Genomic DNA, 57,671 nt, shown 5'->3' with positions numbered 1-57,671 from the left:
TTTTTGCAACAAAGTGCAGTTGAAACCCTCGCTATGTCTGGAAAATCTGACATAAAAGGGCAAGCAAAGTTTACACTTTAATACGCCGCGATTTTGTTGATTTTAGATTTACGTTGGCGTAAACGTAAATATTAGGTATGCTCAAAACATCTAAAGCATAAGTGATTCGCAGCAATGTGTTTTTCGCCACGAACTTGCAATATCGAACTGCTAGTCTCTATTCAACTACTTAGCAGTTTGTAAGTAAAGGAAAAGCGAGTGAAAAACATAAATTGTTGAACAGGAGATAACAATGAGTAACGAAACTGTAGTGATTGTAGCCGCAAAACGTACCCCTATGGGTGGTTTCATGGGGGCATTAACTGACGCGGCAGCAACCGATTTAGGTGCTACGGCGATTAAGAGTGTTCTTACAGAAACAGGTCTTGCTAACGACGCAATCGATGAAGTCATCATGGGCTGTGTTTTACCTGCGGGACTTGGCCAAGCACCAGCGCGTCAAGCCATGTTACATGCAGGACTTGCTCGCTCTACGGGCGCGACCACTATCAATAAAGTATGTGGTTCAGGACTTAAAGCCGCTATGTTGGCCCACGATTTGATTAAAGCAGGTTCGATTAACAGTGCGATTGCTGGCGGCATGGAAAGCATGTCAAATGCGCCTTACTTCCTACCAAAAGCACGTGGTGGTTTCCGTATGGGCCACGGTGAAATTAAAGACCATATGATGGCTGATGGTTTAGAAGACGCATATGACAATAAAGCGATGGGTTGTTTTGCGCAAGACACTGCAGACCAATATGGTATTACTCGCGAAAATATGGATGAATTTGCGCTTAGTTCGTTAACCAAAGCGAATTCTGCAATTGAAACCGGTGCGTTCAAAAACGAAGTAACGCCAGTTTCTTTGCAAACACGCAAAGGCGAAGTGGTTGTCGATACGGATGAACAACCTGGAAATGCACGTCCAGATAAAATTCCGTCATTACGTCCAGCATTTAAAAAAGACGGTACGATTACGGCTGCAAACTCTTCATCAATCTCTGACGGCGCGGCAGCACTAATCCTTATGAGTGAATCTGAAGCTAAAAAGCACGGATTAACACCGCTTTGTAAAATCGTTTCACACGCAACGCATTCTCAAGCACCAGCTGAATTTACGATTGCACCCGTTGGTGCGATGGAAAAAGTTCTGGCAAAAGCCGGTTGGACGACAGGCGATGTAGACCTTTGGGAAATCAATGAAGCGTTTGCTATGGTCACTATGCTTGCAATCAACGAAATGCATTTAGATGCAAGCAAAGTAAACGTTAACGGCGGCGCTTGTGCGTTAGGCCATCCTATTGGTGCAAGCGGTGCTCGTATTTTAGTCACGCTTATCCATGCACTCCGTAATCGCGGACTGTCAAAAGGAGTTGCGTCGCTTTGTATCGGCGGTGGAGAAGCCGTTGCATTGGCGGTTGAAATCTAAATAAACCAATCTTCAAGCGCCGCTCTATAAAAATACTACGCGGCGCTTTGTCATCAAGTTATCCGGGGAGGAGTGCTCATGCACCACGTACCATTATACATCGGCGGTGAGTTTACACAGTCACAATCTGAACAGTGGATTGATGTTGTAAACCCAGCAAATCAGGAAGTTCTGGCTAAAGTACCTTGTGCAACAGATGCAGAAGTGAAAGCGGCAATTCATTCCGCTCAAGAAGCGTTTAAAACGTGGCGTCATGTTCCTGTGCCTGAACGCGCGCGTATTATGATGAAGTACGCAGCTTTACTAAAGGAACATCAAGAGGAAATTGCAACAATTATCTGTCACGAACTAGGCAAAACATTCGAAGACGCGAAAGGTGATGTTTGGCGTGGTATTGAAGTTGTAGAACAAGCGGCGAACGCGCCAGCGATGATGATGGGCGAAACGGTTGAGAATGTAGCACGCAATATTGATACGTACTCGTATACCCAACCGCTTGGTGTTTGTGCTGGTATTACGCCATTCAACTTCCCTGCAATGATCCCACTTTGGATGTTCCCGATGGCGATTGTTTGTGGTAACACGTTCGTTCTTAAGCCGTCAGAGCAAGATCCACTTACGCCAATGCGTTTGGTTGAATTATTTGAAGAAGCAGGCGCACCAAAAGGCGTGTTGCAAGTTGTTCATGGTACGAAAGCCCAAGTAGACCAATTACTTGAAGCGCCAGAAATTAAAGCGGTGTCGTTCGTTGGTTCTTGTAATGTCGGTCACTACATTTACAGCAAAGGCACACAACATAAAAAACGTGTACAAGCGTGTGTCGGGGCGAAAAACCATATGGTGATTATGCCTGATGCGTCAAAAGCTCAAACGGTCAACAACCTTGTTGGAGCTTCAGTTGGTGCTGGTGGTCAACGCTGTATGGGTATTTCAGTTGCTGTGTTCGTTGGTAGCGCAAAAGAATGGGTCGAAGACATTAAGAAAGGGTTTGAGAACGTTCGCCCAGGCATTTGGAATGATCCTGAAGCGGCCTACGGTCCACAAACAACACCTCAAGCAAAAGCGCGCATCCTTTCTCTAATCCAAAGTGGAAAAGAGGAAGGTGCAACCTGCCTTGTTGATGGTTCTAACTTTACAGTTGAAGGTTATGAGTCTGGTAATTGGGTTGGTCCAACACTTTTCACCGACGTAACGGAAGACATGGCAATCTACAAAGAAGAGATCTTTGGCCCAGTTTTAAGCTGTGTATTTGTGGACACGTTAGATGAAGCTATCGCGCTGATTAACCGTAACCCTTACGGTAACGGTACTTCGCTATTTACTGCAAGCGGTGCAGCAGCGCGTAAATTCCAGCAGCAAATCGAAGTGGGTCAAGTTGGTATCAACATCCCAATTCCAGTGCCACTTCCTTTCTTCTCATTCACTGGCTGGAAAAACTCATTCTACGGTGATCAACACACATATGGTAAGCAAGGTGTTCGCTTCTACACAGAGACGAAAACCATCACATCACGTTGGTTCGATGATGAAGTGGTAACAGGTCCTAATATGAGCATCAATTTACGTTAAAACGTTTTTAAAGGGCAACACACGTTGCCCTTAACCTAATCAAACAAGCGAAAATAACTATTAGGCAGCGTAAACGTTGCTAAATGACAACAGAAGAAGAGGTCCGTATGAACTTTAATATGACCGAAGATCAAAAAGCATTTGCTGAAACGGCTTATCAATTTGCCATGACTGAACTTGCGCCGAACGCAGCAAAATGGGATCAAGAACACATTTTTCCAAAAGACGTAATCAAAAAAGCGGGTGAACTTGGTTTTTGTGGCCTTTACACCCCAGAAGAAGCGGGTGGTCTTGGCTTATCACGTCTAGATTCAAGCATTATTTTTGAACATCTGGCGATGGGTTGTACCGCAACGACGGCCATGCTGACTATTCACAACATGGCGACATGGATGATAGCGAGCTTCGCAACCGAAGAAACAAAAGCAGAGTACATCGACCAATTAGTCATGGGCGAACTGCTTGCGTCGTACTGTTTAACGGAACCGGGTTCTGGTTCTGACGCCGCTTCGCTAAAAACCAAAGCGGTATTGGAAAATGGCGAGTATGTGTTGAACGGCTCGAAAATGTTTATCTCTGGCGCGGGTGAAACAGATGTATTAGTTGTTATGGCACGCACTGGCGAAGACGGCCCAAGTGGTATTTCAGCGTTTGTGGTGCCTGCCAATGCAGAAGGCGTGATTTACGGCAAAGCCGAAGAAAAAATGGGCTGGAACGCTCAGCCTACACGCTTAATTACATTCGAAAACGTACGTATTCCTGCACATAACTTACTTGGCAAAGAAGGCGAAGGCTTTAAGTTTGCAATGATGGGCCTTGATGGTGGTCGCATCAATATTGCTACGTGCTCAATTGGTACCGCGCAACAAGCGCTCAATACGGCAATTAATTATATGCAAGAACGTCAGCAGTTCGGTAAGCCACTCGCGGCATTCCAAGCGCTACAGTTTAAAGTCGCGGATATGAATACCGAACTTGTTGCTGCAAGGCAAATGGTTCGACTAGCCGCGTTTAAACTTGACGAAAAAGATGCAGAAAGAACGACTTACTGTGCAATGGCAAAGCGATTTGCTACTGACATTGGTTTTAAAGTTTGTGACGAGGCGCTGCAAATTCACGGTGGCTATGGTTACATCAAAGAATACCCGTTAGAGCGTCATTTCCGTGATGTACGTGTGCACCAAATTTTGGAAGGCACCAATGAAATCATGCGCGTGATCATCGCTCGTCGTATTTTGGCCGAAGGCGCACAAAGCGTTTTATAAGGAGTTTAAACCATGACTGCACAACTTAAATTAGAAAAACAAGGTCACATTGCTGTTGTCACGATGTCAAACCCACCAGCAAATACCTGGACGCGAGATACCCTTGCAGGTTTACGTGACATGGTTCGCGAGCTAAATGCCGACAAAGCAATCTATGCGCTCGTTATCACAGGCGAAGGCGAAAAGTTCTTTTCTGCAGGTGCAGACTTAAACGTTTTTGCCAGTGGCGACAAAGGTGTAGCGGCAGATATGTCGCGTATTTTCGGAGAAGCATTTGAAACGCTAAGCCAGTTCCGTGGCGTATCTATTGCGGCTATCAATGGCTATGCAATGGGGGGAGGCCTTGAAGTTGCGCTTGCTTGCGATATTCGTATTGCTGAAGCACAAGCGCAAATGGCGCTACCAGAAGCTAAAGTAGGCCTACTGCCATGTGCGGGTGGCACACAAAATCTATCTTGGTTAGTTGGCGAGGGCTGGGCAAAGCGCATGATTCTGTGTGGTGAACGTTTAACTGCAGAGAAAGCGCTTCAAATCGGTCTGGTTGAAGAAATTGTTGAAAAAGGTCAATCGCTTGAAGCCGCAATTTCACTCGCTAAGAAAGTTGAAGAGCAAAGCCCAGTAGCAGTGAGTGCGTGTAAAACGCTAATCCAAAAAGGTCGTACAGGTACAATTGACAGTGCACTGCCACTCGAGCGCGAATTATTCGTCACATTATTTGACACGCAAGATCAGAAAGAAGGCGTAAACGCATTCCTTGAAAAGCGCAAACCAAATTGGGTGAACGGCTAATGAGCGAATTAAACCCATTGAACGACCTAGAGGCGCCAGTGGTGTTTGAAGAGGCGATTGCTGCCAATGGCATGAAAATCGCCTTTGCGACGCTTAATGTGCCAAAAGCACTCAATGCATTGAACTTGGAAATGATCCGTCTTCTTGCTCCCCAGCTTAAAGCATGGGAACAACAAGAAGATATCGCGTTAGTCGTACTTAAAGGTTCTGGTGAAAAAGCCTTTTGCGCGGGTGGCGATGTAGTGAGTCTCTACAAAGCGATGGTATCTGGCGACGAAGCGGGCTACATCGAGACGTTCTTTAGCGAAGAATATGCGCTGGATTACCACATTCACTGTTATGAAAAACCGATTTTGTTGTGGGGTAATGGCATCATTATGGGTGGTGGCCTTGGCTTGATGGCAGGAGCAAGTCACCGCGTTGTTACTGAAACGTCGCGTATTGCAATGCCTGAGATCACTATTGGTTTATACCCCGATGTAGGTGGAAGTTACTTTCTAAATAAGATGCCTGCTGGCGCGGGGTTATTTTTAGGTCTAACGGGAGCGTCTATTAATGCCGGCGATGCAAAGTTTGTTGGTTTAGCAGACTATTTCGTTGATGCTCAGCGGTTTAACGAGCTTGTTTCAACACTATTGGAAACGAACTTTGGGAAAACGGTAGCTCTAAATCATGAAAAGCTAAGTTCTGTTTTACAAAAGCTGGATAATGCCTCTGCTGCCGCACCAAAAAGTGCGGTTAAATCATTAGCCGTTGAACTTGAAAAACTCCAATCTTTAAACTCAATTGACGCGCAAGTTGAGTTTATCTCGTCGCTAGACAGTACAGAAAACAAATGGTTGTCTAAAGCTCAAGCTTCGTTAAAACATGGTTCACCGTTAAGCGCGGTTGTGATTTCTGAGCAAATTAAACGGACAAAAGGGTTGTCGCTTAAGGCCTGTTTTCTGCAAGAGTTATCGATGTCAGTAACATGTGGAAAATTTGGGGAATTCCAAGAAGGTGTGCGAGCGCTTTTAATTGATAAAGATAATTCTCCAAACTGGCGTTTCAAAAATATCAATGATGTTGATTTAAGCGTTGTAGAACAATTTTTTCAAGACCGTTGGGCTGATGGCAATCACCCACTCGCGAGTCTTTAGGAGTCATGTTATGGCAAAAGTAGGATTTATTGGTCTCGGTAACATGGGCGGACCAATGGCTATCAATTTGGTTAAAGCCGGACACGAAGTCACTGTTTTTGACCTATCAGACACTGCTATGGCGCAGTTAAAAGAAGCTGGTGCAGCGCTTGCGGACAAAATCAGTGATGTATGTGCTGACGCAGATTTTGTCGTCAGTATGTTACCTGCGGGCAAACATGTTCGTGCTATTTTCACGGGTGAAGATGGCTTGGTTAATTACCTCGACAAAAAGACACTCGTGATCGATTCTTCAACTATCGATGCGGAAAGTGCTCAGTTTGTTGGAAAGGCATTGGCTCTGGTTGGTATTTCATTCGTAGACGCACCAGTATCAGGTGGTGTCGCGGGCGCTGCTGCCGGTACGCTGACGTTTATTGTGGGTGGTTCTGAAACCAACTTTGATAAAGCTAAGACGGTCCTTTCTCACATGGGGAAGAATATTTTCCATGCAGGTGAAATTGGCGCAGGGCAAGTCGCTAAGATTTGTAATAATATGCTGCTATCAATACTCATGGCAGGGACGAGTGAAGCTCTTCAGCTAGGTGTTGATCATGGCTTGGACGCTAAAGTGCTTAGTGACATTATGCTCGCAAGCTCAGGACGTAATTGGACGCTTGAATTGTATAATCCATGCCCAGACGTTTTGCCCAATGTACCATCAAGTAATGGTTACAAACCAGGTTTTATGGTTGATTTAATGGCAAAAGATTTAGGGTTAGCACAACAAGCTGCTCAACAAACTAACTCAGCAACGCCGATGGGGGCGCTGGCTAAAAATCTATATAACCTAATGCAAAACCAAGGCAAAGGTTCTGAAGATTTCAGCGCTATTTTCAAGTTGTATTCTGAGAAAAAAGGTTAGGGTAATGGATATTCAAAATAAAACAGTCGTGATCACAGGCGGTGCACAAGGTCTCGGTTTCGCTATGGCAACAGAAATGGCGAAACTTGGTGCGAACCTGGCGCTAATCGATATGCAGGAATCTGTGCTTGCTGATGCCAAAGCCGCGTTGTTAAGCCACGGAATTAAAGTCAACACTTACGTGGCAAACGTGAGCGTTGAATCAGACGTTGAAGGTGTCTTTAATCAAATTCGTGATGATTTTGGCAATATTGCGGTGCTGGTAAACAATGCTGGCATTTTACGTGACGGAATGTTGCTTAAATACAAAGAAGGCCAAATCATCGATAAAATGTCGCTGCAACAGTTTCAATCGGTCATCGATGTTAACCTAACCGGCGTATTTCTTTGTGGTCGTGAAGCCGCAATCAAAATGGTTGAGGGTGGTGAGGGCGGCGTGATAATCAATATGTCGAGTGTTGCTAGAGCTGGAAATATGGGTCAAACCAACTATTCAGCTGCTAAAGCAGGCGTCGTTGCGATGACCACAAGTTGGGCAAAAGAACTTGGCCGATACGGTATTCGTGTCGGCGCGATTGCACCTGGTGTCATTCGTACATCGATGACGGATGCTATGAAACCAGAAGCTAAAGAGCGTTTAGTTGCGATGAAACCCGTAGGTCGCTTAGGCGAAGCCGAGGAAATCGCACATACGGCTAAATACATTATCGAAAATGACTTTTTTACAGGTCGTGTAATCGAAATCGACGGTGGTATTCGTCTGTAAGCGTGTTGTCACAAATTAAATGCGCCTTTATGGCGCATTTTTTTTACCAATTACGCGAGTTAACTTTTCAAAGAATAGAATCGGCACTTTTACGTCAATTGACACTGCACAAGTTGTTTAATCCGAAGAGAGATGTTGTTAAACCGAATAGTAAGTCGACGGTCAATGAGGATGGTTTGGTTCTCACTTCTAAAGAAAATATTAAGGATTAGAATGAGTTACAAGAAACACTTATGTGCTTTCGCTGTGGTGGTAAGCGCAATGAATAATGGCTATGCCAACCCTAACGGGGAAATCTTCAACCAGGTATATTTAGGTGAGCAGCAGCCCGCCATGATACCAAAAGTGTTTGCGCCAAACATTATTTCCCTGAGTGGACGTTACGAAGGGGTTATATCATTCACTCCCGATTTGAAAGAAATCTATTTTGGAGCGAATGATAGTGAAAATAAAACGCATATCTATCATACGAAATATACAGGCCAGACTTGGACGCCGGTTACGCTAATTGATTTCACCAAAGGACGAAAAGAAGAAGAAATTCATCCTTTTGTAAGTTTTGATGGGAACAAAATATACTTTACCGCACTCAGTTCCGGCCTCACCTACAATAAAATATGGTACGTAAACAAAACACCCAGTGCCTGGAGCGACGCGCAAGCACTACCAGCACCCGTTAACGAAGACCAAGTATTCTTTCCAATTCAATCGCGTAGCGGTGATCTTTACTACTACAATCTAACAAAAGGTCGGAATTATAAGGCAACGGCTAACGGAGAACATTTTTCAAGTTCGGAAGAGTTGAATATTGATTTTGGTGTGCATGTTTCCATCTCACCAAAGGAAGATTATCTCGTAATGAATGCACGAAACAACACTGAGACCGGTAGACGCGATAACGACCTTTTTGTTTCCTTTAAAACCAAGCAGGGAACTTGGGGGATGCCGATTAATTTAGGCGGGACGGTGAATTCGCACTACAACGATAAAACGCCTACGATTTCTCCCGATGGTAAGTTTCTATTTTTTGGCAGAGACGAAGCGGATGGAAAAGCCAACATCTATTGGGTAAGCACGGAAGTGATTGAGAAAGTACGTCCAAATAATTTATAGCGTGATAGTTCGACAATTTCGTACTCATCATAGAGTTTTTTATTACATTTAAAGATGGAAACTATATGCCTTACGTCAATGTTCAAATAACGAAAGGGGCCACTAGAGAGCAAAAAGCAGAATTGGTGAAAGACATTACTGAGTCTCTCGCGAGAGTGCTAAATAAAAAGCCTGAATATACTCACATTGTGATTCAGGAGATTGAGGAAAGTGATTGGGGATATGCAGGCCTTCTTACAGATGATTGGAAAAAGCAGCAGTCGTAATACGTTTTTGTCGTATAGCCCAATCTAATGGTGCTCGTTCAGAGAATGAAACGAGCACTGGCTTGTTACAAATCAGAAACAGGTACGTCTCCAGCGGACATCTGTGTGATTGGCGCACTGTGCCTAAGCGCAACAGTATTAGCTGGTGTGTTGGCTAGAAAAACAGTTTGTGCACCCTGAGTAAAACTATCATTGTGGATGCACTGAGGCCGAATGGCTAATGCACTGCCATCTAAAGGTATTTCAAACATGGTGAAATGGAATTGTTCTGTTTTTACCGTTCTGTAATAGGGATCTTCATGGCGCTGATCCACTTTTCGGCCTAGCAGTATTCTCGACACCGTCGGAAGACCAAAAACAGGGTCAATACCTTGAGAGGGAAGCCAAATATGCGGAAAAGGATGGTGCTCAACGAAAAGACCTCCTCCTTTTGTTGGGCTAAACTGATAGTCGAGGATATAGTTCGGCAGTTTTTGGTCGTACTGGATACCCCATAAATCCTGATTAAAGCCTAACGCAAACTCTTCTTTTGGCGAAAGTAGTTTTCCCCCGTAGTAAGCGAGAGTTTCTTTAAATTTGATGTCATCGTCGGCACTAACGCCAAACTTTAGCAGCGGAAACGTTAAATTGTCCGATTCGCAAATGAGTTGTCCTGTGCTACCGAATACATTGGATGCTCCATCAAGTCCGTTAATCCCCGCGCCGTTAACGGCAGATACCCAGAATCCACTCACTAAAAGAGCGTGTTTTTGTGACGGTATTCTATTCGAGTATTCTAGCTGTAACGCATTAAGTTCTTCTATCAAACTCGGCTTATTTTGTTCTGGTGCATAGTCGCTTTGAATAACTTGTGTTTGACTAGATGCATCAAGATGAACGCGCGTCCCTGAACGGATAGGACCAAATAAGCCGGTAGTAGTAAGGAGCAATTCATTATTCGAACTGCGATTAAGTACAGCACCATTTAAAAATTCAAAGTTGTTATCGAGGTCCTCGTCTGATACACCTTGGGTGACGTTTTGCCACCTTGGTTCCCGAAATTGACAGTAGCGGTACTCTGCTAATGTTTGATGGCCTTGTGTTTCATTGACTTTACAGGTTACGTGCGACATAGCTATTCCTTAAGTGCGTTGCCATAAATAAACAAGCTGTTTGTGGTAAAAAGTTAACGTCACAACATTAAAGTTCATTTGTAGTAAATCGCACATTACTCGAGATTACATCCTTGAGGTAAGAAACAGTAAAAATTGCTAAGAAGCCGTTAGATACAAAGTGAAAAGCGATGTAGATAAGAGTTCCAATTTAGTCAAATGCTCGCTATTGTTGATTTTTAACGCCTGTAAAGAAGAACAATATGATCCGTGACATGTCAGAAACAGATTTTGAACTGTTTTGGCCAACGTTCCAAAGCATCATCCAAGCGCAGGAAACGTATGCATTCGAGCCTACTTTAAGTAAAGAAGAAGCTTACGAGCTTTGGTGTGTTCAACCGCTTAAAACCTTTGTCTACATTGAAAACGGAACAGTCCTTGGGTCGTACTATTTAAAAGCAAATGCGATGGGGCCAAGTAGTCATGTCAGTAATTGCGGATATATGGTTTGCGAACAGGCGAGAGGAAAAGGCGTTGCCAAAAAATTATGTATACATTCACAATTGGTTGCTAAACAGGAAGGGTTTAAGGCGATGCAGTTTAACAGTGTCGTTTCGACAAATGAGACTGCTGTGTCGCTGTGGCAAAAATTAGGCTTCGAAATTGTCGGGGTGCTACCGAAGGCCTATAAACATTTAAGATTCGGTTATGTAGACAGCTATGTTATGTATAAGTGGTTGTGACGGAATTCAGCTTCGCAGTTAAAGCCGGTTCAAACTGCTAAGTTGAACTAATACGTCGCTTTTAGCGAGATTTTCAAACTCGCCATTAAGCAGATGGTTCTTTTTTAGGAATGTGTCAAGGAGACTGAAATGAAAATTGAAGTGCAAGTGAATGTGGTCGGTTCGTTAACGGCGGCTTGGAATGCGTGGACAACACCAAGTTCAATTCAAGCTTGGAACTTCGCGAGTGATGATTGGTGCTGCCCGCGTGCAGAACTTACATTTGAAGTAGGAGGACGATTTAACTATCGAATGGAGTCCAAAGACGGTCAATTTGGTTTTGATTTCGAGGGTACATTTACGAACATCGTGCCACATAAGGAAATCGCATACAAAATGGATGACGACCGCCATGTGACGATTTATTTTACTGAGCATGATGACAAAATCGTCCTATTAGAACAATTTGATGCTGAAAGTATTCATTCGATTGAGCAACAGAAGGAAGGGTGGCAGTGCATTTTGAATAACTTTAAGAAACATGTTGAGAATGGAGACGTTCGTTCTAAATCATAAATACGTTATTAGCTCAAGCGACTAAATAGGCTGAAATGCACGGTTGTCTTTTTCGTGAAGTTGGTTTATCAGTGAGACAACCGCTTATTCCTTTAATAAGAGTTTTGTTGAACTAGAAGATGTAAGGGTCATTTTATAGATTGAGAACGCAGAGTTACCGATGTTTTCCTGATGACTAAACAAAGCCCCAAGTTTTTTGGCTAATGCAATGGAAGGTAAATTATCTGGGTGAATAATACTTATTAATGCGTCTAGCTTCAATTGCTCAAACGCCCATTGCTTGACTGCAAGTGCACCTTCGTAAGCGTAACCTTTTCCCCAATGCTCAGGAACGATACCCCATCCAATTTCAATCGCAGGCCAGCCTTCTGGTTCAAACAAACCTATGCGGCCCACAAACTCGTTTGTTATTTTATCTTCAACCGCCCATAGCCCAAAACCCTTAAGGTGCCAGTGGCCAATCATCATAGCCATAGAGCGCCAACTCTCTTGTGGAGATAAAGGGACACCGTTTCCGATGAACTTCATGAAGTTTGGATCAGCATAGGCAATTGAAAGGGGCTGGAAATCAGCTTGTCTCCATGCCCGTAATCTTAGTCGCTTCGTTTCAATATTAGGTATTGAATAGAGGTTCTCGTTCACTGTTAATTCAGAACTTTACGAGTTCTAAAGCTTCTGCCTTTCATTTTGCCATCGCCCATAATTTGTAGGGCAATGTTTGCGACCTTTCGCTCTACTGCGACGAAAGAAGTCATGGCTGTTACTTTAATTTTGCCAATTTGAGTCCCTGTTAACTTCCCGTCCGCAGTTAACGCGCCAAGAATATCGCCAGGACGGAGCTTCGCTTTTTTACCACCATCGATTTGAAGTGTGATCATCGGTGCTTTCATGACGCTGTTGCTGAACACGTCGTCTTTAGGCAAGTCACTCGGCTCAATGGTAAAATCGAGATAGTCTTCTAGCGTATTCACTTTGTGCGATTCCTTATAACTCATGATGGAACACGCAACACCTTTATTACCAGCGCGTCCTGTTCTGCCAATTCGATGAACGTGTACTTCTGGGTCATGCGCGATATGATAGTTTATGACCATGTCAACGTGGTCAACATCTATGCCTCGTGCGGCAACGTCGGTAGCTAGTAATATGGTAATACTTTTGTTGGCAAAACGAACTAAAGTGCGGTCGCGGTCTTTTTGTTCTAAATCACCATGAAGTGCCGCTACGTCGAAGCCAAGCTTCATTAAATGGTCACTCACGGTTTGACATTCAGCTTTTGTATTACAGAATACAACCGCGCTACTAGGTTGATGTTGGAGCAGAAGTCGGTGAACTGCATCAATACGCTCCTCGTTAGATTCAACCTCGTAGAAATACTGTTCAATTGAGTTGGCATCATGCTTTGACTCAACAACCACTTTTTCAGGCGCTTTCATTATGTGCTGGCAAAGCTTTTCGATACCTTGAGGGTAGGTTGCACTGAATAACAAATTTTGACGTTGTGCAGGGCAATGCTCAACAATGCATTGTATTGAGTCTTCAAATCCCATTTCCAGCATACGATCGGCTTCGTCTAGCACGAAAGTATTGACTTCATCTAGCGAAAGACGTCCCTTTACCAGATGTTCTTCAATACGTCCCGGTGTACCAACAACGATATGTGCGCCATGTTCTAGTGAACCAATCTGAGGCCCCATCGGAGCACCACCGCATAAAGTGAGGACTTTAATATTGTGAATCGCACGCGCGAGCTTGCGAATCTCAACAGCAACTTGATCGGCCAGTTCACGAGTAGGGCAGACAACAATCGCTTGAACCCTGAAGCGGTCTACATTGAGATTGTGCAAGATCCCTAATGAAAATGCGGCTGTTTTACCAGATCCCGTTTTACCTTGCCCAATGACATCTTTTCCATCCAATATCAATGGTAAAGTCTGCGCTTGAATGTCCGTCATGGTTTCATAACCAAGCGACGAGAGGTTTTCTAAAATTGCAGTGGATAGAGGCGTTTCTGAGAACAATGACTTAGACAAGGTAGTAATCTTCTTTAGATCGAAAAATGAAATTATAACATGCTTCTAGATACAGAAGTAAATTCGTTGTACTAGGGTGTTTTCGTTTAAAATTGCGGTTTACTCAATTTGGTCGGCAACGTACAGTAGTTATTCAATCGCTTAATTTGGTGAAAAGAAGATGAAATTCGACGCAATCAAACTTAAAGAAAAATTTGCCCGTTTTAACGAACATTGGTCTCCTCGCGTTGTTGCTGAAATGAACGATTACCAGTTTAAATTAGCTAAAGTGCAAGGTGAATTTGTTTGGCATTCGCATGACGACACAGACGAGGTATTCTTGGTTATTGAAGGCGATATGATCATCGAGTTTCGTGACGGAAAGGTCGCTTTGAGCGCAGGGGAAATGTTTGTTGTTCCAAAGGGTGTAGAACACAAGCCATTTGCTGAGAGCGAATGCCATGTCATGTTTATAGAGCCAAGAGGTGTTGTAAATACAGGGGATGCTGGTGGCAAATTAACCGCAGCAAACGACGTGTGGGTGTAAATCCAACGAATAAAAAGGACCGATAGAATGAAAACAATAGGTTTGTTAGGTGGGATGAGTTGGGAATCAACCGTGAGTTATTACCAGTCCATAAATCGACAAATAAAACAAACGCTCGGCGGATTGCATTCGGCTAAAATTGTGTTGTATAGCGTCGATTTTGCAGAGATTGAGAAACTGCAAAAGGAAGGGAATTGGGATAAAGCAGCCGAAATCTTAAGTAAAGCGAGTAAATCGCTGCAGAGCGCAGGAGCGGAAGGTTTATTTATTTGTACAAACACGATGCATATTGTTGCGCCTCAAATTCAATCCGAATTATCCATTCCGCTGTTTCATATTGCAGACGCCACTGCGGAGGTGCTTGTCGATATGGGCGTAAAGAAAGTCGGCTTACTCGGTACGAAATTTACGATGCAGGAAGGTTTTTATAAAAACAGAATTTCTGAGCATTACGGAATCGATGTGATAGTACCTGATGAAGGGTCGCAAGAAGGCATACACACGATTATTTATGATGAGTCTCTGCTTGGGTGAAATAAACCCTTCATCGAAGTATTTTTATTTAGAAGTGATTGAGGATTTAAAAAACAAGGGAGCGGAGGCGATAATTCTAGGATGTACTGAAATCGCGTTATTGGTAAAAGCCCGTGATACAGCAATCCCATTGCTTGATACGACAACGATTCATGCAAGCAAAGCGGTGGCATTCGCCCTTGAAGATTAACTTTAAACCGCGTCCATAAGATTTGCACAATTGGGTTAAACAATAAAGGAAAACATTAACAGGAGTTTTTATGGCCTTAATATCAAAAATATCTCAACTCGAAGATGAACAATTACGTGCAATTGCTTATATGCCAACGGATTATTTATCAGTACTGGTTGCGAGCGACGCGTGGTTACAATTTACAGATTCTGATTTTATGCGCATCGCAGTATTGCTTGCGGAAAAAAGCTTTTTAGAGGGGGGATGTCCAATTGGTGCGGTGGTAATCGACAACGTAACGCGTCAAATATTAGGTAAAGGACACAATACCTTAGTACAAGAATCTCACCCTTATAACCATGGAGAGACATCTGCAATGCGTGATGCTGGGCGTGTGGATTTTAGCCAAACCACGCTGTTTACTACGCTAAGCCCGTGCGATGTTTGTGCAAGTTTATTGTATATGCGAGGCGTAAGCCGTGTTGTTGTCGGGGATGTTACTAATGCAAACGGAAATGAAGGCTTGTTGCAGGAAAAAGGTTTAACGGTCGATATTTTAGAAGACGAAGTTGGAATTGCATTATACGCTCGTTTTCGTAAAGAAAAGCCAGAGCAAGAGTTGGAAGACTGGCGGGGTGTCAGTGCTGTAAATGCGGCTCGTTAACGTTATTAAAAAGGATCACCACCGTATTTTGATTGGTACGGTGGTCTGCTGGATTTTGGTGCAAGTACTAAGTGCTGGCTGGTTTTACTTTCTAACCTTGAGTGAGGCCAAAAGTGGCTGGTTAGTCTCGGCACAAATCAAAAAAGTAGCGGATTTTATCATCTTTAGTACAGGCTCTTTGCTTCTTTATTCGGCGCGGTATGAAACGAAATTCTCTTATTTACTTGTCTTTTTATTTGCAGGACTCGGTATCTATACCTTAGCCTCGCTATTTTTCCCGTTAAGCTAAAGTGGCATGGTCTTTTTGACATAAATCTCTAAAATAGAACACCTAATTTGTTGTTTAAGAGCTTTTATGGAAAACTTTGTCGCCATTCTTGTGTATTTAGTCATTGGCGCTTGCCTAAGACGTATGCCTCAGTTTCCCAATGAAACCGGAATTGTATTAAACCAGTATGTGCTTTTTGTGGCCTTACCAGCCGTTGTTCTTTTAAAAATCCCTCAACTTGTCTTTTCAACGGATTTGCTCTTACCTGCTTTAATACCTTGGGTTCTTTTGCTCCTAGTCGTAGGTTTGGTGCTTTTAGCAGGTAAAGTGTTCAACTGGTCAAAAAATACGATTGCAGCGCTATTGGTCGTGTTGCCTTTAGGTAATACGTCATTTCTTGGATTTCCGATGGTCGAGGCCTTTTTTGGTAGTCACGCTCTTCCGTTGGCCATTATCTATGACCAAGCAGGATCGTTTGTCGCGTTGGCAACATACGCCACCATTTTAGCCGCGGTCTTCAATCCAGCTGCAGCCAAACCGACCTTTAAATCTATGGCAATAAAAGTTATTACCTTTCCTTCTTTTATCGCGCTTGTCATTGCCTTACTCGCCAAAGGGAATAGCTATCCGACTATCGCAACATCAATACTAGAAAGCTTATCTGCAACGTTAGTCCCTGTAATTATGGTTGCGGTTGGATTTCAATTTCAGTTGCGACTTGAATCCCATGAAGTCAAACCACTGCTTTTCGCTCTGCCTGTAAAGCTTTTGGTAATGCCTTTAATTGCGTATGGAATAGTACTGCAGTTCGATGTACCAAAAGTATTGATGCAAGTGGTGGTGTTTGAAGCAGCAATGCCTGTGATGATTTCGGCAGGAGCGATTGCAATTGGAGCAAATTTAGCGCCTAGAATGACATCGGCGCTTGTTGCTCTAGGTCTTGTCGTAAGTTTTGTTACCTTGCCTTTGTGGTATTGGGTACTGAGTAACATTTAACTGAGTGTAGCTATACGCGGTAGATTAAGCGTTGTGAATTTTTTATCAGTCGTTTTAAAGTATAAAGGCGAACAGTAGTTCGCCTTTATTAACACATTGAGCTGTTTACTTTTCTAAACCCGTCTTTGTGTAGATAGTAACTTTGTCTGAAACAAAGTTAATGGTGATATTTTGACTTTCATTACCCCACACGCAATTCGTATGAAGGGTTTTCTCTTCGCATTTGTCTGCAGAACCGAGTACTTGTTCAACTTCCGTTTTGTCCATGCCTACTTTGATTTTGTTATAGTTTTCAATATTAACCTTTGAGCAAGCTGCTAGGCCAAGCGCTAATGCGATCACTAAGTATTTTTTCATTTTCCCCTCCGAGCCGATGTGGCCGTTAATGTTTATACTTTCTTATTTGAATGATCATACCCATTTTGGGATGATCAAGATAATGTATGTCACCACTGTATACGCGCGTGTACTGTGAAAAACGCGCTGTTTGTAACTCAGCGTCGTCGTTCATAAAGCGATAGTCAAATTCAGAGGTAATAAATAAATAGTGCCTTACATGGATTTTCATCAATCCTTGTAGTTGCCAAAGGTCAGGATCTTTATGTGTGATAGAACCGAATTCATGGTTTAACAAACCAACATAACCTTCACTATTAATATAGTTTTTTATGGATTCTAAACTAGCGTTTCCAGCGAAGCGCTGACCACCATATACGATAATATTAGGGGCACGTGTTTGACTGGATTCAGGGAATCGCCAACCCGTGTGCAAAATTGGCTTTAACCCTTTGCGTTTAAGCTTTTGCATTACATCGTCAAGTTGTAATTGAGAGTCATCGAGTAAATAAATACTATCGGTATGTTCTTGAATTTCAGCTTTAGGTGATAAAGGCATTACGTCAAAATGTTGGGTGTAATCATAACTATCAGGACACACAGGAGACACTTGGCTTTGTGGTTCAAATGTGTTTCTTTGTATCTGAATCGTGCCCTGTAAACATTGCTCCTTTCCCGCTAAGTTGAAGCCATCGGTTAACAAATCAAGCTGATTTTTTCCTGTAATTTCAGGGTATTTAATTGAGAAGTCTTCACGTAGCTCGGCATTTTCTTTTTGTTCAAATGCAATAAATTCAACTTCAAACCAACGAGTTGCGTAGGCAGGTAATGCAATCGTTGAGATAACAACGGCAATAAACAATCGGCTAAGCATTATGCTGCTGCCTTTTTAGTAAAATCATCAATCATGGCATTTATCATTTTTATTCTTTCATTGCCGTTATTGGCTTCAATGGCGAACTTCAATTTGCTAGCGCCATCCATTTTATAAATAGATGGTGCACTTTGTATCAAACCGATAATGAACATTGGGTTAACTTTTGTTTGTGACGTGAATTCGAAATAACCACCTTTCGGATTCGCATCGACACGGCTAATGCCGATTTGCTGCGCTTTTTGCTTGATTGTTTGCACAGAGAATAAATGTTTTGCTGCATCAGGTAACAGCCCAAAGCGGTCGATCAGTTCCACTTGTAATTCATCGAGCTGTTCAATATTCGTTGTACTTGCAATACGTTTATAGAAGCTCAATCGTGTATTCACGTCTGGAATGTAGCTGTCTGGCAAAAGAGCAGGGACTTTTAAATCGACTTCGGTTTGCTGCTGAAGCAAGTTTTCTAGTGTAGGTTCTTTACCGTCTTTAAGTGCGTTTACAGCTTGTTCTAGCATTTCCATATAGAGGGTAAAGCCGATAGTTTGAATTTGACCACTTTGGTCATCTCCTAACAATTCACCGGCACCACGGATTTCTAAATCGTGTGTTGCTAGGGCAAAGCCAGCACCCAAATCTTCAAGAGACTCGATTGCTTGCAAACGTTTAACCGCATCAGGAGTGAGTGCATTCGCAGGTTTCGTAAGCAAATAGGCGTACGCTTGGTGGTGAGAGCGGCCTACACGTCCACGTAACTGATGCATTTGAGCTAGACCAAGTTTATCCGCTCTGTCCATGATAATGGTGTTAGCTGTTGGGACATCTATCCCCGTTTCTATTATTGTCGTACATACTAAGACATTGTATTTCTGGTGATAGAAATCGCCCATTAATGATTCGAGTTCTTTTTCACGCATTTGGCCATGGGCGATGGCGACGGTTGCCTCAGGAACAAGTTGAGTAATGTCTTCAGCGACTTTTTCAATGGTTTCCACGTTATTGTGAAGGAAATAGACTTGACCGCCGCGTTTAATTTCACGCAATACAGCTTCTCGGATTAATTCGTCCTCGCGTTCGCGAACGAAGGTTTTTACGGCCAAGCGTTTAGCGGGTGGCGTGGCGATAATCGACAAGTCACGCATACCGCTCATGGCCATGTTCAACGTTCGTGGAATAGGTGTTGCTGTAAGAGTTAAGATGTCCACATCGGCACGGAGCTGCTTAATTTTTTCTTTTTGTCTTACGCCAAATCGATGTTCTTCATCAACAATAAGTAAACCAAGGTCCGAGAATTTAATATCTTCTTGCAGGAGTTTATGAGTTCCAATGACGATATCAAGTTTGCCTTCTTCAAGTTTTGTCAGTGTTTCTTTTTGTTCTTTTGTCGAGTTAAAACGTGACAATACGCCTACTTCAACGGGAAGATCGGCAAAACGATCTTTAAAGTTTTCATAATGTTGTTGAGCAAGCAACGTTGTTGGAACAAGTACGGCAACTTGCTTACCATCGTTCACTGAAACAAACGCGGCGCGCATCGCGACTTCTGTTTTACCAAAGCCAACGTCACCGCACACTAATCGGTCCATTGCCTGCGGGCTTTGCATATCCATCAACACCGCTTCTATCGCATTCCGTTGATCGTCGGTTTCCTCAAATGGAAAGCTATCCCCAAAGTCACGATAAGCGGATTGTTCTAACTTGAAAGCGTAACCAGGCTTGCTTTGACGCTTTGCGTAAATATCCAGTAGTTCAGCTGCAACGTCACGGACTTTTTCCGCCGCTTTTCGTTTCGCTCGTTCCCAAACGTCTGATCCCAGCTTATGGAGAGGAGCGTGGGCTTCTTCGCCACCTGAATAACGACTCAACAAATGCAGTGAACCTACAGGAACATACAATTTGGCTTCATTAGCGTACGTTATTGTTACAAACTCAGTAGCGATACCGTTAGCTTCAATTGTTTGTAACCCGATATAGCGACCAACGCCGTGATCAAGGTGAACGATAGGTTGACCTTCTTTAAGTTCAGCTAAGTTTCGAATGAGCGCATCTTGACCTTGATCGAACTTATGCTTGCGACGACGGCGTTGAGATATTTTAACACCGAGTAATTCTTGTTCGGTTATAACGGTAAGAGGCAACTCACCAAAGAGAAGTACACTTTGTTCAAGCGGACTGACTATGATACCGACGTCATCTTTGGCTGACACAAACTTTTGTAGATGGGTGAACGATTTAAGTTTTAGCCCAGTTGGCTTTAATAACGTTAAAAGTGATTCTCTGCGGCCATCTGATTCAACAGAAAAGAGAACACGACCGCCTTGTTTTTTCTGTAGTGCAATAAAGTTGAGTAATGCTTTATATGGATCAGTTAATTTGTGATCAATTTTCAATTCTGGAATGAGCGCACAATCAAGATTTGTATGACCAGCACGTGTTCCTAGTGGCGCAAGTGATAGACGGATCCTAGGGTAGTGCCCAAATTGTTCGAACAAGCTATCTACAGGCAGATAAAGCTCATTTGGAGCGAGTAAAGGTCTGAGAGGATCGACTCTTCGATTTTCATAGCGTTTATTAACATCGACCCAAAACGAATTTGCAGCGTGCTCAACGTCTCCAAGATGCATGAAAGTGGCATCATCAGGAAGGTAGTCAAAAATAGTCGCTGTCGATTCAAAGAATAGTGGAAAATAGTATTCAATTCCCGCGGGTAGACTACCTTTGCTCACCTGCATGTAAATTGAATCGCTTTCGCTACTCGCACCGAATTTAGCACGATATTGAATACGAAAACGTTCAATATCTGACTGTGCGGTAGGGAACTCGTGTGCCGGTAATAAATCTATGAAATCTATTTTATCAAGCGAACGCTGTGTCTCAGGGTCGAACACTCGTATGCTATCTAGCTCATCATCAAAGAAGTCTAGTCTGAACGGCGTTTCGCTACCCATTGGGTACAAGTCGATTATAGAACCTCGAACAGCGTATTCACCGTGTTCCATGACTTGTTGTACATGCCTGTATCCAGATTCCGTCAGCGCTTGTCGCAATTGTTCTATATCGACGCTTTGGCCCGCTTTAAATTGCAACGCTGTGCCATGTATAAACGATTTTGGCGCTGTACGTAACATAAGAGTTGCAGCAGGTACAATAAGTACACTGTGTTTAGTTGACTTCAATGCATTGAGTGTCGCTAAACGTTGAGAAATGATGTCTTGATGCGGCGAAAAATGGTCATAAGGTAACGTTTCCCAGTCAGGGAAAACCCTAACTGGAATTGACAGGAGGTAGTTAAGCTCAGTTTCAAGTTTTAAAGCCGAAGGCGTGTCTTGGGTGACGATAACGACGAGTTCGTCGCGTTTTTCAATGGCATTAGCAAGTGACAAACTGAGTCCACTGCCGATTAGTTGCCCCCAATGGATTTTATCCTGCTTTGATTTTACCCAAGGTAAGGCTTGCCATTGTGCCTTTGACATCTACAACTCCTGTTTTACGTTTTTCTTTTGATATTAATCGCGATAGATTTTCAATAGATCGTGGTAGTGGTCAATTCTGCGGTCACGCAGGTAAGGCCACCAACGGCGCACAGATTCACTTCGGGCTTTATCAATGTCCACGACTAATATTTCTTCTTCTGTTTCAGAACCGTGTGCTAAAAATTCGCCCTGTGGTCCTGTTACAAATGAGTTGCCCCAGAATTGAATACCTTCACTCGTACCACTTGGATCTGCTTCATGACCAACACGGTTTACACTGATAACAGGCACACCATTTGATACGGAGTGAGCACGTTGTGCAATGATCCAAGCATCACGCTGACGAATTTGTTCGTCACGGTCGTCAGCAGGGTTCCAACCAATCGCGGTCGGGTAGATTAGTAGTTCAGCACCAGCCATAGCCATTAAGCGGGCGCCTTCTGGGAACCATTGATCCCAACAAACTAACACACCTAGTTTCCCTACAGAGGTCTGTATCGGTGTAAAGCCAAGATCTCCAGGGGTAAAATAAAACTTCTCGTAAAATCCCGGATCATCTGGGATGTGCATTTTACGGTATTTACCTGCAATTGTGCCGTCCGTTTCAAAAACCACTGCGGTGTTGTGGTAGAGTCCCGTAGCGCGCTTTTCGAAAAGCGAAGAAACGATAACGATACCAAGCTCTTTTGCGAGTGCTCCTAGAACGGTCGTACTTGGACCTGGAATTGTTTCAGCTAAATCAAATAGTTCAGTATCTTCTACTTGGCAAAAATACAAACTACGGTGCAGTTCTTGAAGACAAACTAGTTTTGCACCTTGTCTGGCTGCGTTGCGAATACCATCGAGCGTTTTTTGAAAATTCGCAGCAATGTCACCAGTGTTACTGTGCTGGACAAGGCCAACTTTTAAAATTGAGTTACTCATAAAAAGACCTACTTTAAAAAGCCTTTTGGCAACTGCATTGTAATGCAATGTAAGCTACCAAACTGATGGATAATAGGTAAACAATTGACACCAATAACGGTTCTATCTGGATACGCTTGTTGGATCTGACCTAAAGCAAAACCATCGAATTCATCACCATACACGGGAACAAGGACCGTTTTATTGATGATTAAATAGTTAGCGTAGGTTGCAGGTAATCGGTAGCCTTCCGAGTCAAAACACGCTTTAGGCCAAGGGAGCGGAATTAATTGATAAGGCTCACCAGATGGCGTTCTAAATGTTTCTAACTGTGATGCCATTTTTGACAGTGCGTCGTAGTGCTCATCTTCTTCGTCGTCGCATTCAACGTAAACTATTGTATCGTTCGGTGCGAATCGTACCAGCGTGTCGATGTGGCTATCGGTATCGTCACCAGCAAGATACCCATGGTCAACCCACAAGAATGACGTCACGCCAAGTTCATCTTGTAACGTTTGCTCGATTTCTTGTTTTGATAAAGAAGGGTTACGATTTGGGTTTAATAAACATTCTGACGTTGCTAAAAGCACGCCATTCTCATTTATTTCAACACCTCCGCCTTCAAGTACAAAGTTTAGAGATTTGTACTTCGCGTTTTTACAAGCCGCTTGATCAACAACCTGTCTATTGATTGCGTTATCTTGTGAGGCGTCGAATTTATCGCCCCAACCATTAAAAACAAAATCTTTGATATAGATTTCACCAAGTTCATTGGCTGTCGTTAACGGGCCGTGATCTCGAGTTCAAGTATCATCACAGGGCGCATCCACAAACACGATTTGTGTTAGGTCAACTCCATGTTCAGCAAGAAGGTGTGTAATGTGTGCTTTGAGTGATTCATCGTGCGCGACGATAAGTACTTTTTGCACTTGGCTTATTTGCTGACAAAGCGTGACATAAACTGGTTCAACATCATCTAGGATATGTGACCAATCGGTATCAGCGTGTGGCCATGTCAGCATGACGGCGTCTTGTTCCGTCCATTCAGGTAATAATCTAAAAGTCATGATCTTATAAAACAATCAAACAAGACCATAGTTTATCATTGTAGGGCAGAGTGTCAGCTATTTTGTGTCTCATTCTTGTCAGATTGGCGTTTTTTTAACTGACGCGTTTGTGCGTGTAAACTCGCCCGGACGATGAGTTCTTGGTCCGTATCTCGCACTTTACTGAATAACAGTGTGTATTGAGTTCCCTTATCTGTTTGTGCCTTGGCTATAACCTCGGTAAAACAAAATATGGCTGCGGCCTCACTATATAAAAATATCTTTGTTCTAAAATGTTGGCCAAGTTCAAAGTCTTGGTCGAGTGTTATTTTAATGCCGCCACCGCCATAACTATCGCAATTTACGGTATCGTCGTCCGATTGTTCGGTGGACAGGATATGACTCATGATGAGGTCGATTTTACGAGACTGGGCCTGTAAGTATACCGCTAGCTGTTCGGCTACATCACCTAAGCTTCTTAATGGTCGAAGCACGCTTATGTTAAGTTCATTAACTTCATTTGCGAGTCTAAACAGGGCGGGAATACTCGCCTCTAATTCATCTTGTGTCAGCGGTACTTCGTGCTTTGCAACCGGATAGAGATTAACTCGATTACTTTCTTCAATTTGGAAAAAAGATTCGAACTGCGTTTGTTTGTCACTCATTCAAAAGCTCGGTTGAATTTTTTCAATCATAGCTTAAGTTTAGCTGAAAAAATGGGCTTTTGAAATGAAGAAGTTTGCGCTTGTAAAGCGGGAGATTTACGACATGAAAAGAAAAAGCGCGATAGTATCTCTACCGCGCTTTGTGTATTTAGACTAAGCCTTCGTCGGTATCGACATGCTCTTTCTTATGATGTTCAGCGATTTCATTTGCTAACTCATCACGTGAACGTTTTTCAGTAACACGTCTCGTCGTTAACCAATAGAAAAAGAGGGGGACGAAGAAGACAGCAAGGAATGTCGCAGCCATCATACCTCCCATAACACCAGTACCTACTGAATGCCTTGCTCCTGCACCCGCGCCTGAACTAAACACTAACGGTACAACACCAAGAATAAAGGCCAGAGAGGTCATGATAATTGGTCTAAAACGTAAACGAGCCGCTTCGAGTGCCGCTGCACTTGCTGTCCAACCTTCTTGGTACTTCATAAGTGCATACTCGACGATTAGAATCGCGTTTTTACTTGCAAGACCTAACAGTGTAACCAAACCAATTTGAAAGTAAACGTCGTTTGTTAAACCCGAAACCCATACTGAGACCAACGCGCCAAACGTACCAAAAGGCAAAGCGAGTAACACTGAAATTGGTAGAGACCAACGCTCATAGAGTGCAGCAAGAATTAGGAAAACCATGATAACAGCAAGGCCTAGAGCTAAACCTGTCGTACCAGAGCTACGCTTTTCTTGGAATGCAGAACCAGTCCAGTCATAGGTCATGTCTGGTGGTAACACCGTTTTTGCAATGCGTTCCATTTCAGCAATTGCCTGACCAGAAGAATAGCCAGGCGCAGCTTCACCGATAAGTTTGACAGCTGATAAGTTATTGAAACGATTTAAGCTCTCTGGTCCTCGGCTGTATTCAATTTTCGTAAATGCTGAAATGGGGACCATCTCGCCTTTGTCGCTTTTAACGTAAATACGGCCGACGTCTTCCGGTTTCATACGGAATTCAGCTTCGGCGGACATAATAACCTGCCATGCACGACCAAATTTGTTGAAATCATTGACGTAATAGTTACCTAAGTTCGCAGCTAACGCATTGAATGCAGAATTAATATTCACACCCATTGCGCGAGCTTGTTCACGATCCATCTCGACTTTTAACTGAGGTGCGTCTGGTCTCCAAAGCGTTTGTAGGCTTGAAATGATAGGACTTCTTTTGTGCTTCAGCCATCATTAAATGCATACCCATTTTGAGTTTCTCTGGGCCACCATCCCCTTTGTTTTGTACGTAAATTTCAAAACCACCGGTGTTGCCAAGTCCGAATATCGCTGGCGGGTTAAACGCTAAAACGAGTGCTTCGTTTATACCTGCCGTTTTCATATAAAGCTCACCAACGAGCGATTTCACGTCAATTTGACGATCATCCCAGTGACTTTGCGTAACGAAAATGGTAGCCGCGCTGCTTTTGTAACCGTTACCAATGAAATCGAAACCTGTAAACGCAACTACGTTTTCGTTTGCTGGATTTGATTGAATTGCATCGATAACCTTTGCAACCACTTCGTTCGTACGTTCAAGAGAAGAACCATCTGGTAAAAATACTGCGCTGATGTAATAGCCTTGGTCTTCATCAGGTACGAGAGAGTTCGGAGTATTTTTCCAAAGGAATCCCGTCGCAGCAATCATCGCTAACATTAAGGTTAAACCTAAGAAACCTCGACGAACCATGAAGCTGACAGAACTTACGTAGCGACCCGTGATGCGCTTAAACCATTCGTTGAACCAAATGAAGAAACGCGCAGTTTGCTTATCTTCATGACGCAAAATGGCAACACACAATGCAGGTGTCATTGTCAGTGCAACGACACCAGACAAGCTAACAGCAATTGAAATAGTGATAGCAAACTGTCTAAACAATTCACCGGTTAAGCCGCCTAAGAACGCAATAGGGACGAATACCGAACACAGCACTAATACGATAGCGACAACTGGGCCGCTTACTTCTTGCATTGCCTTAATTGCGGCATCACGCGGAGAAAGGTGTTGTTCGTGCATGATTCGTTCAACGTTTTCAAGTACAACAATCGCATCATCAACCACAATACCGATTGACAATACCATACCGAATAACGTTAGTGTATTGATTGAATATCCCATCATATAAAGGCCAGCAAACGTACCAAGTAACGATACAGGAACCGCTAATGAAGGAATAAGAGTTGCTCGCCAATTTTGTAAGAACAAATAAACGACTAGGAATACAAGAAGCATTGCTTCGCCAAGGGTTTTGAGTACTTCACGAATTGATACTTCTACGAAACGAGTTGTGTCGTAAGGAATTGCGTGGGACAAACCTTCAGGGAAAGCGGTTTTAATGTCTGCAATAGTTGCTTCTACTTCATTGGCAACGTCAAGAGCGTTCGCACCTGGCTGTAGGAATATACCCAACAGCACTGCTTCTTTGCCGTTATATGTACCGGCGAAATTGTAGTCTTTCGAGCCTAATTCAACACGCGCAATGTCTTTCATTCGGAGCGTTGAGCCATCTTCATTCGCTCGAATGATGATGTTCGAGAACTCTTCAGGTGTCGATAAACGACCTTTTGCAGTTACGCTGTAAACAAGTTCTTGCGAGTTACTTGTTGTAGGTGTCGCACCAATAGTACCGGCAGCATATTGAGAGTTTTGCTCACGAACAGCAGACGTTACTTCTTCGACGGTGACACCAAGTTGGCTCATTACATCTGGACGCAACCAAATACGCATTGCGTAATCTTTCGCACCAAAGATCTGAACACTCGTTGTACCCGGAATACGCTTGATTCTATCAAGAATATTCATCGTAACGTAGTTTGATGTCCAAAGGCTAGAGCGAGATCCATCTGGTGAATAAAACGCATGAACCTGAAGAAAACTTGATGAACCTTTCGCTACAACAACACCTTGGCGTCTTGTTTCTTCAGGTAGGCGAGCTTCAACTTGTTTCACGCGATTGTTTACGTCAACCGCAGCCTGATCGATGTCAGTGCCAATCTCGAACGTTACCGCAATAGTCGTTGCGCCTGAACTCGTACTTGTCGAGTCCATATACATCATACCTTCTACGCCTGTAATGGCGTTTTCAATAGGCGCAGCAACTGTTTGCTCCAATACATCGGCAGATGCACCAGGGTACATTGCGGTGACCTGCACAACGGGTGGCGCGATTTCTGGATACTGCGCTATAGGAAGGCTGCGCATAGCTGCTAAACCAGCCAACACCATCACAATCGAAATAACGAATGCGAATATCGGTCTGTCTATAAAATACCTAGAGAACATACAGAATTATGCTCCTTTATTATTTACTTGAACTGGCATGCCAGGGAAGAAAATACGAGCCATGCCTTCAACAATAACCGGTTGGCCTGGGTTCAAGCCTGATTTAATCACCCACGCATTCTCACCATTAAGTTGCACCCATTCGCCTACTTCGACAGGCGCAGGTAAGGCAACTGTCATGCCTTGTTCTTTTTCAACAGCGACGTAGACAAATTTACCAGTACCATTATCCAAAACTGCACGCTGTGGTAGCACTATAGCTTCGTTACGAATGGCGCCAGTGAGTTTTACTCGAACAAATTGCCCAGGGCGAAGCTGTCCGTCAGGGTTATTAACAACGGCTTGAAGTTCACTCGTTCCCGTGTTTCGATTTACGCGAACGTCGCTGAAATTAACTTTTCCTGTTTGCCCATAAAGGCTGCCATTTTGTAAAACCAATTGAACATCGAATTGATTGCCCGCAGGTAGAGTAAGATAACCATTTTCTACTTCCTGGCGCATATCTAGCTGTTCACGTTCTGAGAAACCAAAACGCACCCGCATTTTTGTTGTTTCAGTCAGTTCTGTAAGTAAAACGCTAGGACCTTGAACGTAACTACCTTCTGAAACAAATTCTCTACCTGCTATCCCAGAAACAGGCGCTTTAACCTGTGCATACTCTAAGTCGAGTTGAGCGTTCTTTAAGGCGACTTTAGAGGTTTCTAGGTTTGCGATGGCGATATCATAAGCGGATACGGCGTTATCATATTCACGCTTTGAAATAGAACGTTCGTTTTTAAGCGCTTCTAATCGGTCTCTTTCACGCTTCGTTTGTTCAACAGAGGCTTTTGCTGCTTGCAGTTGGGCTTTTGCTTTATCAACTTCTAACTTAAACGGTTCTAAATCTAAGGTAAATAATGATTGGCCTTCAGTAATAATCTGTCCTTCCTCGAAATTGCGAGATTCAATAATGCCAGAGACTCGCGCTCGAATTTCTACTTCCTTGTTTCCCGAGAGAGTTGCAGGAAGCTCAATAGTGAAAGGAACAGATGTCTTTTCTACTGCCACTGTTTGTACTTGTGCCGGAGGCATACCACCATGACCTTGCGGTGCTTCACCTTCGCCACATGCGACGAGTGTGAACACAGACGCTGCTGCCAAAGAGAATGGTAATGCGCGACGCTTAAATTTTGTGAGGTACATGAGCACTCCAGTATTGATTGTATTTTGAGCTTTTATTTTGTTGTGCTGCCACAGCGGATTACCTTGATTTTTCAAGGTGTGTAGCGGTAATGAGGTATCTTTGTCGCAGCACAATCTTAATAAGGATGTTCTCTGCATGCAGATTCCAACAGGTGTCGAGGTTGGTAATTATTTATTTCATACCCTAATCGACAGAAAGTAAAGGAGAATGACGCAGAAATAACCAAGTAAACGATAGTGTATACCTAGACCAATTAAAGGTAAACGGTATCGTGTACTTTTTTTTCTTAATTTTTTCAATTAAAATAGTATTAACGTAAAGTTTAATAACGGGTACAAAGTGCAATTATCAACAAAGCAAAGCAGTATTCTTTCTGCTGCCATTAAGCAATTTGCGCAGTTTGGCCTAACAGCGACGACTATGGAACGAATCGCTGCTGAGGCTCAAGTATCTAAACGCACGTTATACAAACATTTTCCAACGAAAGAATCTTTGTTCGATACGGTTGTTGACCTTTTAATCGAGCGGATTAATCCCTTAGTTGCTATTCAATTTATACCAAATTATGGTTTTAAAACTCAGTTAGAACATCTTGCAAGAAGCGCAATAGAGCTTCTGTCTGATGAAGACTATTTAACACTTTCCCGCATTGTCATGATTGAATCAATGCGCAGCAAAGAACAAGCAGAGCGTCTTGCAATTCGATTTAACAACTGCGAGTGTGCTTTGCTGCAATGGTTTAAAGACGCGTTTAATGCAGGTTGCCTAGGCGACTTCGATGCAGAACTCGCCGCAGGTTTCTTTTGGGGGGACTCAAAAAACTAACCTATTGGGAGCAAGTGTTAAAATGGCAGCCGGCCATTGATGAGAAAGCACTAGATCAATTGCTTACTCAAACCGTTCGTCTTTTTTGCGAAGGCGCTAGTCCACGCCTATAAACCCACCCGTTTGGTGCGCCCATAGCTTTGCGTAAATCCCACCAAGAGCAAGAAGCTCTGTGTGCGTACCTTGTTCAACAATGTTACCTTCCTCGAGTACGATTAATCTGTCTAGTTTAGCGATAGTAGAAAGACGATGAGCAATTGCAATGACGGTTTTTCCGTCCATCAACTGTTCTAAGCTGTCTTGGATCGCTGATTCCACTTCTGAGTCGAGTGCCGATGTAGCTTCATCCAAAATTAAAATTGGTGCATTTTTTAATAGAACTCGTGCAATAGCGATACGTTGACGCTGTCCGCCAGACAGCTTGACTCCTCGCTCACCAACTTGAGCATTTAAACCGACATTTCCAGCTTTATCTTCTAACTCATTTATAAAATCCATCGCCTGTGCACTAGTTGCAGCCGCTAACAACTCGGCTTCAGTAGCTGTTGGATTTCCGTACATAATGTTTTCTTTCACACTACGATGCAAAAGAGCAGTATCCTGCGTGACCATTGCTATATTTTTTCGAAGCGACTCTTGCGTAACATCAGCGATGTTTTGTCCATCAATAAGGATTTTACCGCTGTCAACATCGTAAAAACGAAGTAGTAAATTAACGAGAGTTGATTTTCCAGCACCCGAGCGTCCGACAATGCCTATTTTTTCTCCAGCTCGAATATCAAGATTTAATTTATCGATAACAACTTTGTGACTACTGTCCGCTCTTCGATAGGAAAAACTGAGGTCACTAAATGAAATGGCGCCAGCTTGTAATTCAAGAGATGAAGCGTTTTCTTTGTCCGTGATTTGTAAGGGTTGTGAAAGTGTGCGCATTCCATCAACTACAGTACCTATATTTTCAAATAGTCCACTTACTTCCCACATAATCCACTGTGCCATACCATTGAGCCGAAGAGCCAAACTGACGGTGATAGCGATTGCGCCAGCCGTAACTTCGTTTAATGACCATAAATATATACTCATTGCCGCAACGCTAAACACCAAAACATAATTAATCACTTGAACACTTACGTTTAGAGACGTTGCAAGGCGCATTTGTGCATAGACAGGCTTAATAAATATTTCCATGCTTTCCTTAGCGTACTGTTCTTCACGTTGAGTGTGTGAAAACAGTTTAACGGTGGTGATGTTCGTATAGCTATCGACAATCCGGCCAGTCATATCTGAGCGAGCATCCGCTTGTTGTGTGGAAACGTTTTTAAGGCGAGGGACGAAATAGAGTTGAATGCCAATGTAGGCGAGTAACCAACCGACCATAGGAATCATAAGTCTCAGGTCTGCTTGACCGACTAAAACAAGTACCGCACCAAAATAAACCAAAATGTAAACTAATACATCTAGCAGTTTCATCACTGTCTCACGCACAGCTAACGCTGTTTGCATCACTTTAGTTGCAATTCGACCAGCAAATTCATCTTGGTAAAATGACATGCTTTGCTTTAAGAGATAGCGATGTGCGAGCCAACGAATTGACATTGGGTAGTTACCAAGCAAACTTTGGTGAAGAATAGAAGAGTGAAGGAAAACTAAAATTGGTAAAATGACCAAAGTAGTCATTCCCATGGTCGTTAAATCAGAGGCTTTTTCAGCAAAAAGTTGTTCAGGCGTATAGTTTGAAAACCAATCAACGAGTGTACCCATAAAGCTAAAGAGAGTGACTTCTAGAATAGCGAGTATTGCCGCGGATAAGGACATCACAATAAGGGGGATTTCCATACCTTTAGTGTAATAACGACAAAACGCGAATAAACCAGAAGGCGGCTGTGTTGCCTCTTGTGTTGGAAAAGGACGAGTTAAACGTTCAAACCATGAGTACATAATACCGCCTTGTTGAGATCTAGAGTTTCCTTTGCTGTACGGATATACAGTAGCAGGATTTACAAAATAAAACCAGCGATTCCAACGGCAATTGCTGTAATCGCGGCGAGTGCCCTAAAAAGCTTTAAAGGTGCCTTTTTGATCAGTGCCTCACCAAAAATCAGTACAGGAATATTTGCGAGTAACATACCAAGCGTAGAGCCTAGCGTAACTAACCAAATTGACTGAAACTGAGAAGCGAGAAGCGCTGTGGCGAATTGAGTTTTATCACCTAATTCTGCAATAAAAAAAAGTACACAGGTTGCTGCAAATATTCCGAATTGATCAAAGCGGTTGTCTACATCATCTTCTTTGTCCGGAAACAATAGCCAAATACCAAGCAGGACAAAACTTAAGCTAAGGAAATATTGAAAATACGAAGAGTTGAACAAGTCAGAAATAGCAACACCTAAATACGCTGTAGCTAAGTGGTTCAGAATAGTCGCTAACAGAATGCCCAGTGCTATTTGAAATGGCTTTTTGTATTTTAAGATGAGAAAAAGGGAAAGTAATTGGGTTTTATCGCCGATTTCGGCGAGCGTGACGGTAAGTGTAGAGATAAGAAACTGTTCCATAACATTGCTACCAAGGCGGGATAAAAACAACAAGGCAACAACCTTCCTCCCGCCAAAATAGGAAAGCCATTACCTTGAGTCTTGCCGATAAATCAAAGCGATTTACGTCTATACCATGCGCAAATGTGCGCGCAACTATGTTGATATAGACACAAGCTTAAATGCGTATTCGACTTCAAATGAATCAGATTGCCCCTGAATTTGTCGAACGCGTTTCGTATAGCTTGCAGGCTACTCCCCCAAAGTGGAGCGCAATATTAACCGCTGGCTGCATTTTTGACAATAAAAAAGGAGCAGAAGCTCCTTTTTTATTACTGTTTAAATCTTACTGTTCAGCTTGTTTTTCATCAACTTTATAAATTTTTCTGTTGATATAAACGTAAGCATATGCAAATGCATTTTCTTGGTACTTTTTAAGACCCGTTTCTTCAAAATCGATAGGAATAGGGTTCTTTTTAAGTTGTTCTTTTACTTCGGTGCTTGTCAAAATACGGACGTCAATGTCAGGAATTAACTGCAAAGCAGTTTCAAATTTAAAACCTGTAGCGCTACCAGCAAATTTGCCTTTTGCGGGACGTTCTTTAAATGCGATTGAATCGATTTTGTAATCTTCAACTAGTTTTTTAAAGTCAAAGTAAAATTTACGCATTACTGCGGTGTCTGAACCATTTTGTGGTAATGAAAATCGTGTCTGACGAATATCACGAATGTCGAAAACATCCGCTTCTTTCGAAAGTAAACAAAGAAAAATTTCGTTGCCTGTTATTTCAACGCCGCAAGTTCTCATAAAATATCCAGTTTTTTCAAATTGCCGCAATTATAGCACGTTGTTTTCGGATACCAACCTTAGTGAATCATTGTTCTAACAAATTTCATTGGTATCAATCAAACTTGATTGCATTTTCGTTATTACGATAGCTTGACGCGTAACCTTTAGTATTACACGGTGAATTCAATCGCTATCGATGCGTGGTCGCTGTAGCGTATGTCTTCTTCTGAACGAGCAGGGTCTAGGTGCTTATCCAAAGAAATGTATTTAAGCGACTTTACGTTTGACGTAGGCATATTTGGGTTGAATTCTTTTGATGCAAGGATGTAATCAAGAACATTTCCTTGGCCTCGGTAAAAATGACTTGCGGGTTTGTTATCAAAACTAAGTAAGTTATCAGCAAAATAGAACGAGTCGGCGAAGTTCCCACACTGTCAGGAAGATTTAAATCTGTATTAGGTGGAAAAGATTGGGTCATAAAGGAGAGTGCAGGACTTGTGATCTGGTCGTTAAAATCCCCCAAAACGAGAGTAGGAACATGTTTTTCTCTTTGCGTTTTTAGTGCGTCATAATAAACAATTGATGCTTCGAGCGAGCGAGATATTTGCGACTGCATTTGGCCAACGGTTTGGTGAAGCAACGTTAATAAATGGTCATCTTGCCCTGCGTTTTTAAGCATATGAGCCATTGAATGCACACGTTGGGATTTGAAATGCACAGCATAGAGCGCAAGTTCACCAAACCCTTCTAATTCAAAATAACATTTTATTGGCGTACGATTAAATTCAAAATTTAGCTGATTATTCAGATATTCGAGTAGCTCCGGGCAGGGTTCTAGCGCTTGCGCTGATTTAAACGGGATTTTCGACGCGATGGCCACAACAGGATGAAATAACACATTGGGGTAGACAGGGTCGGGCCTAGGTGAAGAAACTGTCGCAAAATAGGGAAGCCCGAGATCTTCGCACAATAATTGTAATGTTTGTATGCTAAACACCTCTTGGAACGCTATGATGGTTGGATTCAAATGTTCAATGAGTCCAGTGATGAACTGAATTTTTGTGTGCCATTGCGTATCATTGTAGTGTTCATGAAGTTGATAAAACGAAAGTGGCGGCGCCGCAAAATTAAGTAGATTGAATGTTGCGATGGTGAATTTGGTCGTTTTTGGCATTGCATCAAAGAGTTAATACTAAATCTTCTTCAATTTTAGACCGATACTTGCATTTCGCCATTAGTAACGACAAAATATCGGTTCGCTTTTGTGCTTAACGCCAAACTGGGCGCTTAACTCCCAATACTTACTCGTAAAAGTGTTGTCAGAGCGAATCTTTTTAACTTTTGATTAAATTAACACGTGATGCGGCGTAGGCATCACCACTGTAACAGGAATTATAATGCCAGTAATTACTCTCCCAGACGGCAGTCAGCGCGTCTTCGAAAATCCAGTTTCAACTATGGATGTGGCTCAGGATATCGGTCCGGGTCTTGCAAAAGCGACTATAGCAGGTCGTGTTAATGGTCAACGTGTTGATGCGTGCGACTTAATTACCGAAGATGCAAAGCTTGAAATCATCACCGCGAAAGATGAGGACGGTCTGGAAATCATTCGTCACTCATGTGCTCACTTGCTAGGTCATGCGATTAAGCAACTGTTCCCTGATGTGAAAATGGCGATTGGTCCAACAATCGACAACGGCTTTTACTATGACATTGATCTCGATCGTTCACTCACACAAGAAGACCTTGATGCGCTTGAAAAGCGTATGCTTGAACTTGCGAAAACGAATTACGATGTTGTGAAGAAAACCGTGAGCTGGCAAGAAGCTCGTGATGCATTTGCAGCGCGTGGCGAATCATACAAAATTGAAATCTTGGATGAAAACATCTCTAAAGATGATCGTCCAGGACTATATCACCACGAAGAATACATCGACATGTGTCGTGGACCACACGTACCAAACATGCGTTTCTGCCATTTCTTCAAAATCATGAAAGTGGCTGGTGCATATTGGCGTGGTAACTCTGACAACAAAATGTTGCAACGAGTATACGGCACTGCGTGGGCAGATAAGAAACAGCTAGGCGCTTATTTAAAACGCCTTGAAGAAGCTGAAAAACGCGACCACCGTAAAATCGGTAAAACACTTGATCTTTGGCACTGGCAGGAAGAAGCGCCAGGCATGGTGTTCTGGCACAACGATGGGTGGAGCATTTATCGTGAGTTAGAAGATTTTGTCCGTGAAAAACTACGTGAGTACGATTACGAAGAAGTTAAAGGTCCTTTAATGATGGACCGTGTACTTTGGGAACGTTCGGGTCACTGGGATAAGTACGCTGATGCGATGTTCACAACGGAATCAGAAAAACGTGAATATGCAATTAAACCAATGAACTGTCCAGGTCACGTACAAATTTTCAATCAAGGCTTGAAATCTTACCGTGATTTGCCACTTCGTATGGCTGAATTTGGCTGTTGTCACCGAAACGAGCCATCTGGCGCTTTACACGGCCTGATGCGTGTACGCGGCTTTACGCAAGACGATGCTCACATTTTCTGTACTGAAGAACAGATCATGGATGAAGTGTCGGCGTGTATTAAAATGGTTTATGACACATACTCAACTTTCGGTTTTCAGAAAATTGTAGTTAAGTTATCTACTCGTCCAGAAAAACGCATCGGTGAAGACCATATGTGGGACAAAGCAGAAGCTGCACTTGCTGAAGCGCTTAACGCAAATGAAATCGAATTTGAATATTTGCCAGGCGAAGGTGCGTTCTATGGACCTAAAATTGAATTCACGCTTTATGACTGCTTAGAGCGTGCATGGCAATGTGGCACGGTTCAGCTAGACTTTGCTTTACCAGGGCGTTTAGGTGCTACTTACGTTGCAGAGAACAATGAACGTAAAACACCAGTAATGATCCATCGTGCAATTCTAGGTTCTATTGAGCGTTTTATTGGTATTCTTACTGAAGAGTATGCTGGTTTATTCCCAACTTGGCTTGCTCCAAAGCAAGTTGTGATTATGAATATCACCGATAAGCAAGCTGATTTTGCACAAGAAATTGTACAAAAATTAAATAAACTGGGAATTCGCGCATTCGCCGACTTGAGAAATGAGAAGATTGGCTTTAAAATCCGCGAACATACTTTAAAACGCATTCCTTACCTACTTGTTGTTGGCGACAAAGAAGTTGAACAACGTGAAGTAGCCGTTCGTACGCGAACAGGTGAGGATCTTGGTAAATTCGCAGTAGATGATTTTATTGCTAAAATTACCGAAGAAATCAAAAACCGTGCATAAATAAAGACGGAGCGTGTGTGGTCAGGTATGCCACACACGTTTTTATTTTCAATAACTTGGAGGAACGTACCATTAGAGGCGGCAAAAAAGGGCAAAGTTCAGCTCAAAAGAATCGTATTAACGAGGAAATTACAGTAAAAGAAGTTCGCTTAGTCGGATTAGAAGGCGAGCAAATTGGCGTAGTATCAATTCGTGAAGCTCTAGAAGTAGCTGAAGAAGCTGGCGTTGATTTGGTTGAAATCAGTCCTAATGCAGAACCACCTGTATGTCGAGTGATGGATTACGGTAAGTTCATTTTTGAAAAATCAAAACAACAAAAAGAACAAAAGAAAAAGCAAAAGCAAATCCAAATCAAGGAAATTAAATTCCGTCCAGGTACTGACGAAGGCGACTACCAAGTTAAACTTCGCAGCTTAAAGAAATTCCTTGAAGCAGGTGATAAAGCTAAAATCACACTACGTTTCCGTGGTCGTGAGATGGCACACACTGATTTGGCGCTTGAATTGCTCAACCGTATCAAAGCAGACTTGCAAGATCTTTCTCAAGTAGAGTCTTTCCCGAATCGCGTGGAAGGCCGCCAGATGGTTATGATGTTGGCACCTATTGCCAAAAAGTCATAAATACTGGATAATACGCATCCTTCAGTTCAGGTCTAAAAGTACTTCGGTCACCTGAACTGACCGGTCTAAGTGAGTTTACTCCACCGGAACTTGGCGCAAGCTAGGCCATACAAGTGACTTCGGTCCGCCTACTTGCTTGTTAAACGCAATATCATTTGGAGTTATTGCAATGGCTTATAAATTAAAGTCACACAGCGGCGCGAAAAAGCGCTTCAAAAAGACTGCTTCAGGCGGTTTCAAGCGTAAGCAATCACATCTTCGTCACATCCTGACTAAGAAGTCTTCTAAGCGTAAACTTCACTTACGTGCTAAGACAATGGTTCACAAGAACGATCTCGTTCTTATCAACCGTTTGTTACCATTCGCTTAATAGAGGATATCAGTCATGGCAAGAGTTAAACGTGGTGTAATCGCGCGCGCGCGTCACAAAAAAGTATTAAAACAAGCTAAAGGTTACTACGGTGCACGTTCACGTGTTTATCGCGTAGCTTTCCAAGCAGTAACTAAAGCTGGTCAATATGCATACCGTGACCGTCGTGCTAAGAAACGTACTTTCCGTCAACTATGGATCGCACGTATCAACGCTGCTGCACGTCAAAATGGTCTTTCTTACAGCCGTTTCATCAATGGTCTTAAAAAGGCTTCGATCGAAATCGACCGTAAGATCCTTGCTGATATCGCAGTATACGATCAAGTAGCTTTCGCAGCTCTAGTTGCAAAAGCAAAAGAATCTGTAGCTGCTTAATATCATTAAGCGATGAAGAAGGCGCCCTAGGCGCCTTTTTTGATCGTACTATCAACGATTTTTCAGAAGTACTTTATCTAGTTGAGCGGTCGTTAAGATTCGCTTTAAGAAACCCATTAAGTAAGTTGGGAACGTGACATAATATCGCGCTTTCGGTTTGTCACTATTAATAATAGCCTCAAGGCGTTGATACACAGCCTCAGGACCTAAAGTAAACTTTTGAGGCGCGTCACTCGCAGACAGTCGATTAATTTGGTTATCGTACTCAGTTTTATGACGACTGCTTCTCCAATCGATATTTTCTAAAAATGCTTTTTTAGCGTTTTCTCTAAATTTCGATACAATCGGGCCGGGTTCAATTAGGCTGATGTGGATATTTGTTCCACACAATTCCATTCTTAGTGTGTCCGTAAGGCCTTCTAGCGCAAATTTACTCGCATTGTATGCGCCTCGGTAGGGTAATGCGACTAGCCCAAGTACCGATGAGTTATGGACTATTTTACCAGTACCTTGCAGATGCATTAATCTAATCGCTCGGATTGTTAAGTCATGCCAAGCAAAAAAGTTTACTTCAAATTGTTGCTTTAGAACGTCGGTTGGAAGATCTTCTACCGCGCCAGGTTGGCCATAGGCCCCGTTGTTAAACAGTAAATCGAGACGACCTTCGAGTAATTCAATTGCAGCGTTAAATCCCGCTTCTCTATTCTTTGGACAGGCCAAATTTAAGATAATCACGTTCAAACCTAACGCTTCAAGGCGTGTTTTATCTTCTTGATTGCGAACGGTTGCGACGACATGATGTCCTTCATTATGTAATTGTTGTGCACAAAAAAGACCAATACCGCTCGAACAACCGGTAATAAGTACTTTTAGTGGACTATTTATGTCTTTACGCACGCTGAGCTTCCTATAATTAGCTGTATTTTTTGTAGAATCACCGCACATTCTAAGCTTGTTAAAAAAATATTGATATAATCGTCTCCATTACGCGGAAAATTTGAGTTTTTATGTTCGCAACACTTTTTATGATGACTATGGCTGCAACCGAAAGCCACTTACCCCCATTAATTGAATGGCATGGTAAGACCGAAGCGTTAATGCAACAAGAAGGTCCGTTAACGACGGCATTCGAATTAAGCGGTGGTCTTGACTCTCCAGACTACGAAGAAACGATGTTATTCGTTGACAGATTAGTTGCTGCTAATCCAACCCAATTTCAAAAAGTAGTTATTGGAACAAGCGATGCGGGTAGGGAAGTTGTGATGCTTATTGCAAGTGAACACAGCCAATTCTCTTCAGCCATGCTTAAAAATAATAATAAACCAACTCTTTTAATTCAGGCCGGGATCCATGCGGGTGAAATCGATGGAAAAGACGCAGGTTTCATGCTCCTACGTGACATCGCAACCGGTAAGCGAAGAGATATTCTTAGCAAGGTAAATTTGCTCTTTATTCCTATTCTAAATGTTGATGGTCATGAGCGTCGAAATGAGTTCAACCGAATTAATCAACGCGGTCCTCGTATCATGGGCTTTAGGACAAACGCTAAAAATCTCAACCTTAATCGAGATTACACTAAGCTTGATACGCCAGAGATTCGTTCAGTGTTAAAAGTAATTAACGAATTTCAACCATCACTCTATATCGATGTTCACGTAACCGATGGTGCTGACTATCAATACGATGTGACTTATGGGTTTAATCCAGAATTCGCCAGTGAATCACCAGCGATTTCTCGAGTTCTAGATGAAAGCTTTAAGCCGATGATTGATAATAAGCTTGAAGAAGAAGGCCACATTCCCGGACCGCTAATTTTTGCGATGAACAAACGCGATTTTAAAGAAGGATTGGCTGGATGGGTTGCAACACCTCGTTTTTCAAATGGATGGGGCGACTTAAAGAGCTTACCAACAATATTGGTCGAGAATCATTCGTTAAAGCCTTATAAACAGCGTGTACTTGGCACGTATGCGTTTATTGACGGTGTTATTAGTGCGTTATCTCAACATCAAGATGAACTTGCGACAGCGGTAAAAAATGAACACGCATTTGTACCTGCGAAGTTAGTCGTAGAGAGAAAATACGCCAAACAACCGGACTACGTTTCGTTTAAAGGCGTTGAATACACGCGATTTGACAGTGCACTTTCTGGCACGACTGAAGCCAAATACCTCGGCAAACCGCTAAATTACGAAAAGTTACCGGTTTATTGGCAAAAAGAAGCGTCAAAAGTTGTCGAGGTGCCAAATTCATTTTTTATTCCTCCAGTTTATCGAGATTTAGTTGAGAAATTAGAACTGCAAGGTGTTGAGGTAACTCCGATTACTGAAATGCCAAATGTGGTCGTTAAGCAAGGAATTGTCGAACAATATGAATTCGATAAGGCGCCATTCGAAGGACGTTTTCGTGTAAGTGCTACGTTTAGCTATAACACGGTTTCTATAGATTCACTACAAGGTTGGTTTGAAGTAAAGACACAGCAAGGCGCAGGCGAACTTGCAGTCCACTTGCTTCATCCAGAAGCGCCTGATTCCTTTTTCCAGTGGGGTGAATTCAATACAATATTTCAACGGACAGAATACGTTGAAAATTATGCACTCGAACCTTATGCAAGAATGTTGCTGAAAGACAATCCAAATCTTGCGCTAGAGTTCGATTCTTTGGTTAGGGAAGACAAAGCATTTGCAAAAGATCCTGAAAAAAGGATGGAATGGTTGTACAAACACACACCATTTTATGATGATGCTTATCTCAAGTACCCGATATTAATGGGATTTAATAAAGAATGATGAAAGTACATACCATTCCCGTTACACCGTTCATGCAAAATTGTAGAGTGATTGTATGTAACGAGACGAATAAAGCAGCGTTGGTAGACCCAGGTGGAGACCCAGAGAAGATTGCTGCTTTTGTTGATAGCTTGGATGTTGAAGTTGAAAAAATACTTCTCACTCATGGTCATTTAGATCATGTTGGTGCAAGTGTCGTTCTAAAAAATAAGTACAATGTCGAGATTGTTGGTCCTCACAAAGATGAACAATTTTGGTTTGATGCTTTACCAATGCAGTGCCAAATGTTTGGATTTCCAATTATGGAGCCGTTTTTACCCGATACATGGTTAGAAGAAGGCGATAAAGTAGCGGTCGGAAAAATTGATTTATCCGTTTTTCTGTGTCCTGGGCACACGCCGGGCCACGTGGTGTTCTATAATAAGCCTTCGTCAAGTGTATTTGTTGGTGACGTTCTGTTTCAAGGCTCAATAGGGCGCACTGATTTTCCGAAAGGAGATGGTCCAACTTTATTAAATTCAATACGTGAAAAGTTGTTCACGTTGCCAGATGAAACGGTAGTGCTAACGGGACATGGTAATGAAACGACAATAGGAATTGAAAAACGCACGAATCCATTTGTGTCAGGTCGATTTGGTTAAAAAATAGCAGACAAGTTGACCTAAAATGGGTATAGTTTAATCATAAAAACATCGTTATAAGAAAAAAGTATGTCTTTAAATCACGTAGATCGTCAGATACTCTCGCTTCTCCAACAAAATGCGAGTCTGTCTACCGCAGAGATTGCGGATAAAGTAGGATTGTCACAATCACCTTGTTGGCGTCGTATTGCGAAATTAGAACAAGATGGCTATATCAAAGGAAAAGTTGCACTTTTAGATGAAAAGAAACTTGGTTTTGACATGCTTGTTTATGCACACGTGCGCTTATCTAATCACGGTAAAAAGAACCTAGCTGAGTTTGAAAAGCTTATCCAAAGTTACGATGAAGTAACCGAGTGCTACACGATGGCAGGCACAATGGATTTTATGCTCCGCATCATATCCAAAGGGATTGAAGGCTATGAGCACTTTGTTCGTGATAACTTATTGAGCTTAGACTATGTTCAGGAAGTGAATTCAAACGTAACGATGACGTGTGTAAAGCGTAGTACAGCGTTACCTATTTAACGTTAAACTCGATGTGAAATTGTTCTAAGCGCAGGATTTTGCTAAAATCCTGCGCTTTTCTATTTAAGTAAATGGGTTGGGGGATAGATGTTTAACTTGCTAAGCAAGGCGCCAAGTTCGGCAAAGAACGATATTTTATCGGGATTGACCGTCGCATTGGCACTCGTACCGGAGGCTGTGGCATTTGCGTTTGTGGCTCATGTCGAACCATTAGTTGGTCTCTATGCTGCGTTTATCGTTGGTTTAATCACCGCGGTATTTGGTGGGCGACCTGGCATGATTTCAGGTGCAACAGGTGCAATGGCTGTTGTTATGGTGAGCCTAGTTCTAGAGCACGGTGCTGAATATTTATTTGCAGCGGTATTGCTCACTGGCTTCTTACAGGTCTTGGCCGGCGTCTTTAAACTCGGTAAGTTTATACGAATGGTCCCGCATCCAGTTATGCTAGGGTTTGTAAACGGTCTTGCGATAGTTATCTTTTTAGCCCAATTAGGTCAGTTTAAAGTCAGTGACGGCCAAGGTGTGATGCAATGGATGAGTGGTTCAACACTTTACATTATGCTTGGCTTGGTTGCGCTGACGATGGCTATTATCCACTTCCTTCCTAAGCTAACGACAGCCGTGCCTTCTTCACTTGCGGCGATATTGGTTGTTACTGGATTGGCGATCGGATTGGATCTTGATGCGCGTACAGTCATAGATTACGTAAAAGACATGACAGGGAATGCGGATGCGACTATCGCAGGCGGTTTTCCAACATTCCATATTCCAGATGTGCCGTGGAACTTTGAAACACTAAAAATCATTTTTCCTTATGCACTTATCCTTGCTGCCATCGGTCTAATTGAATCACTACTAACGCTCACTTTAATCGATGAAATTACACAAACTCGTGGACAAAGTAATCGTGAATGTATTGGACAGGGCGCTGCAAATTTAACCTGTGGCGTTTTTGGTGCAATGGGTGGTTGTGCAATGATAGGCCAGTCGATGATTAATATTAATTCGGGCGGTCGTAGCCGACTATCAGGGATTACCGCTGCCGTACTACTTCTGGTGTTCATCGTGTTTGCCGCTGGGCTTATTGAAATGATCCCTCTCGCAGCATTGGTTGGTGTGATGTTTATGGTTGTGCTAGGAACTTTCGAATGGAGTTCGTTCCGCATTATGAAGCGCGTACCAAAATCAGATGCGTTCGTCATTGTATTGGTTTCAGGTGTGACGGTATTTACTGACTTAGCGATAGCCGTGTGTGTAGGTGTGATTGTTTCAGCGTTAGTTTTTGCTTGGGAACACGCGAAGCATATCTACACGACGAATTATATCGACACAGATGGCTCAAAAGTGTACGAGTTACATGGTCCATTGTTTTTTGGTTCCGTGAAAAACTTCTCAGAACTGTTTAACGTTGAACAAGATCCAGAACACGTAGTCGTGGAATTTAAGTACTCACGTGTTGCAGATCATAGTGCGATAGAAGCGATTGATAATCTTGCAGAACGATACAGTAAAGAAGGGAAAACGCTGCATCTACGTCATTTAAGTTCAGATTGTAAAGCGCTTTTGAATAAAGCATCTGATCTTGTGGAAGTGAATGTAATTGAAGACCCTACTTATAAGGTAGCTTCTGACAAACTCGCATAAAAAGGCAGAGTGTTTAAAGGCATCTGAAGGTCACTTTAGGTGCCTTTTTTGTTTGCGTTAATCAGCAAAATTACAAGACCAGCAGCAGTGCGATACACACTTGTATAAAGATATAATCGGGTTAAGGTAAAAATTTTGAAAACGTTTCTATTGAAGTGGCAATCATTAGTCGATAACCGACAGCGCTTTTTCTGGGTATTGCAAATAGCTGGATGGATTGGTTACGCGCTAGTAAATTACATCGGTTCGAAAGTATTCGAAATGAGGGATATTTACGTATTCGTCATTGTATTGAATGCTTATGCTGGCTGCTTGATGACAGTGCCTTTACGTTACCTTTACCGTAAGATTTGGAATGCAAAACCTTGGGTGCTTGTATTAGTTGTATTTAGCGCATCGTATATAACCGGAACGCTTTGGTCTGTTGTCCAAAAATACAACCTTTGGGAAATTTATCGTCATGGCTACCGCCCAGATGAATGGTACTACTATTTTCAACAAGGTTTAGACGCGGTCTACATTGTATTGTGTTGGAGTGGTTTGTATTTTGGGATTAAGTATTATCAGTTGCTGCAAAGTGAAAAACAAAAAGCGTTGAAAGCGAACACCATGGCTCATGAAGCGCAACTTAAAATGCTGCGTTATCAACTCAATCCCCACTTTTTGTTTAACACACTAAACGCAATTTCAACGCTAATCCTAGTTGAAGAAAATAAAGACGCGAACCTAATGGTTTCTCGCTTAAGCGACTTTCTCCGTTATACGTTAAATACTGACCCGATAAAGAAAGTTCCGCTCGACCAGGAACTGCACGCGTTGATGCTGTATTTAGAAATCGAAAAAGTACGTTTTGATGAAAGGCTTTCAATTCAGATTGATGTAAGTGATGAAGCAAAGAATGCATTAGTCCCGAGCTTAATTTTACAGCCGATCATCGAAAACTCGATTAAATACGCGATAGCCAATATGACAGTAGGTGGTGTGATAGCCATTAAGGCCCAAGTGTTTGCAAACGAACTTTTGATGGAAGTGAGTGACAATGGGCCTGGAACTGAAATTTCAAACGGCCAACTTGTTAAAGCGTCAGGCGTAGGTATAGCAAATACCAAAGACCGATTAAAAACACTCTACGAGCACAACTACTCGTTCGTATTGTCAGAGAATTCTCCTTCGAGATCAAAGTAAACATACGAGTTCCATATGAAAAGGCTAATAAACAATGAGTAAAATTAAAGCAATCATAGTTGATGATGAAGCATTGGCTCGCAAAGGGCTCGCGGTCAGGTTGAAAGGTTTTGAAGAAATCGACGTGCTTGCGCTTTGCAGTGATGGCCAGGAAGCTATTGATTACTGTAAGCAAAACGATGTTGACTTAGTCTTTTTAGATATTCAAATGCCGGGTTTAAATGGATTTGAAGTTGCCCGCTATTTAACCGAGAGTGTTAAACCGTTGCCTGCAATTGTTTTCGTAACGGCCTTTGATCAGTACGCTGTTAAAGCGTTTGAAATTCATGCATTGGACTACATTCTCAAACCCGTTGATGACAACAGACTAAAACAGGCGGTAGAAAAAGTGCAAACCTACTTGAAAACACAACAAGATAACGCCCATAAGAAAAAGTTAGCTAGTTTTGTTGCTGGCATTACAGGCAATAACTGCGAAGAAATTCTTAAAAAGTTAGCAACAGGCGACAGTATTGTTGATAAGAAATTCCCAGAATCATTAGCTGTAAAAGAACATGGTGAGATTATTCGCGTGTCAGTTGCATCGATCCAATGGGTGGATGCTGCTGGTGATTACATGTGTCTTCACTGCTCAGATGGCCAAACACATATTCTTCGTAAAACTATGAAGGAACTAGAGCAGGAGCTTGATCCACAATTGTTTGTTCGTGTTCACCGAAGTGCGATTGTAAATACAAAACAAATTAGTAAATTGGTTACTCAAACAAGTGGTGAATATTTGCTCGTATTGCAAAATGGACAAGAGCTTAAAGTAAGTCGAAGCTACAGAGATAAAGTTAAAGCAGCACTAGCAAGTTAACAAGGCGGCTTAAGCCGCCTGTTGTTTCGCCTATTTAGGAAACAGTGACGATTTTCATCGTATTTGTTGCACCAATAGTCTCCATCATGTCACCGTGGGTAAGGATCACTGTGTCACCTGCTTTTAGTGTACCTGAAGCTACAAGTGTATCGAGCGCTTCTTTAACGACTAACTCATCGGAACACTGCGTTGAATCAAAATAAACAGGGTAAACACCACGATAGAGTGCGGTTTGTCCTAATGTTGAATGATGACGTGATAAAGAATAGATAGGTAGTCCTGAACTAATACGCGACATCAGTTTAGAGGTGTTGCCTGATTCAGTCAGAGCTACAATCGCTTTTACAGTACCTAGATGGTTAGCGGCGTACATTGCTGAAAGAGCAATCGTCTCTGCACAATCAGAAAACATACTATCTAAACGGTGCTTTGAAACATTAATTGTTGGCTCTGATTCGGCACCAACACACACTCGAGCCATCGCTTTTACTGTTTCCTCAGGATACTTACCTGAAGCTGTTTCAGCAGAAAGCATTACCGCATCCGTGCCATCTAATACTGCGTTCGCAACGTCCATAACTTCTGCGCGGGTAGGCATTGGGTTATCAATCATCGACTCCATCATTTGTGTCGCCGTGATAACGGTACGATTTAATGAACGAGTCTCGGCTAATGATCAATTTTTGTTTACCAACCAGTGCCGCATCACCAATCTCTACACCTAAATCTCCGCGCGCAACCATTACCGCGTCTGATGCAAGTACGATATCGTCAATTGCTTCAACCGTCGCGACAGCTTCAGCACGCTCAATTTTTGCGAGCAATTGCGCGTTAGAACCTGCTTTTTCCGCAAGCGAACGAACGTAGCGCATATCATCGCCAGAACGAGGGAAAGATACTGCGATATAATCAACACCAATTTCGGTTGCTGTAATTAAATCTTCTTTGTCTTTGTCCGTAAACGCTGGCGCAGTTAAACCACCACCTAAGCGGTTTATACCTTTATTATTTGAAAGCACACCACCAACAGTAACCGAAGTGAAAACTTGGTGCCCTTCAACTCTATCAACAACAAGCTGAATCAAACCGTCGTTAAGGAGTAGGGTGTCGCCAGGTTTGACGTCATTAGGCAACTCTTTGTAGTCAATACCAACGGCTTCAACATGTCCTTCGCCTTTTTCCATTTTCGCGTCGAGGATGAATTGAGCGCCATTTTCTAGCACGACTTTGCCGTCTTTGAACGTTGAAACTCGAATTTTTGGACCTTGTAAATCGGCAAGAATCGCAATGTGCTTATTGAGGCGTTTTGCGATTTCACGAACTGCGGCTGCTCTATCTTTGTGATCTTGAGCAACACCGTGTGAGAAGTTAAGACGAACGACGTTTGCGCCAGCTCGAATGATTTTTTCTAAGTTATTATCTCTGTCGGTGGCTGGACCAAGGGTTGCAACAATTTTGGTGCGTCTAAGCATCAGGTTCTCCTGTTGTTCGCATGCATAGCGATGTTCTACATTGCAGATTTTGTAGTCAATTATAGATAAAAAACAACGGCTTTAATTGTTTCATATCGCATTAATCTATATGATCTGTATGACGTCATTATGACACCGGTGTCAGCGCCCGTCAACGAGCAAAGACATCCGAGAATAGAAGTATAAATCGTTCATGCCGCCTAACAAGTGAAATTCGGGCTACTATAATTGAGCGGGGACGTGAAACTCGCTACTTTTAGCGTGCTCGTTTATAATGCGCGGCAAAGTTAGAAATAACCAATACGTTGTTACCGAGGAGGAAACTAAATGCAAGTTGCATTAGTTGGTTTGGGTGTGATGGGGAAAAACCTCGCGCTAAATCTTATCGAAAAAGGGCTAACGTTAGTCGCATATGATACTAACCCCGATGCAGGCGCTGAACTTATCAGCCAAGCACAGTCATTAGGCATTGCAGAGCGTTTGCATATTGTTTCAGACCTTGGTGATATGATTAAACGTCTTGAAGCGCCTCGTTCTATTCTTTTGTTAGTTCCAGCTGGTGAATTAGTAGACAAGGTGTGCTCAGATTTAGTTGAAGCTGGTGTTGAGAAAGACGATATCATTGTTGATTGTGGGAACAGTAATTACAAAGATGGTATTGCTCGTAAACTGAAGTATCAAAATAAATTTGAATTTGCCACCATGGGTATTTCTGGTGGCGCGGAAGGTGCGCGTCATGGTCCTGCAATGATGGCAAGTGGATCAGAAGGCGGCTGGGAGCGCATAGAACCTTGGTTTGAGAAAGTTGCCGCCAGTTACAATGGTGATTCTTGCTTTGCGCGTGTCGGCCAATCTGCAAGTGGGCATTTCGTTAAGATGGTACACAATGGCATTGAGTATGCGTTGATGCAACTTATAGCCGAAGTTTACCAACTTCTACGTTTCGGTACGAAACGTTCGCCAGAAGAAGTTGCGGCAATATTCCGTAGCTGGTCTGAAGGTCGATTAAATAGTTATCTATTGGCTATTTCTGCACACATCCTAGAACTTAAAACAGAACAAGATGAAGCTTTGGTCGATTTAATTGACAATAAAGTCGGCGCCAAAGGAACAGGTCTTTGGACTGCTCAAAATGCGCTAGAGCTTGGTATTGCCGTACCTTCTCTTGTTGCCGCAGTTCAGGCCCGTCACCTTACAAACACCATAGATACTCATGCTGCCAAAGAGATGACGTATCAAACAAAAGAAACAGACGAAATTAATGTAGATTTAGATGAACTTAAAGATGCTTTCTATCTAGCGAGTTTATTGTGTTATCGTCAAGGCTTAGCGTTGATAAAGGGTGCTTCTAGAGCGCACCAATGGAAAGTTGATTTAGCTAAAACTCTTCAGACTTGGCGAGCAGGTTGTATCATTCGTGCTGACTATCTAGATGATATCGCTGAGGGTGTTGAGTTCATTGATACGTTGTCGAACGAAACGAAAGCTCTGCGCAAAGTTGCGGGCTTAGCGGTTTCTTCAGGTTTAGCATTTCCAGTATTAAGTGCGACTCAAAATTACATTGCGACGCTAAGTACAGCAAGCAATGGTCACTTGGTACAGGCTCAACGAGATTATTTTGGTGAGCATGGGATCAAAACTCACCAAGGGGAAACCTGTCATCTTACCGATTTGGTCGACATCGACCAGAAAGTTAGATAATAAAAGAGGCCTGTATTAACAGGCCTTTTTTTTATCGCGAAAGTTCACCACGAAGGTTATCTTGCATCAGGTGACGAATTGTTTCCAATTCTAAGTTTTGGCTAAATAGATAATGCAGTTTAGTTAAACAGGCTTCCACAGTCATGTCGTACCCACTTATTACGCCACAGTTTAACAACGCGTTTCCAGTAGCGTAACCGCCCATGTTTACTTGACCTTTTATACACTGTGTCAAATTAACAATCACAATTCCTCGATCGCAGGCATTTTTTAGTGCAGTTAAAAAATCAGGATCTTGAGGTGCATTGCCAACGCCAAAACTAAGTAGGATCAACGCCTTAATATCGCTGTTTAACAGCGTTTTTATCATTTCTACAGAAATGCCAGGGTAAAGATATAACACCCCAATAGGTTGAGGAGTAATTGGCGTAACTCTCAAAGCTTGATCTACATAGGGGCTTAAGCGGCCTTCAATAAGCTGAATGTTAATACCTGACTGTGCTAGAGGAGGTAGGTTAGGGGATGCAAAAGCATCGAAACCGTCAGCATGTGCTTTGGTCGCGCGATTACCTCTAAATAACTGATTATTAAAAAATAGGCTAACTTCAGCTATCGGGTAATTTGCAGCTAAATACATGGCATTGAGCAAGTTTACCTGCCCATCAGAGCGTAGCTGAGACAATGGGATTTGCGACCCGGTAACAATCACGGGTTTTGTAAGGTTTTCTAGCATAAAAGACAGTGCAGAGGCCGTGTACGCCATGGTGTCTGTACCGTGTAATACTACAAACCCATCGTAGTCATGATATTTTGATTTGATGTCATCAGCAATTAATTGCCAATGTGAAGGAGACATATCGGATGAATCGATTAAAGGGCAATATTCATGAATGTCGAATAGCGGCATCTCATCGCGCGTGAATTCGGCATTCTGTTCAACGGTTTTGGTTAGGTAGCCCGCTACAGGAACGTATCCACGACTGGATTGCTTCATACCAATCGTACCACCAGTGTAGGCAATATAGATTCTTTTACGGTTCATAAAAAAAGCCCAGAATTATTTCTGGGCTAAGTATACCAACTGCAGCATCACATTGCAGTGAGTAAATTACTGAACAGACTCACAATATATACAGCGGCTGTAAACGCCATTTGGGTCGTTGTACTGTTTGATCAATTTAGTTTGTGTGTTCAGCGTATCTTGTGCCATGCCGATTAAACCTGATAACGTAGTTGAATCAGCGATTGAACTGTAGACGCCGCCCATCAAAGACTTAACGGATGCCACACCGAAAATCTTTTGGATAAGCTTTTCTTGCTCTGTTAAATCATGTTCAACAACTTCAACATCGTAATGATCTAAATTTGCAAGTGCCGTCGCGGCTTCAATAGCGTCATCTTTTGTGCCTAGTTTATCAACTAGACCAAATTCAAGCGCTTGTGGTGCAAGCCAAACACGACCTTGCGCAATTTCATTCACTTTCTCTTTGGGAATATTTCTTGAATTTGAAACGACAGTGATAAATTTATCGTAAGCGTTTTCAACACCTTTTTGAATGACATTGGCCATCTTAGGGTCAATACCTCGCGTGAACGAGCTGCCTTGTAATTCCGTAGTGCCAACACCGTCTGAATAAATACCTAACTTTTTAAGGCTATTTTCAATTGTCATTATCGTGCCAAATACGCCGATTGAGCCTGTGACCGTATTTTCTGAAGCCCAGATCTCATTTGCCGACGCGGCAATCCAATAACCACCAGATGCAGCGACTGAACCCATTGACGCGACAACTGGTTTGCCAGCAGCCTTAATCGCAAGTACTTCATTTCGTATAATCTCTGAAGCGAACATACTACCGCCACCTGAATCGATGCGAAGAACTACCGCTTTTACCTTGTCATCCAAACGCGCCTTTTTAAGTAGCGCTGCAGTAGAGTCACCACCAATTTCGCCAGCACGTTGCTTTCCATCCATAATCGACCCTTTAGCGACGACAACCGCTACTTTGTCGCCCATAGGGACATCAAATTGGTTAAGTCGTGTTAAGTCTAGATAGTCTTGGAATGCAATTCGATTAAACGATTTAGTTTTATCGTCTTGGCCAACTAATCCAATGAGTTCTTCTGTCAATTCTTGGCGTGTCGCCAATTTGTCTACCCATTTGTTTTGCAACGCATACTGGGCGTAGTCACCTTGAGTTTGTTCGAGCTTCTCGACAAAGGTGTCTAAGGTTTCATCAAAATTACTTTGATCAAACTTACGGTTCAATGAAACATCATTTTTATAGTGAGACCAAAGCTCACCCAACCATAAACGATTGGCTTCTTTTGCCGCTTCTGACATGTCATTGCGGATAAATGGTTCTACCGCCGACTTGTATGTACCAACGCGGAAAACGTGCTGCGTAATAGATAGCTTGTCTAACGCATCTTTAAAATAGATAGGGTAGACACCAAAACCGTCAATGCTAACGCCGCCGTAAGGGTGTAAAACGACTTCGTCTGCGTAACTAGCTAGATAATATTGCGCTTGAGAGTAGTAGTCCCCATAGGCAATAACTTGTTTACCTTGAGCTTTAAAGTCGTTAAGGGCAACACCAATGCTCTTGAGTTTATCCAAGTGAGCGCGATGCAATGATTTAAGGTCTAAAACAATGACTTTGATTCTAGAATCATCCGCAGCATTCTTAATTGCTTCTACGACGTCATCAACCAAAATTTCTGCTGGCTCTTTGTCATCACTGAAGTCGCTAAATGCAGCTTCTACAGGATCAACATAGCGTTTTTCTTCAACCAAGATACCGCTTAGGTTCAAAACCAAAGCTGAATCCTGTGCAACCATTGCGTGTGTTTGCTCGTTTTCTTCAATACTAAAAATAACGGCGAAAAGGATGCCGAAGAAAATGAGATTGAGAATCAAGTTTCTTGAAAAGTTAATCGCTTTCCACAGAAATCGAAAAACTGTTTTGACGTAATCCAAAATGATGCCTTTCCTAACTTAAGAATTTCACTCACTTTATCATATCTGATTCTGGGTTAAAGACTGAGTAAAAAAAAGTAACAAGGTGTGATTATGTAATTATGCTTTAAAAACCAACCTTGGCTGATAAAACCAAATTCCCAAAAAATAGTATTTTTGTGTCACCAAAGAAGTGACGATTTATGACATAACGCTTGCGAAAATTTATAAAAACGTTAATGTTTCACAGGTAAGACCAGTGAAGAGGCTCGAAATGTTAGAAAAAGAATTAAAATTAACGCATACCACTCTACGTAACCGTCTGGTAATGGGGTCTATGCATACCGGACTGGAAGAAGGATGGCATAACCGCAAAAGGTTAGCCGCTTTTTATGAAGAGCGCTCCAAAGGCGGCGTTGGTTTGATTATTACCGGCGGGTATAGTCCAAATATTCGCGGAAAACTAACACCAATAGCGGCTTCCTTTAATACTATGTACGACGTTATCAAACATCGTCAGTATACCGATGCGGTGCATAAACACGGTGGTAAGATTTGTTTGCAATTATTGCACGCAGGTCGTTATGCATATCATCCATTCAACGTAGCGCCAAGTGCACTTAAAGCGCCGATTAACCCATACAAACCGAAATCAATGTCGATTTCATCAATAAAATCGACGGTTAAAGATTTTGCTAAATCAGCAAAACTTGCTGAAAAAGCAGGTTATGACGGCGTTGAAATCATGGGGTCAGAAGGCTATTTACTCAATGAGTTCATTGCGCCGCATACCAACAAACGTCAGGATATGTATGGTGGAACGCTAGAAAACCGCATGCGTTTTGCACTGGAAATTGTGCGCGCTGTGCGCGCAAGCGTCAGCCCATCCTTCCTGATAGTTTTCCGAATTTCTGTTATGGATTTAGTGCCTGATGGTTCAACCAAAGAAGAAGTTGCTGAGCAAGCTAAATGGCTAGTTGAAGCTGGAGTCGATATTCTAAACACCGGTATAGGTTGGCATGAAGCTCGAGTGCCTACCATCGCAAGCATGGTGCCAGCAGGCGCGTTTAGGGAAGCGTCTTCCCGTTTAAAAGCGGCTGTTGATGTTCCTGTTATTGCAGTGAACCGTATCAACACGCCTGAGCTTGCAAATGAAATTCTTGAACAAGGCCATTCTGATCTTATTTCAATGGCGAGGCCTATGCTTGCAGACCCTGCGTTTTTCAATAAGTATGCTGAAAACCGCAGCAAAGAAATTAATGTCTGTATTGGCTGTAACCAAGGCTGTTTGGATCACATATTTAAAGGTCAACGCGCAACCTGTTTAGTGAATCCACAAGCTTGCTTTGAACTAGATAAACCACTTGTCAAAACAACCAAGCCGAAAAACGTACTAGTCGTTGGGGCTGGGCCTGCCGGACTTTCGGCGGCTATCTATCTTGCGAAGAAAGGGCATAAGGTTAAAGTTATTGAGAAAAACGCAGTCGCAGGTGGCCAATTCAATCTTGCTCGCCAAATTCCTGGCAAAGAAGATTTTCAGTTTACACTCGACTATTTCAATCATGAACTTACACGATTGAATGTTGACCTTGAGTTTAATTGCGAGTACGACGAAACAATGTCATCACACTACGACGATGTTGTGTTTGCTACGGGCGTCCGCCCGCGATTAGCGCGATTCGAATGTGCAGATGAAAAGCGTGTGCTTGCCTATGATGAAGTGATTCGTGGAGAAGTTGAACTAGGTAACAAAATTGCGATTCTTGGCGCTGGTGGAATCGGATTCGATATGGTTGCGTTTTTGACGGAAGAACGAAATCAAAGCATTGAGAATTTTAAATCTCAATGGGGTATTGAATGTAAGCCCGTCGAATCTCAAGAACAGCGTGAAATTCATATGCTAAAACGAAGCGAAGGTAGTTTTGGTAAGGATTTAGGTAAAACAACTGGATGGATACACCGAGCAGTAGCAAAGCACCACCAAGTTAAACAACATTCGAATTGTGAATACATACGTTTTGACAAGGATGGATTGTTGATAAAACAAAATGGGGTGGAAACGCTATTGGATGTTGATACTGTCATTGCGTGTATTGGACAGGAGTCGAATGACCATTTGTTTAGCAAAGAAACAATGCCTGCAAATCAGCATGTAATTGGCGGAGCAAAGTTAGCAGCAGCGATTGACGCTAAGCGGGCAATCTCGGAAGCTTTAGAAGTTGCGAGAAAAATTTAAGAAATATATTTCGCTGTATTACGGTCTATACTTGAACCTAAAATTACAAGTGTAGACCGCATGAAAAAATATTTTTCGTATTTCGTTTTCCCTCCAACTGTATCAACGCTTTTTGCAAGAGATTTTACATCACTTGCCCTTCGACTTATTTTGGGACCTATTATGGTCGTTGCTGGATACAGTAAACTCAACTTGTCCAATAACGACTTAACTGGCTTTGACAAATTTCTCGCTGATCCCAGTGTTACGTCATGGTTCGGTAATACGGAGTGGGGACTCGGCTTACCGTTTCCAGACCTGCTCGCGTTTATGGCAGGTTGGACGGAATTTCTAGGTGGTTGGCTATTACTCGTAGGGCTGTTAACACGCCTTATCAGCTTGCCACTCATCGTCACCATGTTAATAGCTATTTTCACCGTACATTTAGAAAGTGGTTGGTTTGCCATTACTCCAACAAATCCGTCGACCAGCCCGGCTCTGATTTTCTCTTGGCTTAATATTCCTGGTGCTGACATGAGCCTAGAAAATAGTGTCGCAACAAAAGAGCGACTCGATTACATAAAAGAAATTATTGCGGACACCGGTTATGAAAACTATTTAACAGAAAAAGGCTCTGTCGCGATCCTAAACAATGGAATAGAGTTTGCGTTTACTTATTTCGTGATGTTGTTAGTGCTTTTTGCAAATGGAGCAGGGCGTTTTACAAGCCTGGACTATTGGCTGTTCGAGCGTAAAGCCAAAGTTCAAAAACAAAATGTTAGTGTGCTAGACTAGTCGACAATTTAGTTAGTGAAGTCTATATCATGAACGCAATCGAATTACTTTTAGAGCGTCAATCCGACGCTCGCCTTACCGCTCCGGGTCCTACAGCAGAGCAGTTGGAAATTATTAAAAAGGCGGCCTTAAAAGTGCCTGACCATGGCGCATTAGCTCCTTGGCTATTTTATGTCGTCGAAGGTGATAGCTTAAACACCCTTGGCGAATGGTTTTTCGAAGCAGCGACTGCTGAAGCATTGGATGAACGCACGAAAGAACGCGCTAAATCATTGCCATTACGAGCACCTTTGGTGATTATCGCCATTGCTAAAACACAAAAAGACCATCCGAAAGTTCCATGGTTAGAGCAAGTGGAATCAGCTGCCTGTAGTTGTTTTGCTATGCAACAGGCTGCTTACGCACAAGGGTTAGGTGCAGTTTGGAGAACTGGGCATTTCGCGATAAGTCCGACAATTAAGTCAAAACTACATTTAGCTGAGCACGATGAGATTGTGGGTTACTTATACATCGGGACTCCAGAAGTGCAAATAAAGAAACAATCTCGACATGCTTTGGACTCCTATTTTATTACTTTATAAAAATTTTGAATTTATTTTTATTGTTGCGGTCTAACAACGGTGAGGCCGCTTATTAATTTTGGTTGTTTTATAAGCGATTGTTTTGTAGGCTTAGATAGTCAAAATTTAACAATAATAAAGACAAAATCATGGGAAATCTCTTTCTTAAAGAAAAAGAAAAATGGCGAATTTGGACAAGTTTAGGCTTGTTTGGTGCCGTTTGCTCTTTTTTGTTAATTCAACAACAAGACCTATTGGGCTTAAATGAGCTTCATTGGATAGCGCTTTGTTCATTACCATCGCTGATGTTAGGTGTATCAGTATGTTGGTGGATGAGCTATTCTAGGCGATTTGAATTCTGGCGTGCATTTCGCGTTTTGTCTACGGTACTTATTTTAGCGAACCTTCCGACGATTTTAGCGGGTATGTTAAAGGTATCAGAAGCAAAACACGTTGGTTTAATTTCAGCAAGTGGATTCGTGCTACTTCTTCTCATCTTAACGATGCTAGGTGCATGGGTAGCAAAGAGACCTAAACAGTACTATTAATGTCGATTTGGTGTCTAATATTCAAATAAATAAAATAATTTTAAAAATCGACCATTTAGTCTTTACATGTCAATGCAAAACCACTAATATGCGCGCCAACAACGGAGAGATGGCTGAGTGGTTGAAAGCACCGGTCTTGAAAACCGGCATACGTTAATAGCGTATCTAGGGTTCAAATCCCTATCTCTCCGCCACCTCATTCCCAAAACCGCCTCTCAGGCGGTTTTTTTCGTTTGGAGGCGCTATGTTCGCGAGTTACGTTAAACATACATTAGTATGGATTTTGTTTGGATACGCCTACTTACAAGGTCTATCGACAGCTTTGATAATGAGCATAGATGCACAGCCGGATCCCAGTTTATTTAAGACCGTGTTGTTTACGCTTATCTACGTATTTCTTGTTGCACACCTTATTACCAAGTATGAAAAGCTAAGTCCGTTTTTTGGCGCTGTCACGATATCTTTATCGGCAATTGTGTTATTCGGCCACTATGTAACGACAACACTCGTCGAATACTCTTCAGAACTTAACCTTGCACTTTTCTTAACGCTACCCGCAGCTACTTGGCTAATCGGCGATTTAAAGAGCAAAGTCACTTCGGATAAATAAAGCTCTTTTGATCCCATAGTCGATGTGTGTTAGCATTGAAGCTTCTTTTAACAAATAAGTAGAATTTAATGTCTGATTTATTTAATAACGATGCTTCTAAAGCAAGCTACGGTATTGGTTTACAAATGGGCGAACAACTTAAAGCTAACCCATTTGAAGGTCTTAATTTAAACTCAGTATTTGAAGGCATCAAAGATGGCTTCACGGGTGCTGAGTTCCAAGTTGCTATCCCTGAAATCCAAGCAGCATTCGAAAAGATCAACGAAGAGATCCAATCACGTCGTGACCAAGAAGCACAAGCGATGGCTGCAGAAGGCAAAGCGTTCTTAGAAGATAATGCGAAACGCCCTGAAATCACTGTAACGCCTTCAGGTTTACAATATGAAGTGATAGAAACTGGTGAAGGTGCAAAACCAGCAGCAGAATCGTCAGTACGTGTTCATTACCACGGTACTTTAATTAATGGTGCTGTATTCGACAGTTCTTATGAGCGTGGTCAACCAGCAGAATTCCCAGTTAACGGCGTGATCCGTGGTTGGACTGAAGCACTTCAAATGATGGCTGCAGGTTCAAAATGGCGTTTATACATTCCACATGAACTTGCCTATGGCGAGCGTGGCGCGGGTGCTTCTATTGCACCATATTCAACGCTAGTATTTGACGTAGAACTATTAGAAGTACTTTAATACTTATAGTTTTTGCGTTGGGTTGGTTACAACCTAGCATTAAAAAACCCAGCAAATGCTGGGTTTTTTATTATCTATAGCGAAAACGCTTAGAACGTTGCACTTCCTTTGGTGCGAGGGAAGGCGATAACGTCACGGACGTTGCCCATACCTGTTACATAAGCAACTAAACGCTCAAAACCAAGGCCGAAACCAGAGTGTGGCACTGTACCGTAACGACGAAGGTCGCGATACCACCAATAATCTTCTTTGTTGAGACCCATTTCGTCTAAACGAGCATCGAGTACGTCTAAACGTTCTTCACGTTGAGAACCACCAATTATTTCACCAATACCTGGTGCTACAACGTCCATTGCTGCAACTGTTTTACCATCTTCATTTTGGCGCATGTAGAATGCTTTAATATCGCGAGGGTAGTTTTTAATAACCACTGGCGCTTCAAAATGGACTTCAGCCAAATATCTTTCATGTTCTGATTGAAGATCGACACCCCATTCAACAGGGAATTCAAATTGCTTACCACAATTTTGAAGAATCGTGATGGCATCAGTGTAGTCAACTTGTGCAAAATCTTTATCGATGAAAGACTCAAGACGAGTTACTGCAGTTGGCTCAATTCGCTCTGCAAAGAAAGCCATATCATCAGGACGTTCTGTAAGCACTGCTTTAAATACATATTTGAGCATGTCTTCTGCAAGTTTTGCGATATCATTAAGATCTGCAAACGCAACCTCTGGCTCAACCATCCAGAATTCAGCTAGGTGACGCGATGTATTTGAGTTTTCTGCGCGGAAAGTAGGGCCAAATGTATAGATTTTTGACATTGCACTGGCGTATGTTTCGCCGTTCAGCTGTCCAGAAACCGTTAGGAATGCTTCTTTACCGAAGAAATCTTCGCTGTAATCTACATCGCCTTTGTCTGTGCGTGGTAGGTTGTTCATGTCTAATGTAGAAACACGGAACATTTCACCAGCGCCTTCACAGTCGCTTGCTGTT

The 57,671-nt window shown here is 42.5% G+C and carries 50 protein-coding genes, 1 tRNA gene and 5 pseudogenes (1 of these 56 only partly in view); 35 read left to right on the top strand and 21 right to left on the bottom strand.

Translation table 11 applies throughout. From position 1 onward, the window contains the following. Positions 1-292 precede the first annotated feature (292 nt). From J5O05_RS01800 to J5O05_RS01760, 9 genes are all read left to right on the top strand, one after another. Positions 293-1,471, top strand: a complete 1,179-nt coding sequence (locus J5O05_RS01800) for a thiolase family protein (protein ID WP_208843346.1) — start codon at positions 293-295, stop codon at positions 1,469-1,471. Positions 1,472-1,549: 78 nt separating this feature from the next. Next, a complete protein-coding gene (locus J5O05_RS01795; RefSeq protein WP_208843345.1) occupies positions 1,550-3,040 on the top strand; it encodes a CoA-acylating methylmalonate-semialdehyde dehydrogenase in 1,491 nt (496 codons plus the stop codon). A gap of 107 nt (positions 3,041-3,147) precedes the next feature. Beyond that, positions 3,148-4,305 carry an acyl-CoA dehydrogenase family protein gene (locus tag J5O05_RS01790; RefSeq protein WP_208843344.1) on the top strand — a complete coding sequence of 386 codons (1,158 nt, stop codon included), beginning with the start codon at positions 3,148-3,150 and terminating at the stop codon, positions 4,303-4,305. A gap of 12 nt (positions 4,306-4,317) precedes the next feature. Next, positions 4,318-5,094 (top strand): enoyl-CoA hydratase, encoded by a 777-nt coding sequence (locus J5O05_RS01785; RefSeq protein ID WP_208843343.1) that lies wholly within the window; start codon positions 4,318-4,320, stop codon positions 5,092-5,094. After that, positions 5,094-6,233 carry an enoyl-CoA hydratase/isomerase family protein gene (locus tag J5O05_RS01780; RefSeq protein WP_208843342.1) on the top strand — a complete coding sequence of 380 codons (1,140 nt, stop codon included), beginning with the start codon at positions 5,094-5,096 and terminating at the stop codon, positions 6,231-6,233. The genes J5O05_RS01785 and J5O05_RS01780 overlap by 1 nt, the downstream gene beginning before the upstream one ends. 10 nt (positions 6,234-6,243) lie before the next feature. After that, positions 6,244-7,137, top strand: coding sequence for a 3-hydroxyisobutyrate dehydrogenase (mmsB, locus tag J5O05_RS01775; protein ID WP_208843341.1), 894 nt, complete (start codon positions 6,244-6,246; stop codon positions 7,135-7,137). A gap of 4 nt (positions 7,138-7,141) precedes the next feature. Next, complete coding sequence (locus tag J5O05_RS01770) at positions 7,142-7,903, top strand: SDR family oxidoreductase (protein WP_208843340.1); 762 nt, start codon at positions 7,142-7,144, stop codon at positions 7,901-7,903. A 213-nt stretch (positions 7,904-8,116) separates the two neighbouring features. Beyond that, positions 8,117-9,016 (top strand): sialidase family protein, encoded by a 900-nt coding sequence (locus tag J5O05_RS01765; protein ID WP_208843339.1) that lies wholly within the window; start codon positions 8,117-8,119, stop codon positions 9,014-9,016. 26 nt (positions 9,017-9,042) lie between these two features. Then, complete coding sequence (locus J5O05_RS01760) at positions 9,043-9,282, top strand: tautomerase family protein (RefSeq protein ID WP_341874726.1); 240 nt, start codon at positions 9,043-9,045, stop codon at positions 9,280-9,282. 65 nt (positions 9,283-9,347) lie between these two features. On the opposite strand, the gene J5O05_RS01755 is transcribed toward J5O05_RS01760, so the two are convergent. Further along, positions 9,348-10,394 carry a hypothetical protein gene (locus J5O05_RS01755; RefSeq protein WP_208843337.1) on the bottom strand — a complete coding sequence of 349 codons (1,047 nt, stop codon included), beginning with the start codon at positions 10,392-10,394 and terminating at the stop codon, positions 9,348-9,350. Between the two features lie 242 nt (positions 10,395-10,636). Between J5O05_RS01755 and J5O05_RS01750 the strand changes: the two genes are divergently transcribed. Together J5O05_RS01750 and J5O05_RS01745 are read left to right on the top strand one after the other, a co-directional pair. Continuing rightward, positions 10,637-11,116, top strand: coding sequence for a GNAT family N-acetyltransferase (locus J5O05_RS01750; protein ID WP_208843336.1), 480 nt, complete (start codon positions 10,637-10,639; stop codon positions 11,114-11,116). A gap of 129 nt (positions 11,117-11,245) precedes the next feature. Then, on the top strand, positions 11,246-11,671 hold the full coding sequence (locus J5O05_RS01745; protein WP_208843335.1) for an SRPBCC domain-containing protein: 426 nt from the start codon (positions 11,246-11,248) through the stop codon (positions 11,669-11,671). Positions 11,672-11,755: 84 nt separating this feature from the next. On the opposite strand, the gene J5O05_RS01740 is transcribed toward J5O05_RS01745, so the two are convergent. Further along, positions 11,756-12,313, bottom strand: a complete 558-nt coding sequence (locus tag J5O05_RS01740) for a GNAT family N-acetyltransferase (protein WP_208843334.1) — start codon at positions 12,311-12,313, stop codon at positions 11,756-11,758. 2 nt (positions 12,314-12,315) lie between these two features. Beyond that, positions 12,316-13,704 (bottom strand): ATP-dependent RNA helicase DbpA, encoded by a 1,389-nt coding sequence (gene dbpA, locus J5O05_RS01735; RefSeq protein WP_208843333.1) that lies wholly within the window; start codon positions 13,702-13,704, stop codon positions 12,316-12,318. Positions 13,705-13,864: 160 nt separating this feature from the next. On the opposite strand from dbpA, the gene J5O05_RS01730 reads away from it, so the two are divergent. The 5 genes and pseudogenes from J5O05_RS01730 (at position 13,865) to J5O05_RS01710 (ending at position 16,864) form a co-directional block, all read left to right on the top strand. After that, on the top strand, positions 13,865-14,230 hold the full coding sequence (locus J5O05_RS01730; protein WP_208843332.1) for a cupin domain-containing protein: 366 nt from the start codon (positions 13,865-13,867) through the stop codon (positions 14,228-14,230). 27 nt (positions 14,231-14,257) lie between these two features. Further along, a pseudogene (locus J5O05_RS01725) lies at positions 14,258-14,954 on the top strand (aspartate/glutamate racemase family protein). A gap of 70 nt (positions 14,955-15,024) precedes the next feature. Then, complete coding sequence (locus J5O05_RS01720) at positions 15,025-15,600, top strand: nucleoside deaminase (RefSeq protein ID WP_208843331.1); 576 nt, start codon at positions 15,025-15,027, stop codon at positions 15,598-15,600. Further along, positions 15,587-15,889, top strand: a complete 303-nt coding sequence (locus J5O05_RS01715) for a hypothetical protein (protein WP_208843330.1) — start codon at positions 15,587-15,589, stop codon at positions 15,887-15,889. Before J5O05_RS01720 ends, J5O05_RS01715 begins: the two co-directional genes overlap by 14 nt. Positions 15,890-15,955: 66 nt before the next feature. Continuing rightward, a complete protein-coding gene (locus J5O05_RS01710) occupies positions 15,956-16,864 on the top strand; it encodes an AEC family transporter (protein WP_208843329.1) in 909 nt (302 codons plus the stop codon). Positions 16,865-16,969: 105 nt separating this feature from the next. Here the strand turns inward: J5O05_RS01710 and J5O05_RS01705 are convergent, their stop codons facing one another. From J5O05_RS01705 to J5O05_RS01670, 8 genes and pseudogenes are all read right to left on the bottom strand, one after another. Then, positions 16,970-17,221, bottom strand: coding sequence for a DUF3862 domain-containing protein (locus J5O05_RS01705; protein ID WP_208843328.1), 252 nt, complete (start codon positions 17,219-17,221; stop codon positions 16,970-16,972). 25 nt (positions 17,222-17,246) lie between these two features. Continuing rightward, positions 17,247-18,074: a CsiV family protein gene (locus J5O05_RS01700; protein ID WP_208843327.1), complete on the bottom strand. Its 828-nt coding sequence runs from the start codon at positions 18,072-18,074 to the stop codon at positions 17,247-17,249. Next, on the bottom strand, positions 18,074-21,544 hold the full coding sequence (gene mfd, locus J5O05_RS01695) for a transcription-repair coupling factor (protein ID WP_208843326.1): 3,471 nt from the start codon (positions 21,542-21,544) through the stop codon (positions 18,074-18,076). The genes J5O05_RS01700 and mfd overlap by 1 nt, the downstream gene beginning before the upstream one ends. A gap of 33 nt (positions 21,545-21,577) precedes the next feature. Then, the gene (locus J5O05_RS01690) at positions 21,578-22,468 is read right to left on the bottom strand and encodes a carbon-nitrogen hydrolase (RefSeq protein WP_208843325.1); all 891 of its coding nucleotides are present in this window, start codon (positions 22,466-22,468) and stop codon (positions 21,578-21,580) included. Between the two features lie 8 nt (positions 22,469-22,476). Beyond that, positions 22,477-23,514, bottom strand: a pseudogene (locus J5O05_RS01685) (agmatine deiminase family protein). A gap of 53 nt (positions 23,515-23,567) precedes the next feature. Further along, positions 23,568-24,158, bottom strand: a complete 591-nt coding sequence (locus J5O05_RS01680; RefSeq protein ID WP_208843324.1) for a PilZ domain-containing protein — start codon at positions 24,156-24,158, stop codon at positions 23,568-23,570. Between the two features lie 148 nt (positions 24,159-24,306). Next, positions 24,307-27,481, bottom strand: a pseudogene (locus J5O05_RS01675) (efflux RND transporter permease subunit). 6 nt (positions 27,482-27,487) lie between these two features. Then, on the bottom strand, positions 27,488-28,663 hold the full coding sequence (locus J5O05_RS01670; protein ID WP_208844445.1) for an efflux RND transporter periplasmic adaptor subunit: 1,176 nt from the start codon (positions 28,661-28,663) through the stop codon (positions 27,488-27,490). A gap of 340 nt (positions 28,664-29,003) precedes the next feature. Between J5O05_RS01670 and J5O05_RS01665 the strand changes: the two genes are divergently transcribed. Continuing rightward, entirely contained in the window at positions 29,004-29,489 is a 486-nt protein-coding gene (locus tag J5O05_RS01665; protein ID WP_244369733.1) for a TetR/AcrR family transcriptional regulator, read from the top strand. A gap of 96 nt (positions 29,490-29,585) precedes the next feature. On the opposite strand, the gene J5O05_RS01660 is transcribed toward J5O05_RS01665, so the two are convergent. The 5 genes from J5O05_RS01660 to J5O05_RS01645 form a co-directional block, all read right to left on the bottom strand. Continuing rightward, complete coding sequence (locus tag J5O05_RS01660; protein WP_208843323.1) at positions 29,586-31,427, bottom strand: ABC transporter ATP-binding protein; 1,842 nt, start codon at positions 31,425-31,427, stop codon at positions 29,586-29,588. A gap of 59 nt (positions 31,428-31,486) precedes the next feature. After that, the gene (locus J5O05_RS01655) at positions 31,487-32,041 is read right to left on the bottom strand and encodes a TMEM165/GDT1 family protein (RefSeq protein WP_208843322.1); all 555 of its coding nucleotides are present in this window, start codon (positions 32,039-32,041) and stop codon (positions 31,487-31,489) included. Positions 32,042-32,366: 325 nt separating this feature from the next. After that, positions 32,367-32,828, bottom strand: coding sequence for a DUF3010 family protein (locus tag J5O05_RS01650; protein ID WP_208844444.1), 462 nt, complete (start codon positions 32,826-32,828; stop codon positions 32,367-32,369). 152 nt (positions 32,829-32,980) lie between these two features. Continuing rightward, positions 32,981-33,106 (bottom strand): hypothetical protein, encoded by a 126-nt coding sequence (locus tag J5O05_RS22300; protein ID WP_280117668.1) that lies wholly within the window; start codon positions 33,104-33,106, stop codon positions 32,981-32,983. Then, positions 33,088-33,984, bottom strand: a complete 897-nt coding sequence (locus tag J5O05_RS01645; protein WP_244369731.1) for an endonuclease/exonuclease/phosphatase family protein — start codon at positions 33,982-33,984, stop codon at positions 33,088-33,090. Before J5O05_RS01645 ends, J5O05_RS22300 begins: the two co-directional genes overlap by 19 nt. A gap of 223 nt (positions 33,985-34,207) precedes the next feature. On the opposite strand from J5O05_RS01645, the gene thrS reads away from it, so the two are divergent. The 4 genes from thrS to rplT all read left to right on the top strand — a co-directional run bounded on the left by thrS (position 34,208) and on the right by rplT (position 37,483). Beyond that, positions 34,208-36,118 (top strand): threonine--tRNA ligase, encoded by a 1,911-nt coding sequence (gene thrS, locus J5O05_RS01640; RefSeq protein WP_208843321.1) that lies wholly within the window; start codon positions 34,208-34,210, stop codon positions 36,116-36,118. Positions 36,119-36,174: 56 nt separating this feature from the next. Continuing rightward, positions 36,175-36,738 (top strand): translation initiation factor IF-3, encoded by a 564-nt coding sequence (gene infC / locus J5O05_RS01635; protein ID WP_280117698.1) that lies wholly within the window; start codon positions 36,175-36,177, stop codon positions 36,736-36,738. 169 nt (positions 36,739-36,907) lie between these two features. Next, the gene (gene rpmI, locus J5O05_RS01630; RefSeq protein WP_005494220.1) at positions 36,908-37,108 is read left to right on the top strand and encodes a 50S ribosomal protein L35; all 201 of its coding nucleotides are present in this window, start codon (positions 36,908-36,910) and stop codon (positions 37,106-37,108) included. Positions 37,109-37,123: 15 nt separating this feature from the next. After that, positions 37,124-37,483 carry a 50S ribosomal protein L20 gene (gene rplT, locus J5O05_RS01625; protein ID WP_005494218.1) on the top strand — a complete coding sequence of 120 codons (360 nt, stop codon included), beginning with the start codon at positions 37,124-37,126 and terminating at the stop codon, positions 37,481-37,483. Between the two features lie 51 nt (positions 37,484-37,534). Here rplT and J5O05_RS01620 read toward each other — a convergent pair whose 3' ends face one another. After that, on the bottom strand, positions 37,535-38,380 hold the full coding sequence (locus J5O05_RS01620; RefSeq protein WP_244369729.1) for an SDR family NAD(P)-dependent oxidoreductase: 846 nt from the start codon (positions 38,378-38,380) through the stop codon (positions 37,535-37,537). A gap of 110 nt (positions 38,381-38,490) precedes the next feature. Here J5O05_RS01620 and J5O05_RS01615 point away from each other — a divergent pair, with 110 nt between their 5' ends. From J5O05_RS01615 to J5O05_RS01590, 6 genes and pseudogenes are all read left to right on the top strand, one after another. Continuing rightward, on the top strand, positions 38,491-40,272 hold the full coding sequence (locus J5O05_RS01615) for a M14 family metallopeptidase (protein ID WP_208843319.1): 1,782 nt from the start codon (positions 38,491-38,493) through the stop codon (positions 40,270-40,272). Next, positions 40,272-40,913, top strand: coding sequence for an MBL fold metallo-hydrolase (locus tag J5O05_RS01610; protein ID WP_208844442.1), 642 nt, complete (start codon positions 40,272-40,274; stop codon positions 40,911-40,913). The genes J5O05_RS01615 and J5O05_RS01610 overlap by 1 nt, the downstream gene beginning before the upstream one ends. Before the next feature lie 69 nt (positions 40,914-40,982). Then, positions 40,983-41,441: an Lrp/AsnC family transcriptional regulator gene (locus tag J5O05_RS01605; RefSeq protein WP_208843318.1), complete on the top strand. Its 459-nt coding sequence runs from the start codon at positions 40,983-40,985 to the stop codon at positions 41,439-41,441. A gap of 87 nt (positions 41,442-41,528) precedes the next feature. Continuing rightward, on the top strand, positions 41,529-43,085 hold the full coding sequence (locus tag J5O05_RS01600) for a SulP family inorganic anion transporter (protein ID WP_208843317.1): 1,557 nt from the start codon (positions 41,529-41,531) through the stop codon (positions 43,083-43,085). Between the two features lie 150 nt (positions 43,086-43,235). Further along, positions 43,236-44,308, top strand: a pseudogene (locus J5O05_RS01595) (sensor histidine kinase). Further along, entirely contained in the window at positions 44,305-45,129 is an 825-nt protein-coding gene (locus J5O05_RS01590) for a LytR/AlgR family response regulator transcription factor (protein WP_208843316.1), read from the top strand. Before J5O05_RS01595 ends, J5O05_RS01590 begins: the two are co-directional and overlap by 4 nt. A gap of 34 nt (positions 45,130-45,163) precedes the next feature. Here the strand turns inward: J5O05_RS01590 and pyk are convergent. Next, positions 45,164-46,601, bottom strand: a pseudogene (pyk, locus tag J5O05_RS01585) (pyruvate kinase). A gap of 327 nt (positions 46,602-46,928) precedes the next feature. On the opposite strand from pyk, the gene gndA reads away from it, so the two are divergent. Continuing rightward, positions 46,929-48,302, top strand: a complete 1,374-nt coding sequence (gene gndA / locus J5O05_RS01580) for an NADP-dependent phosphogluconate dehydrogenase (RefSeq protein ID WP_208843315.1) — start codon at positions 46,929-46,931, stop codon at positions 48,300-48,302. A gap of 31 nt (positions 48,303-48,333) precedes the next feature. Here the strand turns inward: gndA and ansA are convergent, their stop codons facing one another. Together ansA and sppA are read right to left on the bottom strand one after the other, a co-directional pair. Beyond that, a complete protein-coding gene (gene ansA / locus J5O05_RS01575; RefSeq protein ID WP_208843314.1) occupies positions 48,334-49,344 on the bottom strand; it encodes an asparaginase in 1,011 nt (336 codons plus the stop codon). Positions 49,345-49,410: 66 nt separating this feature from the next. Then, entirely contained in the window at positions 49,411-51,282 is a 1,872-nt protein-coding gene (sppA, locus tag J5O05_RS01570; protein WP_208843313.1) for a signal peptide peptidase SppA, read from the bottom strand. Between the two features lie 253 nt (positions 51,283-51,535). On the opposite strand from sppA, the gene J5O05_RS01565 reads away from it, so the two are divergent. From J5O05_RS01565 to bamJ, 7 genes are all read left to right on the top strand, one after another. Next, complete coding sequence (locus J5O05_RS01565; protein WP_208843312.1) at positions 51,536-53,497, top strand: NADPH-dependent 2,4-dienoyl-CoA reductase; 1,962 nt, start codon at positions 51,536-51,538, stop codon at positions 53,495-53,497. Positions 53,498-53,557: 60 nt separating this feature from the next. Next, on the top strand, positions 53,558-54,271 hold the full coding sequence (locus tag J5O05_RS01560; RefSeq protein WP_208843311.1) for an HvfX family Cu-binding RiPP maturation protein: 714 nt from the start codon (positions 53,558-53,560) through the stop codon (positions 54,269-54,271). 29 nt (positions 54,272-54,300) lie between these two features. Next, positions 54,301-54,852: a nitroreductase family protein gene (locus J5O05_RS01555; protein WP_208843310.1), complete on the top strand. Its 552-nt coding sequence runs from the start codon at positions 54,301-54,303 to the stop codon at positions 54,850-54,852. A gap of 128 nt (positions 54,853-54,980) precedes the next feature. Then, positions 54,981-55,379, top strand: a complete 399-nt coding sequence (locus J5O05_RS01550) for a hypothetical protein (RefSeq protein WP_208843309.1) — start codon at positions 54,981-54,983, stop codon at positions 55,377-55,379. Between the two features lie 103 nt (positions 55,380-55,482). Beyond that, positions 55,483-55,573: transfer RNA gene (locus tag J5O05_RS01545), tRNA-Ser, on the top strand. A 50-nt stretch (positions 55,574-55,623) separates the two neighbouring features. Beyond that, a complete protein-coding gene (locus tag J5O05_RS01540; RefSeq protein ID WP_208843308.1) occupies positions 55,624-55,989 on the top strand; it encodes a hypothetical protein in 366 nt (121 codons plus the stop codon). Between the two features lie 68 nt (positions 55,990-56,057). Continuing rightward, on the top strand, positions 56,058-56,675 hold the full coding sequence (bamJ, locus tag J5O05_RS01535) for a BamJ family beta-barrel-assembly machinery protein (protein ID WP_208843307.1): 618 nt from the start codon (positions 56,058-56,060) through the stop codon (positions 56,673-56,675). 89 nt (positions 56,676-56,764) lie between these two features. On the opposite strand, the gene asnS is transcribed toward bamJ, so the two are convergent. Further along, on the bottom strand, positions 56,765-57,671 hold the 3' portion of the coding sequence (asnS, locus tag J5O05_RS01530; RefSeq protein WP_208843306.1) for an asparagine--tRNA ligase. The gene runs 491 nt beyond the window's last position; the window shows 907 of its 1,398 coding nt (coding positions 492-1,398); its start codon lies off the right edge, out of view; the stop codon is at positions 56,765-56,767.

Source organism: Pseudoalteromonas xiamenensis (assembly GCF_017638925.1).
GTDB lineage: Bacteria > Pseudomonadota > Gammaproteobacteria > Enterobacterales > Alteromonadaceae > Pseudoalteromonas > Pseudoalteromonas xiamenensis.
Note: the sequence above shows the minus strand (reverse complement) of the source record. Positions and strands in the feature narration are given on the sequence as shown.

Bases quoted from the DNA above. Each gene is read 5' to 3' on its own strand.
- J5O05_RS01800 (WP_208843346.1), top strand. From the start codon at position 293: ATGAGTAACGAAACTGTAGTGATTGTAGCCGCAAAACGTACCCCTATG.
- J5O05_RS01795 (WP_208843345.1), top strand. From the start codon at position 1,550: ATGCACCACGTACCATTATACATCGGCGGTGAGTTTACACAGTCACAA.
- J5O05_RS01790 (WP_208843344.1), top strand. From the start codon at position 3,148: ATGAACTTTAATATGACCGAAGATCAAAAAGCATTTGCTGAAACGGCT.
- J5O05_RS01785 (WP_208843343.1), top strand. From the start codon at position 4,318: ATGACTGCACAACTTAAATTAGAAAAACAAGGTCACATTGCTGTTGTC.
- J5O05_RS01780 (WP_208843342.1), top strand. From the start codon at position 5,094: ATGAGCGAATTAAACCCATTGAACGACCTAGAGGCGCCAGTGGTGTTT.
- mmsB (WP_208843341.1), top strand. From the start codon at position 6,244: ATGGCAAAAGTAGGATTTATTGGTCTCGGTAACATGGGCGGACCAATG.
- J5O05_RS01770 (WP_208843340.1), top strand. From the start codon at position 7,142: ATGGATATTCAAAATAAAACAGTCGTGATCACAGGCGGTGCACAAGGT.
- J5O05_RS01765 (WP_208843339.1), top strand. From the start codon at position 8,117: ATGAGTTACAAGAAACACTTATGTGCTTTCGCTGTGGTGGTAAGCGCA.
- J5O05_RS01755 (WP_208843337.1), bottom strand. From the start codon at position 10,394: ATGTCGCACGTAACCTGTAAAGTCAATGAAACACAAGGCCATCAAACA.
- J5O05_RS01750 (WP_208843336.1), top strand. From the start codon at position 10,637: ATGATCCGTGACATGTCAGAAACAGATTTTGAACTGTTTTGGCCAACG.
- J5O05_RS01745 (WP_208843335.1), top strand. From the start codon at position 11,246: ATGAAAATTGAAGTGCAAGTGAATGTGGTCGGTTCGTTAACGGCGGCT.
- J5O05_RS01730 (WP_208843332.1), top strand. From the start codon at position 13,865: ATGAAATTCGACGCAATCAAACTTAAAGAAAAATTTGCCCGTTTTAAC.
- J5O05_RS01720 (WP_208843331.1), top strand. From the start codon at position 15,025: ATGGCCTTAATATCAAAAATATCTCAACTCGAAGATGAACAATTACGT.
- J5O05_RS01715 (WP_208843330.1), top strand. From the start codon at position 15,587: ATGCGGCTCGTTAACGTTATTAAAAAGGATCACCACCGTATTTTGATT.
- J5O05_RS01710 (WP_208843329.1), top strand. From the start codon at position 15,956: ATGGAAAACTTTGTCGCCATTCTTGTGTATTTAGTCATTGGCGCTTGC.
- J5O05_RS01705 (WP_208843328.1), bottom strand. From the start codon at position 17,221: ATGAAAAAATACTTAGTGATCGCATTAGCGCTTGGCCTAGCAGCTTGC.
- J5O05_RS01700 (WP_208843327.1), bottom strand. From the start codon at position 18,074: ATGCTTAGCCGATTGTTTATTGCCGTTGTTATCTCAACGATTGCATTA.
- mfd (WP_208843326.1), bottom strand. From the start codon at position 21,544: ATGTCAAAGGCACAATGGCAAGCCTTACCTTGGGTAAAATCAAAGCAG.
- J5O05_RS01690 (WP_208843325.1), bottom strand. From the start codon at position 22,468: ATGAGTAACTCAATTTTAAAAGTTGGCCTTGTCCAGCACAGTAACACT.
- J5O05_RS01680 (WP_208843324.1), bottom strand. From the start codon at position 24,158: ATGAGTGACAAACAAACGCAGTTCGAATCTTTTTTCCAAATTGAAGAA.
- J5O05_RS01670 (WP_208844445.1), bottom strand. From the start codon at position 28,663: ATGTACCTCACAAAATTTAAGCGTCGCGCATTACCATTCTCTTTGGCA.
- J5O05_RS01660 (WP_208843323.1), bottom strand. From the start codon at position 31,427: ATGTACTCATGGTTTGAACGTTTAACTCGTCCTTTTCCAACACAAGAG.
- J5O05_RS01655 (WP_208843322.1), bottom strand. From the start codon at position 32,041: ATGGAACAGTTTCTTATCTCTACACTTACCGTCACGCTCGCCGAAATC.
- J5O05_RS01650 (WP_208844444.1), bottom strand. From the start codon at position 32,828: ATGAGAACTTGCGGCGTTGAAATAACAGGCAACGAAATTTTTCTTTGT.
- J5O05_RS22300 (WP_280117668.1), bottom strand. From the start codon at position 33,106: ATGCCTACGTCAAACGTAAAGTCGCTTAAATACATTTCTTTGGATAAG.
- J5O05_RS01645 (WP_244369731.1), bottom strand. From the start codon at position 33,984: ATGCCAAAAACGACCAAATTCACCATCGCAACATTCAATCTACTTAAT.
- thrS (WP_208843321.1), top strand. From the start codon at position 34,208: ATGCCAGTAATTACTCTCCCAGACGGCAGTCAGCGCGTCTTCGAAAAT.
- rpmI (WP_005494220.1), top strand. From the start codon at position 36,908: ATGGCTTATAAATTAAAGTCACACAGCGGCGCGAAAAAGCGCTTCAAA.
- rplT (WP_005494218.1), top strand. From the start codon at position 37,124: ATGGCAAGAGTTAAACGTGGTGTAATCGCGCGCGCGCGTCACAAAAAA.
- J5O05_RS01615 (WP_208843319.1), top strand. From the start codon at position 38,491: ATGTTCGCAACACTTTTTATGATGACTATGGCTGCAACCGAAAGCCAC.
- J5O05_RS01610 (WP_208844442.1), top strand. From the start codon at position 40,272: ATGAAAGTACATACCATTCCCGTTACACCGTTCATGCAAAATTGTAGA.
- J5O05_RS01605 (WP_208843318.1), top strand. From the start codon at position 40,983: ATGTCTTTAAATCACGTAGATCGTCAGATACTCTCGCTTCTCCAACAA.
- J5O05_RS01600 (WP_208843317.1), top strand. From the start codon at position 41,529: ATGTTTAACTTGCTAAGCAAGGCGCCAAGTTCGGCAAAGAACGATATT.
- J5O05_RS01590 (WP_208843316.1), top strand. From the start codon at position 44,305: ATGAGTAAAATTAAAGCAATCATAGTTGATGATGAAGCATTGGCTCGC.
- gndA (WP_208843315.1), top strand. From the start codon at position 46,929: ATGCAAGTTGCATTAGTTGGTTTGGGTGTGATGGGGAAAAACCTCGCG.
- ansA (WP_208843314.1), bottom strand. From the start codon at position 49,344: ATGAACCGTAAAAGAATCTATATTGCCTACACTGGTGGTACGATTGGT.
- J5O05_RS01565 (WP_208843312.1), top strand. From the start codon at position 51,536: ATGTTAGAAAAAGAATTAAAATTAACGCATACCACTCTACGTAACCGT.
- J5O05_RS01560 (WP_208843311.1), top strand. From the start codon at position 53,558: ATGAAAAAATATTTTTCGTATTTCGTTTTCCCTCCAACTGTATCAACG.
- J5O05_RS01555 (WP_208843310.1), top strand. From the start codon at position 54,301: ATGAACGCAATCGAATTACTTTTAGAGCGTCAATCCGACGCTCGCCTT.
- J5O05_RS01550 (WP_208843309.1), top strand. From the start codon at position 54,981: ATGGGAAATCTCTTTCTTAAAGAAAAAGAAAAATGGCGAATTTGGACA.
- J5O05_RS01540 (WP_208843308.1), top strand. From the start codon at position 55,624: ATGTTCGCGAGTTACGTTAAACATACATTAGTATGGATTTTGTTTGGA.
- bamJ (WP_208843307.1), top strand. From the start codon at position 56,058: ATGTCTGATTTATTTAATAACGATGCTTCTAAAGCAAGCTACGGTATT.